This is a genomic window from Chlorogloea sp. CCALA 695, from assembly GCF_003003885.1.
GTDB lineage: Bacteria > Cyanobacteriota > Cyanobacteriia > Cyanobacteriales > Chroococcidiopsidaceae > Aliterella.
Window position 1 is genome coordinate 1 of sequence record NZ_PVWN01000024.1, and the last position, 57671, is coordinate 57671.

Sequence of the window (57671 nt, forward strand, 5' to 3'; positions counted from 1 at the left end):
CTTTTGCAGGCATCCCTCCCTCCAGACTCTTGTAATTCAAGTTTTCATTTTATACTTTCTAAAGGTCTATTAGCTTAGACCATGGTTATCATCCCCAGAGCATCTGCCGAACACTGGAAAAACTTTATCCCCAAATCATGACCAAAATTCGGTTTGAACGCTCCCCAAAACCTTCAAAGGCTGAAAAGGCTGCTCAGGGCAAATCTGGATTTGTTCCTGTCGCCACCCGATGGGTCGTTGAACGCTCAAATGCCTGGGTAGAACGTTGCAAAAGTTTGGTAAAAAACGAAGAAGCGTACTTTGGACAATGCTAGAGCAAAACCTCTGCTTTATCAGACTGATGCTCAAGCGCTTAACCGCAGCCTAACAAGATATCAAATGAGTTCTATAGCTTTAATCTTTCAGTAAGCAATTTTATTACTGGTGTCTTTTTTATCTACTATCAGTATAAACTCCAAATGATCAATAAATTACGGTGAAAATTTCAGTATCCTAAGACATTAAAAGTCGTAATTTTACTGACGATGGCACTAGAGTTTGACAGTTATAATCAACGCAGCTAAATAGTTATTAAGTTTGTTTTTTTGCTTTTTAAGCGCGCCGCTAAACCTGTTTAGTTGGTTGTTTTTTAAGAATTTTGACAATATTATATTTCTTTTTAAACCTTCTTTACTGGATGACAAGAAGGTTCAAAGTTTTTGTGACATAAGTGAAAATGCACAAATTCTTATTGCTTAAATTACTTCCAGCTTACTTTTATTACCGCACTACAAACAATGATAAAGAGCAGAATAAAATTGCCACAAATAATGTTGCAATGTGTAGCAGCAACGATACTTATTTATGGGGGAATGGCTGGTTCGAATGCTGTTGCACAGCCACTACCTACTAATTCAGGAGCTATTAATGTCAAAGATTATGGTGCAAAAGGTGACGGTATCACTGATGATACGCAAGCAATTCAAAAAGCAATTCAATTAGTGCCTCGTAGTAATTCCAAACACGTTACAATCTATTTTCCCAAGGGCACTTATTCCGTTAGCAATTCAATAAAATGGTTAGACGGTCAAGGAAATTGGTTTCCCTATCTTAGTTTTGAAGGGGAGAGTCGAACGCAGACAATCATCAAATTAAAGGATTACACCTCTGGGTACAATGATTCGAATAATCCTAAAGCTGTAATCGTGACTGGTTCGCAAAACCCTAAATCCGATGGTAGTGGTAATGAGGCATTTCGTAATTCAATCTACGACCTCACTGTAGACACTGGTGTTGGCAATTCAGGCTCAGTTGGGATTGATTATATTGCTAACAATAAGGGCGCGATTCGTAATGTAATGATTCGAGGTCAGGGTAAATACGGTCTAAATTTTTCTAGAGCTTGGCCGGGACCGAACTTAATTAAAAATGTCAGTATCGATGGCTTTGACTATGGTATTGCCTCCCTAAATCATTACCAGTATGGAATTACCTTTGAACACATTAGCTTGACAAATCAAAAACTGGCTGGAATTACTAATAAAAATAACGTACTGTCCATCCGGGGCTTAACAAGCATCAACTCTGTGCCAGTAATTCAAAATACAGCTACATCTGGTTTTGTAACGCTACTCGATGGTAACTTTAGTGGTGGTTCGTCGGCGGTTAGTGCAGTAGAAAACACTGGGAGGCTCTATGCACGGAACATTATAACTGCTGGTTATCAATCAGCCATCAAGAATAAAGGCGTTGCCATTGCTGGGACAACTGTTTCTGAATTTGCTTCTACTTCTTTCAAAAGCTTGTTTTCATCACCGCAAACATCCTTAAATCTCCCGATCGCAGATCCACCAGAATTTCATGAGGATGTCAGTCAGTGGGTAAGCGTAACAGCATTTGGAGCAAAACCAGATGACAATAGTGATGATACTGCGGCAATTCAAAAAGCAATAGATTCAGGTAAATCAACTATCTACTTCCCTACAGGGGTCTATAACATCAACAGTACTATTCTCATGCGCGGTAACGTCAGAAAGATTATTGGTATGGAATCTTTTATCAAGCCGAGAGCAGGGTATACAATGCCCAGCCCTGCTATCCGATTTGAGCCAGGTAACTATGACAGTGTAATTGTTGAGAGACTTAATGTTAAAGGGTTATGGGAGCATAATTCCCCTCAAACATTAGTTCTTCGAGACTGCGCTTACGGTAACTATCAAGGCATTAAAGGTGCTGGTTCTCTTTTTGGTGAAAATGTCATGATTGGGAAGTGGCAGTTCTCGCCAGGTCAAAAAGTTTGGCTGCGACAATTGAATACAGAATTTACAAATGCTACTCGGTTAGTCAATAACGGAGCCAAGTTGTGGATACTAGGTATCAAAACAGAAGATCCATATACTGTTATCGAAACTACAGGAGGCGGTCAAACCGAAGTATTAGGCGGTCTGCTATATCCTGGTCATGGCAATCAAGTTCCTACTACTGATGTAGCGATCATTAACAATGAATCTCAAACTTCGCTTGTTTATGTAACCGCAGCTGATGGTGCAGGTCAAGATTACACAATCCATGTCCGAGCGACACGAAATGGTACGACTAAGACGTTGACAAAAAGTGCTGTTCCTGGGCGTGGCAATGGCTCTATTGTGTTGTATCGTGACTGAAATTATGTGAAGAAGCCGATTATTTGAGTTCCTCAGTTGTCGGTGAATCACGTGAACTATAGGTGGTTTGATTTCCAGGAGCTACATGGCTCAGTAATTAGCAGCCTATCAAACACTCTTAGCTTCTAGCTAAGGTTATAGACTCGAATTTACGAACCTGTAGTTTTTCCTGGAATTTTTTCGATCTCATAAATCAACTTATTTGAATTCACGATTTTTTACAGCATTCATCTCCATTATGTGATGATTGCTCTAAGCCCACATATAATGGTACGTTGGAGCCGTGACCTCGGCTAGGAACGTTCTTATTAGAAAGTGCGCGCCACTGACCGCCTCGACGCTCCTTGATTTGTGATAAGTATTGTTGCCCACTGACAGCATAACTTAAGGTTACACGCCCCTCGTCATTGATAAATGCAGGTATACTCATAGGTACATTATGCAGAGGGTACAGTAATGCTCCAATCAACTCCGTCGTGCCACGTACAGTTTCGATCGCCGTAACTCTGCCCTCGGTCTTCATCCCAAGAATCCAGACAGTTCCACCCTTGTTTTTAATCAGCGAAACCTTGCCGAACTCAGCATTAAGCTGGCGAGCCCAGACTTTTTGAGGTCCTTTAATTTGATAAGAAGCCCCAATTACGTCTTCTATGAACAACTTACCTTTACCGCTAGTGGTGTTGCGGTAGCCACCGATATCAGCGTGCCGGATAGCTAGACTTTTGGAAGAGGCGTGTTCGATGATGCCACCAAGTCGCAGATGTTCTAGAATAGTCCCTTCAGGGCTGCCGCCCTCAAAGCGGATTAATTCATTGCCTTTAAAGCCTTTCTGCTTCTGGATTGCTGATTGCATACCAATTATCTTACGGACATTACTTCGGACAACAATAGTTTGACTGACGTGGTACACGCCTCTAGGCAGATAAATAATAGGCTTACCAGCGTCGATAGCAGCTTGGATAGCATCTGTGTCATCATCAGAGCGCTTGTCGGGTGTAGCACCGTGAGAAACAACGTTCTCCCATTGGTTGAAGTCGTTAGTATGAAATTCAGGTGTCTCTTCGATTGGTAAGTTTAGAGAATGTTGCGGGCTGTCAAACAAGCTTTGGATATTGTGTGAGACATATTCCTTTACCTTGATTGCTGAAGCTCCACCCTTAATATCGCGATCAGCTTTTGTGCGCTCGTCAACAATCTTTCCATATCCTACGCTAGTAACATTGCGGATAAACATTTTGCCCTTGTTGACGATCGCTGCATTATCAAGGGAGCCATTAGACAAGTTACCATCTATGAGCGTAATCTGACCGTTGCTACTGACCATTTCGATTGCTGGTACAGAGTTGATGCTAACTAAGTCTCGGATGAACAAAACGTTGTCTTTATTATAAATACCAGCAACTTTCTGATTGTTTAGCATTAAATGTTCAAACGTCATGCTGTACTCATAGTTGCTAATCCACACGCCGTAATCAAAACCTTCAACGATCGCATTTTTAATTAGTGCGGGACCAGTACCATAACGTTTCATCAAAAACCCGGCAAATCCTTCACCGTTACTAGAGCGGATGGTAATGTCTTCAATAGCGCCACGGTTATTAGCTAAATAATCAATACCTACTGCGCCGGAGTTACCACGACCTACGTCAATAGTCATGTTATAGATTGAATGGCGGAAAGCTCGGTTGCCTGAGCCACTAGGGTTTGATTTTGTATCTTGCTCAGAACCCGTTTTTATTACTGCTCTAGGATTGTTTGGATCGGAAAAAGGAGCAAGGTTATCTGATAGCTTTAACACTGTTTTGTGCTGGCTTTCCCCCACTAAAATCATTCCCGCTCGCCAACCATCGCTCCAACCACCACGACCAGTACGGCTTTCTAGTTGTTCGCTAACATTGTAGGTGCCTTTGGGAAAATAGATAAACGGCATAGCCGAGTAGCGCGATTTGGACTTAAGCGCTGAACTGATTGCTAATTGGAGCTTTGCCGTGTCATCGATACCATCGTCAGGATTAGCTCCATAGTCAGTAACGTTGAAGATACCAGCATCAGCAGGAAAACGGAGGTCTGCCTTTAGCGGGTTGGCAATCTTGCTATCGGCTTTTATTATTTGTCCAGGTGCATTAGCGTAGTGGACGGGCTTGGTCTTGTTGCCCTCTTGCTCAACTCCATACTGCGTTAACAAAAAAACACTTACTAGCAATAGGATAAAGATTAGCAAACGGGACTTGAACATATTTAAACTCTAATTTTCTATTGCCTGAAAGCTACAACAGAATTTTGCTCGGCACAATGGTTTCTATTTTATCAATTTATTAATCTCATCAAAGCGATCGCTTTCCATAGATGTACTTTATCTATTACCAAAACCACTTATAAATTTTTCATAAAATGTGTACAAGTTGACATACAATACAACTACTTTTATAGTATTAACCATACAGTTGAGCAGTTAATTACAGATAATACTCAAAAGTTTTATTGTATTTTTTAGATGATAGTACCAATTAGTTATAGTTTATTATGTTAAATGGTTAGTAGTTGTAACAACCGCTTCAAGTCATAAATTTAATTGAGTATCTAATCATTCATATGGAATTCGCACTTATTGAAAATCCTGGGAATATTCCAGATCCGCTTACAAAGTCAGGTAAAGTAGATTACGTTTTTGAAATAGGCAAATATCAAATTACTAATAATCAATACGCTAGATTTTTGAATGCCACTGCTACCCACTTTGATCCCTATGGTTTATATAGCATAAATATGGGAAATGGTTTGTTTGGTGGGATTGAGCGGGTCAAAAAAAATGGACATTATTTTTATGAGCCATTAGAAGAATATCTCGATCTACCAGTAGTTTATGTTTCTTGGTTTGATGCTGCACGTTTCTGTAATTGGTTGCACTTTGGAGAACCAGAGACTGGAGAAGCTGTGTTAGGCACGACTGAAGGAAATTTTCAAGTAGGAGCCTACAATACATCGACATTTTCTGCGGGGCGTGACGTTCAAAAAGTTGAAGCACATAATTCTGGAGCAAAATACTGGATTCCCACATTAGATGAATGGAATAAAGCGGCATATTTTGATCCTTTGAAAGATGGGATAGGAGGATACTGGTTGTACCCAACGCAAAGCGATACTAAACCTCACGCTGTACCACCACCAGGCGATCGCTTTTCAGCTAATTATTACGATTTCCAATGGGCTGCTCCAGCACCATACTTAACACCAGTTGGTAGTTATAAGTATGCTAAAAGTTATTATGGGACATTAGATCAAGGCGGTAATGTATGGGAATGGGTAGAAACTTTACGTAATAAAGGAAAGCACCGATGGGTTAGAGGTGGAGGTGCAACAAACTTTGATCACGCACTCTCTCGCATCAATGTTGATTCTGAATATAGCGATCATGAGTTGTACATTTTCGGGTTTAGGGTGGCTAGATGCTGTCCCTCTAATTCATAAATTTGTTCAACATAAATTTATATATTTGCAAAAACTAATTTAAAGTAATAATGGAATTTGTAGTTATAGGCGATCAGGGAAATCACAACGATCCTGTCTACGGTTTTGGTTATGTTCCTTATATTTACGAGATTGGTAAATATGAAATAACCAACGATGAATATGCAGAGTTTTTGAATGCTGTTGCCAAATTCAACGATTTATATTCACTGTATAGTCTTAGTCTGTCCCAAGGGTTGTTTGGTGGGATTGACAGAACTGGTCAACAAGGTTCTTTCGCATACTGCTCGAAATCAAACTATGGCAAAAAGCCAGTTGTATATATCTCTTGGTATGACTTAGCTCGTATGGCTAATTGGTATCATTACGGTAAACCTTGTAGTGGGCGCTCGGAGCTAGGTACAACTGAAGGTACGAATAAACAAGGCGCTTATGATACTCGCTATTTCCCCAAAAATCATCAAGATCTAGTTGATTACAAGAAACTGCCATTTGGCAGAAACAAAAAAGCCCTCTACTGGATTCCTAACGAGTATGAATGGTATAAGGCTGCACATTACGATCCAACTCGACAAGGGCAACGGAAATATTGGAATTATCCTGTAAGAACTGACGATTTACCAAATAATATAGCCCCACCAGGAAACCAGTATTCTGTAAATTATTTCAATAATACATTTTCTATAGGCAAACCAGACTTTCTTACTAATGTAGGAGATTATATATATGCGTCTAGCTATTACGGAACCTACGATCAAGGTGGTAACGTATGGGAATGGTTAGAAAACTGGCGGTTCAAAGATCGAGGTTCTGAAAAAGTACGCGGAGTGCGCGGTGGGTCTGCTACATATACTGAGATAGGATTGCATGCATACAATACAGATCCAGGCAACCCTGCTCATGAAAAATTTATATGGGGTGGAAGGCTTGCTAAAGCGCATATAAATACAACTGGTCAGATTGTGTATTCCAACATTTCGTATACACTTTTTGCTAAATTTTGGCAAGAGCTAAAGCTGGCAATTAAACTAATCTTAAAAAAAAGTAAGAAAAAGCTTTACTTCCCATTTAAAGCAGTATCTTTAATTAAAAGTAAATGAATTTATGAATTAATGGAGCTAACGTTAAAACTTTAATATCAATGATATGACCAGAAAGTAGATAAAGATGACTGTAGAAAAAAAATCTTTACTTTTAAAAGAAAAATATGGTAGATCAATTGTTTTTTACTATTAAGTTTGTTGGGGTTAACGCTGGTCTGTCTGATATGCTAGTTCGTTTATATTCCATGTACAGAGTTGGTAAAGTTTTATCATATACATATATTCATACACCCTTCATTTGCAAAAGAAGTTATCCCTTAAATTATATAGACCGGATAGTAAAAAAAATAATTGGAGATAAAATTTATCAGCCTCTTAGCAAATTTATTGGGCTTGAAAAATCTGACCTTAACATATTTGACAAGGATTTCTTACACCATAATATAGTTGAGCTAAATATAGAAGATATTTTAGAGAACGAGCATATTTCTAGCATATCTGATTTGAAGAACATAATTGAAAGCAATAAGCATAAAACAGAACCTACTATTTATTCATTTTTAACAACTGGAAATTTTTACAAGTTTGATACACAATCAAAAATTAATAATTTATTGCAAGATACAGTTAGTATAGAAGATATTAGAAATTTAGTAACTAAAAGATACTGGCAAGCTAGAGAGAGATGGCCAATATCTATTCCTTTCGACGAAACAAAGACTAAAATTTTAATACATGTCCGACGGGGAGACCGTGCCTGTATTAATTTAGGTGAGAGAGTAATATGCTTGCATGGAAATAAAGTTGCTATTGCGAATGACGTTGATGATATTGTTGAACAAGCAAAAGAATTACTAGGAACAGAAAATTTTAAAAGACCAAGTGCAGCATCAAAAATCGCTCTTATCCTCCAAAAAATTTTTGATACTCATGGGGAAAGTAACTTTTCTATTATTATTGTTTCTGATGGATATGACAGAACATTTAAGGTAATAAAGTCTAATATAAATAAAGGTTATTTGAATCTGAGTAAATCTGAGCTAAATCAGTTAGCTATTGCTAAGAAAGTGTGCCGTAAAGAATTTTTAGGTCTATCTGCGGAGCGGAATGTGTCTACTATTATAGGTGAATCAAAAATCAATTTTTTTAAGAGCGTCCATGTGATCGCTTCGGCTGATGTTGTAATTAAGACATCAGGAGGGTTTGCATCAGTGCTACATAAGTTTTTCAAAAAGTCCGATTTACCTCCAATTGTAATTGATACTGAGCAGTATGATCCGCAAAGTTTTCAACAGGTTTTAAATGACATTGGGCAACTAATTAATAAAAATTAAATCAAAAGTCTTGCTGTAAATAATTATTTATTAGTAAACATATTTTAGAAAGCATATCAAACAATTAAATACTTGCAGCAATAAGTATTTAATGCAATATTCAAGCAATATATATTGTTACTGAATCAAAGCCTTAATAGAGAAACTTGAAGAAAATTTAAGATAATATTTGCTTTAAGAAAAGTAAAAAGAAGGTTTCAATCTAGCTGGCTTAGTATGGTCAAGATAGAGGCTATCAGATTCTCCATAAGCTAGAGAATTGCAAATAGCACGTAAATTACGCTTTCATAAGCACTGTAGTGATTTTGCTCTTTTCGTTTTGATACGGAAAGCTAAAATTATCCTTTTTTTACGTATATTTACGTAAATATATTTACTTAGTTATAAAACGTTGAAGTATAAAGGCTATACTAATTTATTAGTAAAATTACGCTTGGATGTATAGCCGAAGTAGGATATTTTTTTTATATGTCGTTTAGTTGTGTAATACGCCATACAACATATATGAGTAGTTGATTTTTAGAAATCAAGAATTTGTATTTGTGATTTTACAACTTGTCCATACTTAATTACACAATTATTTGTTACAAAAAGCGTTTATTTTTAGGACTATCACGTAATGAACAAGCACACACTAAGAATACTGTTAATACTAGGTGTAATGAGTTTCTCATTATGCGCACAAAGAACGCAGCCAGTAGAGGCAAAAGCTGAACCAGGTACTGTAGCCAAACTTCCAGTTAAGTTGGTATCGTCAGAGAAAGTATGCACGACGAAGCGGGTTAACCTACAAACTGTTGCTGTTGCTCCATCTGGCGAAAATGTATTTCGTGCTAGTAGCCAGCCTATAATCTCGGCTGAGGGTCAGTCGATTGCCTATGAGTCGTCGGCGCTAATAAGCTCCGACGACAATCCTTGGTACAGTTCTATGGTATTTGTCACAGAGCCATTAACTGGGATAGTGGAACAGGTAGATGTGAATAACCAGGAACAGCCAGCAAACAACATTAGCAATCTTGCGGATATGTCGCTGAACGGGCGCTACGTTGCATTTGTATCTTATGCTACTAACTTGGTTGATGGGATACCTCAAGGAAATCTATTTATTCGCGATCGCCTCAATCGCAGCACCGAATTAGTCCCGCTTGCAGAGAATTTGCGTTTAGGATTGTTAGCCAACCCCAGTGTATCGCTCTCAATGAATGGTCGATACGTTGCGTTCGGCAACCTTGACTTGGCGAACGTATATGTTCATGATCGAAAACTCAATACGACAGAACTGATTAGTAAAGAGCCAGAGAATATTAGCCGATACAGTTTCGATCCTGCTATTTCTGCCGATGGGCAGTACGTCGCTTTCACCTCTGGTTTGTACGGACAAGCATCTAATAATGTCTACGTTCGCGATCTCCAGACTGGTAGTACCGAACTTGTCAGTATTGGGTTAGATGGGGAGCCAGCAGAAGGCTCTACACCTGCTATTTCTGCTGATGGACGCTATGTTACTTTTGCTTCTAGTGCTAGCAATCTTGTCAAAGCAGATACAAATGAAGTGGATGATATATTTGTCCGCGACCTAGTTAAGAAGTCTACAGAACGAGTCAGCGTTAGTTCTACAGGTAAGCAAGCAAATGGCTTTAGTTCCGAACCTGCTATTATTCTTGGTAGTGATCATGTTGTCTTCAAATCTGAAGCTAGTAACCTTGTAAAAAATGATACGAACAATGTTGAAGATATATTTGCGCGTGATCTAAATCAGAAAAGTACAGAACGAGTCAGCATTAGTTCTACAGATCGGCAGGTGAACGATGTAAGTTCTCAACCAACTCTGGCAATTACTGATCGTGCCGTTGCCTTCACTTCAAATGCTACTAATTTGGTTGAGGCAGATACGAATGGTGTGTCTGATGTGTTCGTCCGCAGGTGCAGTAATAAGCGTGAACAAAACGCGGGGTAATCGCAGCCTTAAAACCGAATAATAAATTTTAACCGTCAAGTCTTTAACGTATCAAGCACCTGATAATCATGTGAACCACGTCAATAACTATCCTTAGTTGTTAATTTAAGCATAGCCTTTATTTCTCATGCTTAAATTAACACTATTAGTTAAGACTGGAGCGTACTTAAAAATGTTACTAATTATCAATATTCACGTCTTGAAAGTGCCGATTTGAGCTTTTTGCCATTGAATGCCAATTAGACTAATCATAAATAGCATATAACCTGGTTCCTCCATCCAGGAAAAAATTGCCCCATGAACAAGTATTGTAATCAGAAACAGTTGAGAGAGAGTATCTGGACAAGTTTTCCACACTAAAAGCCAGAGGTAAAGATAAACTCCAAGTCCGACAATCCCTAAATCCCCCCATACACCAGCCCAGGAAAAGGTTAAGGAGAACATACTACTACCTGTAAATTTGTTACTTAAAGGATTTGTATTGTTTACAGAAAAGATGGTTTCTGTAACAGCAGAATATGAAGTGATGCCTAATGGTTGCAAATATTGCTGATAATCTGGAATTAACCAAGCTAAACGTCCAATAGAATGTCCAGGGCCAACACCAAATAACCAATTTAGAGGCGAACTGTAATAAGAATTAATAATAGAAAATACTGAGAATTTTACTCCTAGCCCCCGAATAATTCTATCGTCTTTACCCCAGAAAGACAAAGATGAAGAAAACGCAATTTGGGCAAACCAATACGTTAAGCAAATGATAACTATAGTAATTGCTAGGTATTTCAGTATTTCTCCTAAATTTTTGAGTTTTGTAATTACTATAATTACAAAAGAAAGTACAAATACAACTAAAACTTGTTTGGAGTCAGAGAAGCTAATGTCGGCAGCAAAAATGATGGCTACTAACGTACGCAGCCATAATGACAACTTTGGATAAGTCATAAAAAAATATATAGCTATAGCTAAGGCGATCGCACCACCGACATGATGACCTGCTCCTTGTCCAATGAAAACACCTTGCACATCATCGGGATCTGGAGAACGAACAATAAAAAATTGGTAATAAATAATAGCAATGTGAACAAAACTAAAAATCATTAACCATGATTTAACTTGCTCAATACTTGCGTCAAGGATAGGGTTACTTGTCATTAACATTATGAGCAAGAAGGGTTCGGCAAGAAGCAAAAAACTTAAAATTATGTTGAGAAAACCAGCATTATTTACAGCAGCACTAGCAGTAATAGTAGTAAATAAAATAAATAATCCCACAAAAAATTGTTTCGAGGTCGAAGTTCTAATTTTAGGAATGATCGAGCCAGCAAGAAATAATGCGAAAGGAAAGTGCAAAAAGTTAATGAGTGGCGGCGCTCCCATCGCCGTCAAAATTCGTGGAAAGAAGACAACAGCTATAAATATTATTGTTAGATTAGAAATCTTAATCATTTTTTGGCAGATACTCTTACATCATTTATCTGTCGTTTTAGAGCTAAATAATTCAACAATTTACAACTATCAATAGCTTGCTAAGGTGTTAGCAAAGATACATTTTAATAGAAATTGTTATAGTTATTTACGTGCGAACTGTGGCATATATCTCCATTATTCTCTTATAGTTTTCCTTAGCAGTATACTTGGTTTCAAATTCACTTCGAGCCTCTAGTCGCATCTGCGCCATCTCCTGCGGATGCGTTAAAGCCCACTCTACTTTAATTGCTAGATCCTCTGGATTGCCTGGACGAAAATGTAATCCATTGCGGTTAGATTCTACCAATTCAGCGATCGCACCTACTTGAGATGCAATGACTGGAGTTCCCTTAGCAAAAGCCTCAATCGCTACACGTCCAAAGGTTTCATAGCCTATAGTCGGAAACACTAAAAACGCTGCATTGCCGATTAGTTCGTAGACTTCGGGCAAAGACCTTCGTCCCAGCCACTCTATGCCTCGATCTAAACTTACCGCTTCAGCTACCTGCGGAGCTAGTGGCCCCTCGCCGACAATTTTGAGCGGCACTTTTTTACCCAACTGTTGCCAAGCTGTCAATAATGTACTTATCCCCTTTTCCGGCGATAAGCGCCCGACAAAAAGAGCATACCCCCCTAGTCCTTCACCAGGGTTAGGATCGGGGTAGACAAAATTAGGCTTAACAACAATCTTTTGCGCCGGAAAACCAGCTTGAATAAACTTATCGCGGGCAAACTCGCTGAGGGTAATGTACTTATCTACCATTTCATTCCAAGTAGGCAGAATTCTGTGAGTTGTTAGCATTGTTGTTAGTACCCCAGTAGCGGCGCGGCTACCTCGGTAACAGGAATGCAATAGTGCAGGCCAAGGAACAAACTTGCCCAAACAGTCTTCACAAACGCGATCGTCGCGAAAAAAGAAGCCATTGGCACACAGAAGGCGGTAGTTCCGTAGAGTTTGAATTACTGGGACTCCTTCAGCATGAGCGGCGTAGTGAACGGATGGGGAAATTAACGGAAAAAAATTCTGGACGTGGACTAGATCGTAAACCTGCGCTTTAAGCTGATGTCTAAGTGTTTTGTAAGCTTCCATAGACCAGACTGTTTTTATTGCCGTGCGAACTGCACCTAAATCGGCTATGCGATCGTTGTTTTCCTCATAGGTTTCAACCTCATGACCCATTTGTTGTAAAAGCCGCTCTTCAGCCTCACGGGATTCATCTTCTCCTCCACGAATCTGATAGCGATTATGTACGCTTAGGATACGCATTTTCTTTTATCCCCTTTTAGGACTGATATTACTTTTACCGACACCGAACTAAATAAAAGTCAAGTAGACACTTTAACTTTGTCCAAATTGAGGATATCTTCGTAGAGGTTGACTAAAAACTGTCCCTTGACTTCCCAGCTATAAATTTCACTGATTCGCTTCTGTCCTGCTTTACCCATCCGTTCCCGCATATCGGCATTCTGGGCTAAATGAGTCATTGCTTCTGCCAAACCTTGTACTGCTTGGTCAGGAGTATAAGCAGGAATTCTCAAGCCAGCATCTTGACTGACCTGAGTAGCCGGCCCTCCCAAATCCAGACAAATTACTGGTCGCCCTGCGGCCATAGCTTCCAAACAGATAGTAGGTGAAAAGTCGTGCAAACTAGGATGAACTAAAGCACAACACTGTCCTAGAGCAGATAATGCTTCCTCGCGGGGCAGTTGTCCCCAAAAACGCACTCGCTCGGCAATGCCAAGGTCGTTAGCTAGAGATTCTAAATGCCTGCGTTCAGGCCCGTTGCCAATAATCCAGTATTCGCTCTGCTCCAAATTAGCTTGGGCAAAAGCACGTAAACCTAAGTGAAATCCTTTCCAATGCAGTAGACGACCTGTACTTACAAATCGGATGGGGGTATTTAAAGGTGATTGAGAAAACTGCTTTAGTTGGCTAAGTTCTTGTTGATTGATACCAGTTTGCCCAAAGATAGTTTCAATTCTTTTTACTCCCAATTTACTGAGACGAGCAGAGGTTTCTGAGGTGGCAACTATGGCAACAGCGCTGCGTTTGGCAGTAAGACGCACAAAGGGGTCGCGTTCTCCTACCCAACAACTCAAGTCACGCAGCGACTCATAAATCTTGCCACGTAAGCTAAAATCTTGCCAAAATGCTTTTGGGGCAGATTCTCCACCGCCTAACGGGCCCCAAATAAACGGTATTGGCAGTAACGCTAGGAAACTAGGAACGCAGTATCTACCATAAGTTACATGGTGGACTAAATCGAAATTTTTTTCTTGATAAAGAGCTTGAGCTAGAGAATAAATGCCAATTTGCCAGAGGTAGTAGTGGAGATGTACGCCTCGTTCTCCCTGCTTCCACCAGCGCAGCCACAAAGGCAAGTCGTAAAATACAAAGTTGAGTCCAGGAACGGGTCTAATAGCTAATTCAGCTTCAATTGCTGCCTGATTTTCTGTACGGGTAATAACCCACACTTCGTAGCGCTTGACTAGCTCCCGTGCCATGTTCCAGCCTACCCCTGGTTCAGAACCCTTATCTGGTCGGCAAGCATAAGCAGAAATTAGCACTCTCAAGCGTTTTGGCTCATTATGGGTTTGGATAACTTGCATTTTATAGATTACCTCTAGCGATCGCCAGATGTGATTGTTGCTTTAATTGAATTTAGATATCTCTGCTTTTTGGGCAATCAATTTTTCGTACTCCGTAGCTAACAACTTTGCTGTTGCTTCCCATGTAAAGAGTTTTGCTCTATTTAAGCCTTTTTCTCTCAATGATTGACGGTAGTTAGAGTCCTGATAAAGATGCCATACTACCTCTACCATTGCTTGAACATCTGTTGGTTTAAGCAACACTCCTGCGTCTCCAACCACTTCCGGTAATGATGTAACATTTGCAGCGACGACTGGCGTACCACAGGCCATTGCTTCAATGACGGTCATACCAAAGCCTTCATAATGCGAGGGCGACATTAGCACGTCAGCAGCATTATATATCTCAACTAAAGTTTGTTTATCTGGCTTACCTAAATAAGTGACAGATGTTTCCAAAGAGTGAGTTTGAATGAATATTTTTTGTTCGTTAGTAAAATCTGCACCTACTTTCCACAAATGAATAGATAACCCTTGGGTTTTTAAAGCATCTAGGACTTTTAAAACAGTAGAAACATTCTTGCGTGGATGGTTAGATCCCACGTGAAGCAAGCACATTGTCTCTGCCAAAATACGGTGTTGAGAGCGAAAAAATGCAACTTTATCTGGTACAAGAGGATGAAATAAAGACTCAACCGCATCAGGCACAATTATTATTTGCTCTTTTTTTATATGCAATTGTTGGACTATATCTTTTGCTGTGTGAGCAGAGACGGCCACGATTCGATCTGCTTTTTTCAAACCTCGTACTGCATATTTCCAAACTGCCATACTAATAGCAGGAATACGTGCTTGGTTGTCAAGATTTTCTGGGTTAACAAGGTTAATTAAATCGTGGCAAGTTACTGCTATCGGTCGATTTGTTTTTTTTAACCAATAAACTAAGTGACCGTCGCTATGGTCGATGACATGAAATAAGTCTGCTTTTTCTTGCTTAACAGTAAGGGGGTAGCGCCAATAACGCTCGTAATATTTCCACAACCCCGTTGACCAAGAACTATTCTTTTGCTCTGGCAGATAAGGCTTCGGTGCTAGTTCAACAATTTCCCATTCGGGCCTTGCAACCTTGAGTCCAGCAACTAAACCATCCGCATAAACATCCATGCTGAAAGAAGCTCCCAAGCTTCTACGTAAAATTACCACCCGCATTATTGTCGCCCCCCAGAAATCTTTTTCTGCTCTATAGCTTTGCGCCATAAGTCAAGCGATCGCTCGGCAATTCGCTCGTGAGTATAGTGTTGCCTAGCTCTATCGAGGCTGTCTTGTTCTAGTTCTTGCCGCCAAGCTAAGTCGCAAATCATCCGCTCTAAGATAGCTGCGAGTTGCCTAGCATCTCCTTCAGAAAACACTAAGTCAGGTCGTCCAATTACGTTGGGAATTTCGCCGCAATTAGAGCCTATTGCTGGTATACCCATAGCCATAGCTTCAATTAGCACATGACCAAATTGCTCTTTCCAGTCTGGGACACTGCGTGAAGGCAAAACTAAGACATCAAACTTGCTCATTTCTTGTGGCACTTCGTCATGGCGCACTCCTCCTCTCCAAACAATTAAGTCAGCTACGTTGTGCTTTTGCGCCTCTTGACGCAGCAGTTCCTCATCGGGCCCTGATCCACACAACACAACTTGGCACTCATGACCGCGATCGCGTAGTTGACTTACAGCAGCAATCAATACGTCAATACCTTTATGGTGTGCTAGTCTGCCGACAAATCCGATGATTAACTGCTGATGGTTTTTCGGCTGACGCAGCCCAGGATTGAATAAGGCTGTATCTACACCCATTTGCGGCATCACTTCAATTAGTCCGGTATAACCCCATCGGCGTAATAGTTCCTCACCTTCAAGATTGCCAGCGACGATTAGTTGTGCTGTATTTAAGACAAATTGACGCAGCCTATTACGAAAGTTTGATAATTTTCGCTCTCTATTCTCCCAACAAAAAAGCACTAAGGGCTTACCTGTAAACCTAGCCCAAAGTGCGAGTTCAAAAGCAGATACAGAGAATACCTCTTGCTCAACTTGGATAATATCAGGACAAAAATCAGCGATCGCCTGCTGAATTACCCAAGGTGGATAAATGTATGCTCCAACTTTTCCTTCAAACCATACTTTTGCTGGGTATATCTGAATGTTTGGATAGGGTTTTTCAATCTCAAATCGCTTTCCCCATGCTAAAGCCTGCCACTTTGCCGGGACGAGCAACCCGACGGTTGCTTGCCCCGTTGCGGCGATCGCATTTAATTTGCCTTGATTTACGCCAACTACATAAGTATGGCTAACAAAGAGAACCCGCAAGCAGGAATTAGTCACGCTACTTGTTTGACTTGCATTCTTACTGATATCAATACTGTTCATATCGCTTTCCTTTTGCTTCTTCAATACCTTTAAGTATTGCTATTGCAGTCTGCTCCCAGGAGAACAATCGGGCTACTCGTTCTCGACCAGCTAAACCCATCGCGAAGGTTTTTTCTGGGTCTTGCATTGCCATAATAATAGCCTGTGCAAGTAAATCTACACGATCAAGCGGCACTAGCCACCCTGTAACTTCTTTTTCAACTATTTCCGGTACTGAACCAACATCGTAGGAGACAACTGGTAGCCCAGCCACTTGCGCCTCAGCGATCGCTCTACCAAAAGACTCAGCATGAGAAGGCAAGACAGCTAGGTCTGCTTGTTCCAATTCGCGGGCTAGGGTTTCGCTATCCAAGCGCCCTAGTAAAACAACTTTGTCATCAATCCCGCGATCGCGTGCTGCTTGCTGTACTAATTCTTCATTACCCCAACCTGCTATTTTGAGCGTCCAGTTGTGTTGACCTTGGGCTGCTATATACCCCAATGCTTCAATTACATCAAAAACTCCTTTCAAAGGGGCTAAAGAGCCATAGAAAATTAGCCCAGATACTTCTCCCCTAAATGTTCGTTGAATTTTGCCAAATACCGTATCTATCCCGCGATGAATAGTTTTTATCCGCTCTGGCGCTACTTGAAATAAAGTTATTAGTTCTTGGCGAGTGAAATTTGAGGACACAAACACCACGTCCGCAGATTTTAAGGGTCGCCAACGAAACCATGCATCAGTTGCAGCTTTAAGTAGGGTCAGCCTAGTCTTTCTCTTTACCCAAATCTCATAAGATGGGGAGGAGGCGATCATGCCTACTACAACTCCTTTTGCTTTGAGGGTATTGGGGAGAAAGGCTGCCTCATAATCCCAACTTAAGACTGCCTCTACATTTCTTTGAGCAACTAGCTTTTGCACTCTTTTTGCTACTGCAAGACCATCGAATAAATAATGTATTCGGCTAGGTGGGGCAGGGATAACTTGAACTGAGCTAGCTTTTAATTCTACTGTTGGTTCGTTCGATATTGGTATCAGAAGTACCTCTACCCCCAGTTTTCGCAAATTTTGAGCAATTTGTAGGCAACTTAACGTTCCACCACCTGGACTACTAAGGGAATGTTGATGGGTAATAATAATGCACTTGCTCATTAATTTTCAATCACTCTAACGATGTAATCCTCAGCTAGTTTGCTAATCAAGTCCTACTTTGTAGGGATATCTTAATATAAATTTCATTATTTATGCTGATTATTTACCATGTTGATTGATTAATTAAGTCTGTAATTATACATTACCGATATCTTTATATAGGAGTAACTAATATAAATAATTACCGTAGTTTACGTTCTAGGTTGATTGATCTTCTTCAAGAAGTGGTAGCAGGCTCTAGCATAAATCTCTAATTTTTCTAGTGGAGAGATAGTAGATAAATAATCCTTAATAGTGCCTTGATATTTAATATCAACTCCTCCATTTGCCCAATATAAACCAATTCCCATGCCAAGCATTTTGTTTGCAAGCTTTACTAAAACTGGAAACTTAACTCTTACGCAATAACCTGTAAAAACTAAGGACTTAGCTGTTTCCCATTGGTTCCCTTCTCTAAAAGTGTAAGCATTATTACCATGTATTCTATGTAGTGCCAATACCTTCCCCAAGAAAAATCCTCTATCTAAGGCTACAGCTACATATTTAAGATAGCGATCATCGGAAGTACCTTCCAATTCAATCATTGGCAAAATTTGCTGGAGAAGCGATCTTTTGAAGCATAGAGCAGACGTTGCAGGTAAAGGAGGAGGCAGTTTCCCCGAACTCATCAATGCTCTAAAATCACATTCGCGCGACGAGCGCTGAGTGCTACTTTTCGGAAGCGGCTGAATGTTTTCGTCTACCCATTTTTGATTGTGAAAACACCAACCAATGTCTTTATGAGCCAAAAATGCATTGACCACTTCGGCAACTTTCTCCGGGAGAAAAACATCATCTGAATCTAAAAAGCAAATAATTTCTCCCTGACTAGCTGCAAATCCAGCATTAAATGTCGATGCTTGACCGCCATTTTCCTTCAATATAGGTAAGATTTTATCGCCGTATTTAGCAATAATTTCCTGTGATTTATCAGTGGAGCCATCGTCTACAACAATAACTTCGATTCTGGGATAAGTTTGGCTTAGGCTGCTATCTATAGCTTGACTAATAAAGCGATCATAGTTGTAGTTATTAATCACAATACTAACTAGAGGCTCAGTCTTAAATGTATTTGATTCTGCATTAATAGTCATGCTAATCTTACTAAATAGATAAAGAACTTTGATCTTCGCTTGCAAACGTTAACTACTTGTACCGTTTTAGAGCTAACCTCTTGTTGATCTACCTCCTATTTGTAACCTTATTCTTTCCCAACCACTTACATATTTCACGAGTAATCTAACAAAAACAACTTTGATTTTTTTACTGGTGTTTAAATTTTTATCTACAAAAATAGATAGGGTAAATTCAATTGGAGGCGCGAAATCTTTAACTATATCTCTAGCAAAATTTTTAAGCGAGTAGCCCTTTTTTCTCCGAACGTCTTGGTGTCCCCCAGTTATTCTAATCACCTTTTTATATAACTGTTTCAAAGAGTCTCTAGCAGGATGGGCTACGCAAGTATCTTCTGCATATATCTGTTTATAACCAGCATCAAAGACACGCTGACCCCAATTACTATCACCACTTGACTTGAGGGTATCGTCAAAATAACCTACTTTATTAATAACACTGCTAAAAGTAAAAAGATTTGCTGTTGCCCCGTATCTACTTTCCTCGATATATCTTTTTTGGGGAATACCCATCCTAATAGCATCATAGAGTTCCACGGCGGAAGGCTGACTGGGATTTTTAAAAAAAAGTTCTACTTTACCAGCAACTAACCCACAATTAGGTACACGCAGTAAATTTTCTACCCCTTTCTCAATCCAATCGGAAGCTGGAATACAATCTGCGTCAGTAAAAGCTATAACCTCTCCTTTAGCAATTGAAATTCCTTTATTTCGAGCGGCATAGGATCCGGGGCGACTTTCACGGGTAGTAAATGCTTGACTAAATTGACTAACTACCCCATTTATGTCTTCATCGGAGTCATTATCGACAACAATAACCTGATAAAAACTTTTTGGGTAGGTTTGATTTTCTAGCGCCTCTAAGCAAGTTTTTAGACGTACAGCATCATTAAAAACTGGAATTATTACGGAGACAAATGGTCTAGATAGGTGATTCATAATCTTATCCAGCTTTTTTCAGACTCAGATAGTTTTAATGAAGCTTGACACTAATATATTTAAGTTTCAAGCTAAATATATTATGGCTTTATTTTAAGTAATTAATATCAAGAATATTGTCTCCTATAAATAAGATTTGGTTAAACGTTCATCTTTCAAAGAGAACAGATACTGAATGTACAATTTAGTTAAGTTGAATGCAAGGTCAATCACTCATTTTAAAGAATAGCTTTCAATAGAATGAATAAAGTTTTCGACTTGGTAATTAGGGTCAAACTCAGTCCGTTCGCTATTTTGAACGGCAAGAGTTGATAGATGGGCATATAAACTTTCGTCATCGTGTAGCTTATGTAACGCATCCACATAAACCTGTGCATCGTCTTTCGGTTCAACTAAAATACCACCTTGCCCAAGTGTATAAGGAATACCACCTACATTAGCTGCGATTACTGGAATACCATTTACTTGAGCCTCGATAATTACCCTACCAAAAGTCTCAGTAAATTGGGAGGGAACAAGTAATATATCGGTTACTGCATAAACCTGACGCATATCCCATTGATATTCCCAAACATCAACATTAGGTAAGCTATAAACATTTTTCATAAAAGCTTTACGCTGATTATCGTTGTAACGCGCCCACTTACCTTCTACAAAGAGAAAACGTTTTTGAGGCATACGACGGGCTATTTCAATGGCTACATCAATGCCCTTCTGGGGAATGGGATTGATGAAAGAGATATACTTGCGCTCGCGATTTGTAACCCGGTAAGAATCTAGATCTAAGAACGGTAAAACTACTGGAACTTCTTTACCAGTAACCTGAGAAGTTACTGATGCAGCGAATGGTGAATTAGCAATTGCATGAATTTTCTCGGGAATAACAGCACCATTTTCAATAGAAGTTAAGCTCCTAACAAAATAGAAACTTGGGTAGCCCTGACAAGCTGCAAACTTAAGGAGCAAGCAGTCAGGGCTATTATGACCAAGCACGACATCAGGCTTATACTCGCGTAAATGTCGATCGAGCCAATCAAGCCAATGGTGTTCTTTACTGAACTTCCTAACTCTTCGCCAACAGGGATAACCCAAGTCCTCATCCATCATTACAAAGGACGGCTTTTGAAAACGCTTAAAAGCCTGCCACCAGGTGCGTCGGAAATAGGTTGAACGGAGCGAGCAACCGCAGACTACTTCAACTTGCCAGCCTAATTTTCGCAAGCTATTAAATAGATACAGTGAAGACTGTTGGGCCCCCCCCGACGAATCAGGATAGAAAGGCATTGTAGTTACAAATAGAAGTTTTGGCATATTATTTACGTTGTCTTGGGTTTCCCAAGCTAAAACTTTTTAAAGAGTGGGGCTATCATGTCTAAATCAGAAGCACAGTAGAATGTTTTAAAAACGCTAGTAGTCGTGATTTAGTAGAGCTTTTAAATAATTAAATCTATGTGAATTACTTTAAGTTTAACTATCTTTTTTTATGTTTATTATCTAGATTACGTATCTGAGTATAATGTTGAGAATAAAATTCATATTTTAAAAAGCTTGATTTGGATATAATTACATAAAAATTATATTTTAATAGCTAATAGTTGTTAACAGGATTGATACACTTGAAGCGTTTTCTCTGCAACATAATTCCAATTCCATTTTTCAACTACCTGCCGATTATACTTGCCCATATCTGACAAACTAGAATGGTTTTGCATAGCAAAACTCATTGCGCGCAACAAGTCTCCTTCTATATCTGGGTTATATAGAAAAGCTCCTAAATCATCTAATGTTTCTCCAATACAGCCTTTATTTAATGCAATACATGGACGGCTAAATGACATTGCTAAAAGAACTGCGCCTGATGTTAAAACATCTTGATATGGAAACACAACAGCATCACAAGCATTCATGTAAACTTGAATTTCATTATCTGGAACAAAACCAGGTATAAATTTAATGTTGCTATAATGTAGTGCCTCCTGCTTAATCAACTCAGTCAATTCATTATCTCCTGCTTTACCAGCAATTACTAGATGTGCTGCATCATGATTCAACTGTTTAAATATTTTAATTAATTCAAGTACGCCTTTGTAAGGTCTAATTTCTCCAAGAAATAAAAAAACAAGGTTTGAATTTGGAATATCTAGAGTTTTCCGTGCCTCTGTAAAACTAATTTTGTTTTCGTAGCACTCAATATAGTTTCCATGGGGGACTACAAAGAATTTATCTGTATTTTTTAACCCTAATACTGAAACTAACTCGCATTCTGCTGCCTGACAGTGCACAATGATTGCATGAGCAATGTTAGCAACAAAAGTTGTACAAAATCGGTCTAATAATAAATTATTGTTATCATGAGCTTTAATATTATGTACAGTCCAGACAATTTTGATACCAAGTATTTTTATAATTAATAGATTGCAGATAAATTTAATCATTTTACCGAGAGACTTCGCCATACCTTGCCGTATAAAAAATGGGTGCAGCCAGTGAAGATGGATAATGTCTATTTTAGATTTCATCGCTGTCATTATCAAAGAAAAGTTTATATCTCTAGCTTCTTCTACCTGTACTCCTAGATTTCTTAATGGTTCAGCCAATAACTTCTGGTAAGGATTTCTAGTAAAAAAGGGTACTATAACTACCTTTGTCTGCCTCATATTTCCTCTTTTTAGCCAATTAGTATCTATTTACTCTAAGTTCTAAAAATTTTAATTAGATTCATGCTTTCGTTTTTCCAAGCGTGCTAGGAGCGTCTCTAGCTGAAATTTAAGACTTGCTTCATAATCATCAAAGCAAGATTGAGATGCCTCTTGATAAAGAGATAAAGAAGTTCGACTTAGATAAAGTTTATCAAGCTGATCTACTAATTGCTCAAGATTAGGATAATTGTGAAATTCAAAATTACTGCCTGTACCAACACAACCAATTTTCGTTGACAGGAGGGGGACACCATAAGAGAATGCTTCTATTGATTTAATCTTAATTCCAGTTCCTGCAATCATTGGATTTACATATAAATCTGCAATATTGTAAAAATAATCTAAGCTGTCTATCTGCCCTAGAATTGTCACGTTTGGCGAGGAAGAAGAAATTTTTAGAGAACCCTTACCAGCAATATAGATTTTTAGTGAACTTAGAGTTTCTTTCTCTGATATTAAATCTAAAAATATTTGAATTGAACGAACATTAATATCATTAGAGCTAGCAATAAGTCCGATAGAATTTAAACAAGTATACTTTTTGTCTATGTTTTTTCTTTCTTCTATGTGTGTTAGTTCAATAACTTCTGAATCAATTTGTTTTTGAAAGTAAGTTTTTTCTTTTTCTTGTATAGCTATAACTAAATCTGCCCGATTAAGTCCTTTGATTTCTTCCTTAGCTGAGGTAGTAAAAAACTTTGAATTAATTGCGTTTTTAGATAGATCGATATGCCTATTAGCAAATACATCATGAGTATCTATGATTTTAAGAATATCTTTAGGTAAAGATACAAGAACTTTACTTAAGAATACATACTCTACAAAAATTGTAGAGATGAAAAATTTACTACACTTCCAATTTATAAAGTTCACTAAAGAATCACTACACCAGTCATCAATTTTGTATTGGATGGGTAAATAAAGACCTGTGGAAAGTATTGCTGAATACTGAGAAGAGCGAATAAATTTCGTTTTTAATTTTTGCAAAACGCTAGGAAAGTCAGAACTAGGTAAAACAATATCGAAGTAATCCCATTCTTCTCTCATGGCATCATAGTTTGACTTATCGCAAATAGAGTTACTGTGAGAAACATTGTATAAGACGTAATGGATTTTGAAGGAGTTAGCTTGAAGGTATTTGAACAGACTGTATATACGCTTGCGGTTTCCTGCATCTTTTGGATGAGAAGGAGTTGGAGCGACTACAAGTAAGTCTCTAGAATGAACCATTTTAATAACATTAATAAGGGGTTTAAAAATTTAAACTTGACAAAGCTTGGACTTTTGCCAACTTAACTTGAATCTGTTGACGTATATCCTCCCGCTTGGCAATTATACCTGCTAAAAAATCAGCTAGAGCGCCAGGTTGAAAGGCTTTCTCTGGCGCAATAGTCATTCCTTGCAGGGCGAAGTGATTAAACAAACCTTCAAACTTGCCTTGGTAAGTAACACCCGCTACAGGCACTCCTTGACCCAGGCAAGCGATCGCTAAATGCATCCTACCAGTAAAAACCAAGTTTAAATCGGCACACATAAACTTAATTTCTGCGGCGCTACAGGGGGTTGGAACCTTCATGCAGTAAGAATTCATAGGTATTGGTAATCTTTCTAAAATAGCGGATGCCAGCGATACATCACTTTCTTTCCCGCGAAAGTCATGAGGAATCATGAGAAAGCTAATTGTTGGATGGCTAGAGAAAAGCTCGACTAAGGCATCTGCGTAAAGTCGAATTAAGTCATCGAATCCAAATTGGGGCAGACTTTTTAAATGCAATGAATTAGCGTTGACTCCAACGACCATTCGTCCTAATTCTTGCTGTTGGCGAACCCATTTAGATACACCTGTAGCTAGTTCTGAATCTTCTTGAGCAGGCTCTAACAGAAATGCAACATCAGCTACTAAGTCAACACGACGTTGAAGATGGTGCGTTAGTCGCTGGTGAGAGACAGGATCGCGGCTGCAAAGTCTTACGCTTGCGGGTAGATTGGCAAGCGCCTGAACAGAATTTGGTGTCGGCTGTTCGTTAAAGCTGAAGCCGAGAATAGTTGCACTAGCCCCGGTTTTAGCTGCCAGTGCCACAAGTTCGATGAAACGGAGCGTTCTACTATCTGAGTAAAAACCATCCATGACATCAGCCCCAATGCAATAAAAGCGATCGTAGCGACTGACCATCTGCACAAAGCGAAACCGATCTTTCCAGGAGTGATAGGCAAAATGACCCCGCAGATTAATCGTCTCTGTAACGAGATCCAAATTCTCCCAGCGAACGTTGGATTTTAAATTGACTATACCTATGCGCTTAATACCTTGCTCGGCAAGACGTTTCATGCCTGCTGCTAGCATAGCTTCATCTCCCAGACTACCGGGATCGTCAGGTGGCAAAAATAGTGCTGATGCGGACTTATTGCCAGCTGTATTCTGCTTTAAAACTCTTAACGTATTAGCGTAAGTATTTAGTAATTGAGACAAGATTTGCTCTTTAATAATTGATTTTTGCATAACCCCAAATCTCAACTCTCCTTTAAAAAACATCTAACTCTTAAGCAATTAAGCGATTAAATGCTCTGAACACCTGATTCTACCAGTGGCAGCTTTAATTGTAATTAACTTACTTGACCTGATTCGTACTGCATTTGATGATACATCCACAGCTTGCCACGCTGTTCTAATAGCTCTTGATACTTGCCCTGTTCTACAATACATCCTTGTTCAAGCACTACCACTTTATCCGCTCGAATAATAGTGGATAGTCTATGAGCGATCGCAATTACTGTTCGACCTACAGCTAGCTTTTCTAACGATTCTTGGATCAACCGTTCTGACAGAGAATCTAGCGCACTCGTTGCCTCATCCAATATAAGAATTTCTGGATTGCGTAACAAAGCGCGGGCAATGGCAATCCGTTGGCGCTGACCTCCAGATAACCGCACCCCCCGATCGCCTAGTTGGGTTTCAAAACCATTCGGCATATCTAAAATAAATTCCAGCGCGTTAGCTAGTTGGGCTGCTTCTATAATTGCCGCTTCATCAGCATCCTCCGAACCGTAAGCAATATTATTTTTGACCGATGTATTGAAAATAAATGTATCCTGACTAACAATAGCCAGCTTTCGACGCAGTGATTTGATATTTAAATCCCGTAGATCCACTCCATCAATGAGAAGTTTACCTTTTACAGGCTCGTAGAATCGTGGAATTAAGTCTACTAAAGTTGTTTTGCCAGCACCAGAAGCTCCAACTAAAGCTGTCATTTCTCCTTGATTAATGGTTAGCGTGATATTGTGCAGTACCAAATTTTCAGCATCATAACCAAAATCTACAGCAACAAAATCAATTGCTTGCTTCAATCCATCAAAGTCAATGCGACCATTTTCTAAATAAGTTTTGTCATCAGTTCTAAGGATGCTCTTAATATTATCTAAAGAACCTTGAAAGCTATTAAGTCTCGACCAAGCTCCATTTATTTGCGATACCAACGGACCTAAACGCAATAACACAAATAAAAACGTTAGCAAAGATGCTATTTGTAGTCTGCCATTTTCTCCAGAAATTGTTACTGCTACTACAACTATGAGCAATAAAATTGTGGCAGACACTCCTTCAGTAAGAGGTTGAACTACCGAGCTAGCTGCTGCCGCTTTAGTATTAGCACTCTCGACCTGTTCGCAAGCTTGATAAAATTTTCTCCGCTCGAAATCTTCAGTTGCAAATGCTTGCACTGTGCGAATGCCACTAATAAATTCCATTGCCACAGAACTGAAATTACTACCAGCTTTGGATATTTCAAAGCTAACTTCCCGCACCCATTTCACTAAATTAGAAAGACTTGCTGTTAACAAACTAAATAGTAGTACAGATATAACAGTTAGCTGCCAAGACAGCCAAAACATTGCTGTTACGTACACTATTAATGTAAATCCCTTGGCAATAAAAGCAGCAGCTACGTTACAAGCTATTTTGATTTGGTAGACTTCATTATTAATGCTATAAAACAACTCGGCAGAACGTTTTTTGGCAAAGTAGCTTAAGCTTAGTTTCAGAAATTGTTTAAATAAACTTTTACGTAGTCCATCTCCTAAATGCAATTCGGATAGTTTGATATAGAGATTTCCTAAATAAACGAAGCTAGAACGCAACCAAACTGTTAAAAATACGAGCGTACCTATTCGGTATAGCCGACCAACAAAAGATGCATTTGTTCCCAAAAACCAAATATCAAACCAACTAATTCCTGTCTGTAAAGGTGGGGTATCAGGATTAGTAAAACTTCTCAGAAAAACTGAAATTAAACCAATTGTAAAACCTTCAAAAATTGCTGCAAGCAATGAAAATATTATAGCTAAGATAGCAATTTTACGAAAATTTTTAAACTCTCGCAAAATTAGGTAGTTATCTCGCCAGAAACTCGTAGCCTTCATTAGGTTGTAGAGCGGAATGGGGAGTTTGAGACGCATGCAGTTTTCCAGCAAAAGTTGTAATTTAATCAGCGCTAAATCTGAGACAGCTTTGAAGCGCGGCAGTGGATGCTAATTTTAACAGGATTTATTTTTTCACTTAGCTTCGCCAAAGGCGAATTCTGATTTATCTTTATTAACAAAAGCTGATTTTAATTTATAGAGACTAGCTTCAGTAAGCAAGCATCTACAGATGCGATCGCTATATCTTTCATATAACACTCGTTGATGCCAGTGAATGGGATACGGGAGCTTGTAACAAAACAGCCTATCTTAGGTACTCTAAAATGTCTAGTCTTTTAAAATTATCACAGCAATAACATCGATATTTCCATCACCGTAAATTTCCTGGCTCTCTACAGGTTATGTTGCAAAAATGGCAGGCTGAAATAATTTCCTTAGAAAAAATAATTCTGCCTGCTGCTGATGAATTCTAAATCCCCTTCTAGTAGCGGCAGTATCAGTCCGAAATCATCCTGCGTTGTGTACACTGGCTTAGTTATCCGCTTTCCGTTTCCAACAAGTAGCACGGCATTTTCGGGGAGAAGGATTCTTCCCGAAAGATGCCTAGAAATGGTGAACGAGAGGGGAATGGAAGTAGACTACATAACAATTCCCCATTGGGTACAAGAGTATAGTCTAGAATTAAATAAGCGCTTTATGGCGCATTTGCGTTCGTCGACAAATGACTCGTGGTGGGTAGACGAAACCTATATCGCGCGTTAAAAGCAAGCAGAAATATTTGTACCGAGCCGTTGATGAGCAGGGAAATACCCTAGGCTTTCTCTTGACAGCACAGGACGCTCTGGCAGCAAAACGCTTTTTCCCTAAGACTTTAAAAAGCTTTTATAATCAAACCCACAAGTTATTACTGTGGATAAGAATCCTGCTGAACTAAAAGCCATCAAGGAACTGATTGCTGCCAAAAAGTTACCCGAAATAGTGAAGTTGATGCAGATAAAATATCTCAATAATATTGTTGAGAAAGACCACCCTTGGCTAAAACGATAGTCATCCAGGAATGCATTTGGCTCATTCAACATGGCACAGCGAATCATTAGAGGGGATGAACTTATCAACCTGATATGGAAAGGATAGGTTTTAGGAGTTTCTAAGCAGCCGTCAAAGAGTGGATTTTCTGCATCAACCGACTCGTTGGAGTGGTTGCATAGAAACACGCCTGTAACAACGGTTTTTTATCTTTACAAAGTTTTTACAACACAACCCTTTTTACTAACTATGAAAAACTCAACTTAAAGGAGAAATCTGTAACTTTAGCGAAATAAACTTTTATACATCTCTATCAAAATACTGAAAAATTACTCAGAGAAGCTTGATTAGCAAATAATTTTAATGCTTGACTTTTAAACTCCTAAAGCTTAGTGTGAAAGCATAGAAAATTGTTTTCATTAAATTAAAAATCAACTATGAGAGACATTAAGCAAAGTTAATAATTAAGTATCAGGATTACTGTTTATGTTCTTACAGGCAGAGTCACAGGGGAGTAATATATCATTAGATTTAGTCGTTTATTGCTAACAGCAACAACAAATATGAACAATAAAGCTAGTCGTTTATTGCTAACAGCAACAACTCTCATTGCCTTTGAGAACTTTTATTTTATTCTTCCGCTCAAAGCCCATAATGTTGATGCTTGTATAGATGTCCTGCAAGAAGAAGCCCAGATAGTTGCTACTGGAACTAGCAAGCGCGAAATAAAACGGAAGCTTAAGGACGAGTACAAGGAACTTGAGAAAGAGTGCGATCATGGGCTTGAAGAGGCAGGATTAATTACACTTAAGCAAGTCAGAAAAGACAAAGCGATCGCAAATCTCGTCCTTAGTGGTCAAATTGCTCAAGACGATTTGAGTTCAACCAAAAAGAAATCAAAGCAAGATGATTTGGCAGAGCGCGAAGCTAGAATGCAGCGAATTCGGAAGGAAATCTGCGCTACCCCTGCTCCAGAGGAAGAATACGCTTGCCCAAAAAGCAAGCAAGAAACTTTAAATTCTCAGGCTCCCGCTTCTAAAGCTTTAGCCGGAAAATTAGCCCAATTAACTGACCCAATAGCAGCAGGAGAATGGCAAGATTCTTTGGATTGGCCGCTCGTTGCAGTTCATATGGCTGTCGGTCCCAATGGCAAGGTGTTAGCCTGGACACGCCCTAAGTTGTCTTTAGGCAATCCCCCACAATATACTTTGTGGAATCCGGATACACACACATTTACCAATTCACCGCCCTTTGGACAACCTGGCGCTTTACTAACTGACATTTTCTGTGCCGGTCACGATTTTGCTCCAAGTGGCAAATTATTGGTGGCTGGAGGACACTCAACCGGCACGGCTGGTGATGGCTCACGAGATATTAACGTTTATGATTTCATTACCAACACATGGAATTCATACCCCAATAAGATGAACTCAGGTCGCTGGTATCCTACCGTCACTTATAACGGGAGTGGAGAAGGAGTGATAGTTGGCGGAAGTATTACTGGGAGTACCTTGAACACAATTTCTCAAGTTTGGGAAGCTGGCGGCACTCAGAGTTTAAGAACTTTAAGTAGTGCGGTACTTGGCCTACCTGTCAACCCCTATGCTTGGAATTTTGTCGCTCCCAGTGGTAGAATTTTTAACTCTGGTCCCACTCAGACCACACGCGCCCTAGACACTACAGGAACTGGCAAATGGAGTACGATATCTAACAGTAAATTCGGTAACCGCTATTATGGATCGTCACTAATGTACGGCGATGGTAAGGTATTAATTGTCGGTGGCAGTCATGATAAGTATGGTCCACCTACTAAAACTTCTGAGGTTGTTGAACTGTTCACGTCTAGTAATTGGATACCTGTATTTCCTATGCAATTTGCGCGGCGACACCATAACGCTACACTTTTGCCGGATGAAAAAGTACTTGTAACAGGTGGTACTAGTTCGGGCAGTTTCAATAATACTACTGGCGCTGTACTTGCTGCGGAGATGTGGGACCCACAAACAACGCAGTGGACAACAGTTGCTAGTATGAAAAAGCGGCGAACCTACCACTCGACGGCAGTATTGTTGCCAGATGGGCGGGTAGTTTTAGCAGGTGGAGGTCTACCAATAGGAAGTGGTGCAGCAGACGATCCCCTTACCAAACAAGGTAACTACGATGCAGAAATCTACTCGCCGCCCTATCTATTTAAGGGTACGCGCCCTGTAATTACTTCTGCTCCCGCAAATGTCAGTTACAATCAAACATTTACTATACAGACACCAGATGCAGCAAGTATCTCCAAAGTAACGTGGATACGGCTCTCATCGACGACTCATCAGTTTAATGCAGGTCAGAGGATCAGCCGCTTAAACTTTACTCCTGCAGCAGGTGGCCTTTTCATTGAAACCCCGACAAAAATCAACTTGAATCCACCAGGCTATTATATGTTATTTATCTTAAATGGCGAAGGTGTACCCTCAGTAGCAAAAATTATCCAGATTACTTGAGTTAGCTTACCTGTATGGTGGTCGCCGAGATACGTGCAGAAGGGGACACGTTGTAAAGTTGTAGGTTGTGTTGTAAAAAAGGGTAGGGTAAAATAATGCCTGTACGAGAAAATCATTAGACCTCTTGCGTAAATCAGGAAGTGAGGGCAAGTTCAAAGTTAAGGATTGCTGCAATCAAGTTAAAGCGCAAGCCAAAGTGCTTACGACGGTTACGATAGCGCTCCGCTAAAATGCGGAAAATCTTTAGCCGTCGATTAACGTGTTCAGCCATCACCCGTAATTGAGCTAACAAACGGTTGTATTGACGCTCGAACTTATCAAGCTTTGCTTTACGGGTTTTTTTGTTAGGGTGCAACTGCTTGAATGGAGTTTGGCAATGCCTTGATATCCCTTGTCAGCTAAACATAACTGCGACGGTAACATTGGTAATCGAACTTGTTTGAGCAAGCGAAAATCATGTACTCGTCCTTTGTCAAAAGCAGTACAAATAATTTGTCCTGATATTCCTCTTCTGTCACTTTCCGATGATTATGAATAAAAGAATTGAAAGAAAAAACTCTGGAAGGTTAGCAGGGCTATTTTTTCTGACCCGCCTGACAGTTTAGCTGCTCCTGACTCCTACAATCTCTACACACTCTTTACACTTATCCTTACATATTTTGCACTACCGGAATTGGCAGCTATTGCTGGTATTCATTTACAAAGCGTGGGGAAAATCGAACGTGGGCTGACAGCAAAACTGAGTTCTTACAGTAAAAGTAGTTTAGCGAGTGCTTTGCAAGTTCCGGTGGAATATTTAGAGGCGGTCTGTCGTGGTACTCCGATTGTAATTCAACTCAAATTTTGTGCGCCGTGCTGGACTCCTGGAACGCCTCCAGATCCACTCTGGATGGAAGTGAGGGCTAAATAACTGCTTTCTGTGTGGTTCTGCGCTCCGAGATCGTTGTAGTCATTGTCAGGAAACGATTGCTTCTCTCAAGCATCGGTTCTGTCCTTTTTGTGGTGCTGCTTATAAGGCTGAATCTGATTTTCAAAGCTAGTCTAGACAACGCTTAGAGGTCTATCTTGCAGGTTTTTACACGTATCCTGTAGCAATTCCGGCTTCAGTCTCTTCCTATTCCCAACTAAGCTGTGACAATTAGTGGGAGGTTGTTCACAAATTTCTAACTTACTTCTTAGTCTTTAAACGACTATTCCACTTCAATGTTGCTTCATCCTCGGTTTTTGCTGCTGGACCTTGTGCGCCACACACGCAATAAACCACAAGTTCATAACAATCATTGCTGTCCTCAAATAGTGATTCAACGATTTCCATCTCTGAGTCACCACAAAATGGACAGGGTAAAAAGTAATCTTTAGCTTCTATTATTTTGCTGTTCACGCTACGGGTAATTCAAACTGACTAAGCAAGTATACAACGGAACAGAAAAAATTGATTGTTCTTCTTCCCTAAAAAATAAGCTTGAACAAACAGCGCACTCCCAAATAAATAATTTCGCGTTTTGAAGAGTGACTTCTATTTTAAAATCAGTGCCGACTATAACTGCTGCTTTGGTCTAATTTTCCCTGGCGAAACCCAATGGTAATGACTTTATTATAATTATGCCTTCTCATAGTTTTCCTAACTAACTACAAAACTACGATGATAAGAGGAGTCAATGCCTTGGGCAGACAGGTACTTCTGCTTCTTCTGCTCATCATGCCAGTCTCTGAGAACTTTGTATAACAATATTACAGTTTTTCAATTCTATTAATAAATGTTGCAGATACTTGATCCCGTTGCTAGGGTGTGTTTACCAAGTTACTTTTGTCAATGATTGTATTTAGGAGATATTCCTTTCATGCTCCGCTTCAATCTAGTTTTTTCCCAGCCTGACACTGGTTAGCAGTCCACTAATAATAATGAGCAAGGAGGTTTTAGTCATGGATATTCAAGGAAAGACAGCTTTAATTACTGGAGCCAGTCGTGGCATAGGAAAAGCGATCGCACTGGAATTAGCAGTTTCAGGAGTAAAACGCCTGTTATTGCTGGCACGGGATCAAGCTAAGTTAGCTGAAGTGGCAACTCTCGTTTGCGAGCTTGGCGTGGAAGTTGAGATTTTAGCTTTGGATTTGACAAAGCCTGTAGAAGTTAATACTGCGCTGGCACAAGCATGGCGAGATTATGGGCCAATTCATTTGCTTGTCAACTGTGCTGGAGTTGCACATCAAACTCCTTTCTTGCAATCTCAATTACCGCAAATGCAGGAAGAACTTGCCGTTAATTTAGTCGGGATGTACACTCTTACTCGTATAGTTGCCCGCCGTATGGCAAGACAAAGAGAAGGAAACATTGTTAACGTTTCTAGTCTAATGGGCAAGATTGCCGCGCCGACAATGGCTACTTATTCCGCCACTAAGTTTGCAATTTTAGGGTTTACCCAAGCTTTGCGTGGTGAATTAGCCGCACATAATATTCGGGTAACAGCTTTGTTACCATCTTTAACGGACACTGATATGGTGCGAGAATTAAAGTTATTTCGGTGGGTAGTACCGATGACTTCCAAACAAGTGGCAACTAGGCTAATTGCCGGATTGCGTAAAGACGAACCGGAAATTTTGGTGGGATGGCAAAGTCATCTAGCCGTATGGTTCAACCGTATTGCTCCCATGTTGGTGGAGAAAGTCTTACTAATGGCTGCGCCTTTATCTCAGGAAAGACAAAAGCGTTATCAAAGACTTAGATACGCTAGAAACACCTCACACTAAGCTTTTTGTTAAAGGGGGTCTAATTCAAAACTTCCTTTAATAATTCACCAAGATGATTCTGTTCTTGTTTGTACTGTTGGTATTGCTTGTCCTTATTCTCCCAATACTTATCTACAGTCTCACGCGCGATCGCTGCTTGCTCTAGCTCCACTCCCTGCTCGGTTAACAATCGCACTTTCACCCGCTTCCGCAAGTCTGAGACAATTTTGCCGTTAGTCTTTCGAGTCTGCGCCCAGTCTAGTATTGGCTCTGGGTATGGACTTTCGTTTAAATATGCTCCGTTGAGGATTTCTGACAAATTGTAGCCGCGCAGTTCTTCAACCCAGTGGTAAATAAACTTTAGATCGCCGTCTTTCTCCTCTAAATTTTTATTAGGATTGTAGATGCGGAAAGTATCTGACAAAGGATTTGTTACCCCTGCTTGCATCTGCCATTGCCAATTGTCTATTGCTAGATCACCATCGACTAAATACCTCATGTAATGCTCTGCGCCGTGATGCCAAGAAATGCCGCAGTTAATACATAAGAAAGTAGCGCACATCGCCCTCATTCTAAAGTTCATCCACCCCATTGTTTTGAGTTGTCGCATTGACGCATCAACCAAGGGGAAACCTGTTTGCCCTTCTTTCCAGGCAGTAAATAACTCCTGCTTTTCCTCATTTAATTCGGCTGGCGAATAATAATCATCAAACTCTGGATAACGGTTGATGTGTACTAATTCTGGGTGAAAATAAAGCCGTTGAGTAAAACTATCGTGCCAGCGCAGGCGATCGCGGAATGCTTTGAGAGAAAACTGAGCTTTGGGGTTATTTGCTAATTCGGCGGCTTTAGCTTTGGTACTTTGGTAGACTTGGCGAACAGAGACAGTACCGAAAGTTAAGTGAGGCGATAAGTGGGATGTAGCACCCTGTTGAGTCAGCCAAGGACGCGATATTTTCCAATGATACCCATGAAAGCGGGAATCAAGAAACGAGTTTAAGGTAGCGATCGCCTGTGTCTCGCCGCCACTAAAATAGCTATTCTCTGTTCTCTTGAAAAGGTTTTGGGAGGCTGCTGCCTCCCCAAAACTTTCCGCTTCCCAAAATTGGCTATACTTTTGCTTCAACTCGCTGAAGGTAAGCTGAGGAATGTCTTGCTGCTGGGGCGTATTAATGCGTTCTGCTGTTGGATGCAACGGTTGTCGTAAATAGGTGTAGCATTCCTCCATCCACTCATCGCGGCGGTTTTTATCAGTTTGCAAGAAGTTGTTTAGTCCTTGGTGGTAATCGAGATTGTGTTGGCGGTAAAAATCTATGATTTGGCAATCGCGCTCAATGCCATACTGCACCTGGACATCATGATTGAAAAACAGTTTAGGGCGATCGCCCTGTTTTAGTAATTGGCGTGTAAGCTCTTGAATTACACTAAGGCTATTACCTTCCAATAAATAGAGTTGACTTCCCCGCGCTTTAAGATTAGCATCCAAGTTTTCCAGAGACTCAAATAAGAATTTAACTCTGGCTTTGCCCACTTCTGCTTGCCCGTAGAACCAGGGATCGATGATGAAGCAAGGCAAAACCTCCGCGTTATCGGCGGTAGATAAAGCAACTATTTCGTTGTCACTCAAACGTAAATCTCGACGGAACCAGAGGATGTGCATTTACCACCTGTACTATTTTTGTACTACTATTCTAATTCTTTGCAGGCGATTGCCTACGGCACTGCTGGAAGCGATCGCATTTGAGGGGATTATTTCTGATTGGTACGCCAGTCTGCATCTACTGCTTCTAAGCAGGCTTGTAGTAGTTCAGAGTCAACTACTCGCGATCGCGCAATGCTACGAATATCTCGGTAAGCTTACTCAATGTCAAAGTAGCTGGATTTGTGTTCTTGAGTAATCCCTGAAAATCAGCAATCAGCTTGCCTGTAACAGTTCGATACCACTTTAGACACATTTGTGGACTATCTATTAATCCCTTCACAAAATCTTCACTTAGTTTCTTTATACTTGCATATAATTACAAGCTATTTATTATGAAAATCCCTTCCAGAAGCAAAACCTAAGTTACACATAACAGTTTTGAACTGTATCAGTTCAGCAGCTTAAAATAAGCATTGCAAACTTTCTCAATCTTTAACTATTATCCTTTTTTTTTAAATTTTTAGTGTAGGTAAGAAAAATCATGAGTAAGTCCTCAAGTTTAATTGAGCTTATAGATCAAGAGCTTGTAACCAAAACAGGTTTTTTCCTTAACCCCAAGACAGGAAGTGTTTGGGAACTGTCCATACAGGATGGAGAACTAATATTAAAAGTACCTAGGTATATCTTCCAAATTTCTCCCTCAAGTAAAAGTATATTTAGACCAGTGAATACATTAATCAACCTGGAAATTGAATTTGAGAAGTCAAATATGTTTGACTTTCTACATATGCACATTTACGCAAAAGGTATAAAAAGGGCTACTTTCTTCCTAGTTTAAAAACCTGCGTGTAGTTAGGATAAATAACTTACGCCATCAGCTTATACAAAAGTGAATCAAATTGATAATCTCGGTTTTTAACAATTGTGCAAAAGTGTTTCCAACCTAGTCTAAATCAACTGATTTTCACATATCTCTTTAATAAAAAATGCGTACCGAGCAGTTGTACAATGTTCCCACTTTCACGCCCCCAGCGACCCAATAAGTTAGGTTCAAAGTTGGAGCAACAGCGATTATTTGAGCAGCCACAGTTGAATGTTGTTGAAAAACCGAATATTTCCAGTGACAGTCAAGAGCGTGTTGCCATTTTTATAGATGGCTCAAATTTGGTTTCGGCAACAACACACCTCAATATTAAAATTGATTACACTAAACTACTTCACTATTTAACCAAAAAGCGTAAGCTGCTTCGGGCTTATTTCTACACATCTGTTGATAGCACAAACAAAAGACAGCAGAGCTTTCTGCTCTGGATGCGGCGTAGTGGCTACCGTGTGGTTGCAAAAGAGCTAATTCAACATCCAGATGGTTCAAAAAAGGCGAATCTAGAAGTCGAGATAGCTATCGATATGCTGACCTTAGCAAAAGATTGCGATACTTTTGTTCTCTTAAGTGGAGAGGAGGAGCTTACCTATGCTGTTAATGCTGTTTCTTACCAAGGAATCAGAGTTGAAGTGATCAGTTTAGGCTTAACGAGTAGTGACAGCCTGCTCAGTGTTGCTGATTACTATAGCGACCTTAAAGAAATTAAACAAAACATTCAATTAACAGCAGATTAGATGATTAAACACCAGTCTCAGAAAATTAATAGATATTGCTGGAATAGAGGCAATGGTAAACAATAAATTGATTATTTATTAAACTATTTTTGGATGTAAAGAGTGAATCAGCAAGCCAGTACAACGAGGATACGACCTATGACTCCTTCAATATTACGTTACGTCTGGTCTGTGATTGAAGAAACTCATGCCAGTTTTCTTCTAAAACTTAGTGATGTGGAACTGTTGGAACATTTACTGGTACAGCTTGCAGACAGCAAGCGGCTTAATGTTGAAGAACTCTGCAATGTTAAAGCTTACATCTATTCCAGAATTCCACTTATTCGTGAAGATGCCCAAGCACGTTTAGGGTAAAAGCGAAAAAAGTTAACCTATTTGTGCAAGTAAATTCAAAACTAAGTCCATCCATTACATTAACTGCTAATTTTAATAAGAGCGAACTTCTCATAAGTGCGATGATACTTTAAAGAGTAGTTATTTTCCAACGCGGACGAATCTTTATTGATGTGCAAAGGTTACTGCATAAAAAGGTGAGTAAGCCTTTTAAATGCTTGCGGCTGACATTATTTTTCTTATTTAGCAATGCTGGCGTTGCTGATTAGATGTATGAATTTTGGCAACGAGACGTTGCAACGCAACTACATTGGTTTTGAAATCACGCAAAATCATTTTCGCGCTCTAAATTTAGCAACGCCGCAATGCTCAGAATAAGCTCAATTTAAAGGCACTCCTCGCTAGCAACATAAAACTTCATAGTTTTCAGGCATAAAGACATATAGCCTTCCCTAACTCACTTAGTTAATATTGACCTCCTCCCCGGCATGAATGCACGGGGATTCCTAAGACTCACGGCTTAGGTTTCTGTTTCTTTCCGTTACCGGACTTTCGCAACTGCCCTTCAGACTCAAGCCCTTCAGGTCTTATATTCGCTCCACAGACTGACACGGCAAGCCCTGCCGCCAGAATATTCTTACTTGCGTTAATATCACGATCATGGATTACAGAGCATCTAGGACACTCCCACTCTCTAATATTCAACGGCATTTTATCTACAATATGCCCACAGTTCCCGCACCTTTTAGAGGAGGGAAACCATCGGTCGATTTTAATCAATTCACGCCCATACCACTCGCACTTGTAACCAAGTTGACGGACAAGTTCGCCCCAACTAGCGTCGCTAATATGCAACGCCAACTTATGGTTTTTGACCATATTCTTAATTGCCAAATCCTCAACCACGATGGTTTGGTTTTCACGTACCAGTTGAGTTGTCAGCTTATGCAAAAAGTCTTTTCTACTATCAGTTATTCTGCTGTGTACTTTTGCTATTTTCTGCCTTTGTACGCGCGAGTTGTTCGACCCCTTCTGTTTGCGAGATAACGATTTTTGTACCCGTCTGAGCTTAGAACGCAGCCGCTTAAAGTGCTTAGGGTTGGCAATTTTGTCTCCGTTACTCGTAGCAATCAAGCTAGTTATCCCCACGTCAAGACCGATAGTTTTATCAGTTTTTGGCAGTGGTTCAATAACCGTGTCTACGAGCAAAGAAACGTGAAAGCGTCCCGAAGCATCCAATTTAACGGTTATGGTCGATGGTTCGCATCCCTTGGGCAATTGTCTACACTGGCGGATAGGCAATGCTTCAGCACACTTAGCCAACCAAACGCAGCCATCCTTCCACTTGAAAGCGGATTTAGTAAACTCAGCACTACCGCCGTTATGCTTTTTCTTGAAGTTCGGGTACTTAGCTGTTCCCGTCCAAAAGTTAGCAAAAGCTTTTTGCAAGTGCCTAAGCCCCTGTTGCAAAGGTACGCTGCTTACCTCATTGAGAAATTGCAAGTCTTCTTGCTTTTTCCATTGGGTGAGCATCGCAGAAGTCTTTATGTAGTCTATTTTCTCCTGCCGTTCATACCAGCCTTGATTTCTTGCCGCCAGCGCTCGGTTATAGACCAGTCGCGCGCAACCCATTGTCCGACGCAAGAGAGATTCTTGTTCGGGGGTTGGGTAGACACGATAGCGGTAGGCTTTTTGCATCCTTACATTTTAACATATAGTTATGTAAGATTGTATTTAGGTAGGATAAATCCCACTATAAGCTTTCATCCCTTGGCTAAAGCCGAAGGGTTTTCAGCATATTCCTTATAATAAAAAGAGAGAATATCTCATAAAAACTTTGTAGAATTTGTAGAAGTTGAAGCTCAGGTTTAAAAGCGTGATGCCTACCAAAATATGAATTCTAGCCCGTCTGATAATCAATCTGAATCCACTGCAAAGGAAGAAGCAATCGAGGAGCAGGACAAAAATCAGGAACTATTCCCTATCGTCGGGATAGGAGCTTCTGCGGGTGGATTAGAGGCATACAGCCAGTTGCTTAAGTATTTGCCAACTGATACTGGGATGGGATTTGTGCTGATTCAGCATTTGAGTCCAAATCACAAAAGTCAGTTGAGCGAGATTCTGGCTAGAACAACCCAGATGCCAGTCATTGAGGTTCAAGATGGCATGATGGTGGAACCTAACCATATTTACATTATTCCACCGAATAGCAAGATGACTCTTGCCAAAAACCTGCTTAAACTCGCGCCCCGCGAGTTTAAGCAGGGGAAGGATATGTCCGTCGATGCCTTCTTTGAATCTTTGGCACAGGAGCGGGGAAGTAAAGCGATCGCAGTTGTACTGTCGGGAGCAGACGGGGACGGGGCGCTTGGGCTGAAAGCAATTAAGGTGGCTGGCGGGATTACCTTTGCTCAATGTGCAGGGTCAGCACAAGTAAGTAGTATGCCGAATACTGCGGCGGCTACGGGTCACGTAGACTTCATTTTGTCCCCGGAAGCGATCGCCTCTGAGATAGCAAAAATCAGCCTTCATCCCTATATCACTTACCCCGAACCAGAAGAAGCGTTTAAGGTACTCGCTCAAAACCAGGAGCCTCTAAAAACCATCTTTACGTTGCTACAGGCTGATACAAAAATTGACTTTACTAGCTATAAGCACAGCACTCTCAAGCGGCGAATTCTGCGGCGAATGGTTCTCTACAAGTTTGACGTATTGGAAGATTACGTTAAATATCTCCAATCCAGCCCTAAAGAAGTGGAAGCTCTGTCCCAAGAATTCCTGATCCACGTCACAAGTTTTTTCCGAGACCCAGCAGTATTTCAAGTCTTAACTGAGCAGGTATTCCCCAGCATGATGCGGGGTAGAGTGCCTAATGATCCAATCCGGATCTGGGTAGCGGGGTGTTCAACAGGTGAAGAAGTCTACTCCATTGCCATTTGCTTACTGGAGTTTTTGGATACTCAGGAAACCGTACCAAAAATCATGATTTTTGGTACAGATATCAGTGAACTAGCAATTGAGAAAGCCCGTTTAGGCACATACATCCCCAGCCTGGTAGAACATATTTCACCCGAACGTCTGCGACGCTTCTTTGTCAAAGTAGAAGGTGGATACGAGATATGCAAGCCTATTCGCCAGCTATGTATCTTTGCCAAACAAAACCTACTCGCTGACCCACCTTTTTCCTCTCTAGACCTGATTAGTTGTCGAAACGTCCTAATTTATTTTGGAACTACTTTGCAAAAGCAGGTACTCCCGATGTTCCATTACAGCCTCAAACCAACAGGCTTCCTGCTGCTGGGAACTTCCGAAACTACGGGCGAGAGTTCAGATTTATTTACTCCGGTAGACAAAAAGCAGAGAATTTACGTCCGTAAGTTGACAGCCACGCGGCTAAATACTGAATACTTCAATACCAACTATCTTGAAGCGAAAGTAAATGACGCTCAAATGAACTCCGGTGCTGAGTCAGATTTTGACTTGTTCAAAGAGGCTGACCGGATTGTTTGGAATAAATATGTTCCAGCAGGTGTGATAATCGACAGCGAGCTAGAAATTATCCAATTTCGAGGAGACACCAGTTCTTACCTGAGTTCTGCACCTGGAAAGCCAAGTTTCAACTTGCTTTCTATGGCTGGGGCAAACTTGCGCTTAGAACTACGTACAGCGCTTTTGGAGGCGAAACAGTTACGTGTCCCGGTGAGAAAGTCAAACATACCGCTCTCAGGCAAAGAGCCTTCAAAGGAAGTCGCAATTGAAATTATCCCTTTAAAGGCTCCCAATCCAAGAGAAAGCTACTTTTTAGTTTTGTTTGAAGAAGTTCCCTCGTTAGCAAGCCCTCAATTATTTAAAGACAACCGTAAAGTAAAGCTGACACCAGAAAAGCAGACAGCAAATTTACAAGAATCTACTCAGCTAAAGTCCGAACTTACTGCCACTAAACGGGAGCTTGCGGCGACTAAAGAGTATCTGCAATCCGTTATTCAGGAGCAGGAGAGTGTTACCCAAGAACTCACTACTGCCAACGAGGAGATTCTTTCAAGCAACGAAGAGTTACGCAGCACAAACGAGGAGTTGCAAACAGCCCAAGAAGAAATTCAAGCGACTAATGAGGAATTAAATACGACTAATGACGAATTGGAAAGTCGGATACTCTATTCAAGCAAGGTCAACAGCGACTTGCGTAATCTTCTTAGCAGTGTCAATATTCCGATTGTGATGTTAGGAAGCGATTTAAGCATCCGACGTTTTACCCCGATGGCAGAAAAAATCTTCAACCTGATCCCAACTGATGTGGGGCGACCAATTAGTCATATTAACTCCAATATTAATGTCCCTAACTTAGAACAATTAATTATTGAAGTAATAGACACCTTAGTCATTAAGAAACAAGAGGTTCAAGACAACGATGGTCACTGGTATGACTTACTCATCCGTCCGTACAAGACGCTGGAAAATAAAATTGATGGCGCGGTAGTGATGTTAGTCGATATTGATTCTCTAAAATCTAGTAGCGAGCAGATTAAAGTATCCCGTGATTATGCCGAAGCGATTATAAAGACGATACCGGAGCCTCTAATCGTGCTGGATAATGATTTGCGAGTAAACACAGCAAACCGTTCTTTCTATCAAACTTTCCAGGTTGTACAAGCTCAAACAGAAGATATAAGTATTTTCGCTCTTGGCAACGGTCAATGGGAGATTCCCCAGTTGCGAGTTTTGTTAGAAAAAGTTCTGCCTGAAAGTAACCAGATTAATAATTTTGAGGTGGAGCATACATTTGAAAAAATTGGACGCAAAATAATGCTGCTCAATGCTCAGAAAATCCGGCGAACAGACCAGCAAGAAATGATCCTGCTCGTTATTCAGGATATTACTGAACAGAAGTTATTTGAGCGACAACGCGAACAGCTACTGACTACTGAGCAGTCGGCTCGTACAGCAGCTGAAGTAGCCAACCAGACTAAGGATGAGTTTTTATCAATTGTTTCCCACGAACTCCGGAACCCTCTAAACGCCATGCTAGGGTGGACTCATATGCTCCGTAATCGTGAGTTTGATGCAGCCAAGACTGATCGGGCGCTGGAGGCAATAGAGCGCAGTGCCAAGGCTCAAGCTAAACTGATTGAAGATATCTTAGACACCTCACGGATTACGACAGGCAAGCTCGACCTTGACATCCAAGAAATCCCTTTAGCACCTGTGATTGAGTCTGCTATTGATGTTGCCCGTCTATCGGCGGGGGCAAAAAATATTCAAATAATAGCCGTACTTGAATCAGAGACAATAGAGATTTCTGGAGATCCCGATCGCTTACAACAGGTGATCTTGAATTTGCTTTCTAACGCCATCAAGTTCACCCCCGTTGAGGGACGAGTTACAGTCAAACTTGAGTGCATCGGCTCCCTTGCCAAAATTGAAGTGAGCGACACAGGTCAAGGTATTAGCGCTGACTTTCTCCCTTACGTTTTTGAACGCTTCCGTCAAGCCAATAGCAGCAGCACTCGCTCACAGGATGGACTTGGACTGGGACTATCGATTGTGGAGCATTTGGTAGAGTTGCACGGTGGCACGGTTAATGCCGAAAGTCCAGGAATTGGACAGGGATCAACATTCACCGTGCAGTTACCACTTTTAAACAGGGCAAACAGGGAGGAAACAAATCTTACTCCACCGCCCCATCACTCCATCAACCCAGCACTCCTGGAGGGGTTGCGGGTACTTGTCGTTGATGATGATGCGGGTTTACGAGAGTTACTAAAAACAATTCTTGAACAGTATGCAGCGCAAGTAACGGCGGTTAGTTCGGCAAAAGAGGCACTCAACACTCTTTCAGCAAATCCTGGAGAATACGATGTGCTGCTGTCAGACATTGGGATGCCGGAGGAAGATGGCTATATGCTCATCCGTCAAGTGAGAAAGCTTAGTGCAGAATTAGGGGGGCAGATTCCTGCCGCCGCTCTGACAGCCTATGTGAGAGGAGAGGAGCAAAGGGAGACTTTCAATGCTGGTTTTCAAAGGCATATTGCTAAACCAGTTGAGCCAGAACAATTAGTATTAGTTATCGCCGAGCTTGCTGGGATTAATCAAGTACAGGAGTGATACTACGACAATATAACTTACGAGCTTACTATTTGATTGCGTCCCTTTGCCTTGGCTGCGTAAAGGGCAACATCAGCAGTTTGATAAAGCGCTTGCAAATCCCTACCATCTGCTGGGTACTGAGATATCCCGCCACTGAAAGTCACCTGGAACTTCTCACCGCTAACGCTGGTAAACTCCTGCTGACGCATAATTTCTAGTAATTCTGTCAATCGAGCCTTGCTCTGAAGTCGAGTTGCATTATATAAGCCCACAACAAACTCCTCGCCGCCCCAACGACCTACCATATCTTCACTGCGGAAGGTCTGCAATAGCAGCGCCCCAAATCGACTTAGCACGCGATCGCCAGCGTCATGACCGTACTTGTTATTAACTTGATTAAAGTGGTCAAAATCCAAAATGATAAAGCACATTGGTTGACCTTGGCGCTGGGCTAGATGCAACAGGCGAGTGAGTTCTTGAATAGATTTGCGGCGATTAGCAATACCAGTTAAAACATCAGTCTCCGCCAGCTTACGGAAAATGAATGTTCGTTCTAGCCTATTTAGGACGCGCGCGATTAATTCTGGTCCTAAAACTGGCTTACTCACATAGTCATCTGCACCTGCTACGAATACGCCAGTCACAGTTTCTATATCACTGTGAGCAGATAGAAACAGTACGGGTAATTCACTCCAGTGTGGGTCATTTCGCACTACCCGACACAGGTCAATGCCACTTAGATTAGGCATTTCTATATCTAAAATCAGCAAGTCGGGGTTAGTCACCTCTAACGTAGTCCAAAAATGTTGGGGATTATCCAGCAGTGTTAATATAAATCCCCAAGGCGCAAGTATTGTGCGGAGAATATCTAGCATCTGAGGATCATCGTCTACGATCAAAATTTTTGCCTGAACAACTTTAGATTGCTGTAGCATCTGAGTAACTGTTGCCAATACTGAAGCAGGAAGTGCAGGTTTAGACAAAAAAGTTACCCCTAAACGAGCGACTTTTACCCGGTTAGCAAAATCTTCAACAGCCGTGAATACCAGCACTGGTAAATTCTGATTCCTAGTCGTCAGTTCTGCTAACAGATTTAGACCATTTTGGGCTAAACCATCAAAGCATAGATCGAGTAACACCACATCCGGGCATTTTCGGGCGATCGCATCTCGTGCTTGGGTAATATTTGTAGCTGCACGTGCTTGAATTCCCCAGATTGTAGCTTCCTTAATTAACTGTTCGCCCAGTTGAACATCATTATCCACAATTAACATTTGTAGCTGTTGCTTGACAGTAGTCTTCTTTTCAGCAGGTGGTTCACTTGTTGTAGTCGGTCGTTCTAGTTCTTGCCGCAACGCTACAACCAGTTGCAAAAGATGTTCAAGCTCCTCACTGAATTTAGCTTCATCTCGAAAAATCTGTTCAATTTCACGGCATAAACGCGAGGCTTCAGCAAAACCAAAGCTACCTAGCGACCCAACCAGCAAGTGGGCTTCCCCTACACTCTGTTGTCTCTCTCCTTGGGTTAAAGTACCTGCAACTAGAGATTTTATGGCTGATTCTAAGACTGTGATGCGACTTTCATACTGAGGCTTAAATCGCTCCCAAAGGGCAGCTAGTGAAGACGAGATTTGTGGTTGAGTCGAAGTTACAGAATCGCTAGTATCATCTTGGGAGCGAAGCATTACCACTGGCTGATGCTTAACTTCATTTTTCCCTAATTTAAGCCGATACCCCAGTCCATACACTGTCTCAATCAATCCATCAGCCCCAGTTTGCTTAAGTTTCTGCCGTAAAGTTTTAATGTGCGTTCTGACAGTATTCTCTAAAGGGATTTTTTCATCTGATGACCAAAGATACTCAAGCAGGAGACTTTGGCTAAATATCCGGTGACTGTTACGCAAAAGTAGCTCCAGTAGCGTATATTCTTTAGCAGTTAGATGCAAAAGCTCTCCATTGCAACTCACCCTACAACTACTGGAGTCAAGCTTGAGATTTCTTACCTCTATCACTGAGGAGCGAGCAGGACTGCCGCGACGAACCAAAGCCCGAATCCGAGCCAATAATTCATTGGTGTCAAAAGGCTTGACAAGATAATCATTAGCTCCAGCATCTAACCCAATGACTTTGCTAGTGCTACTATCCAAAGCTGTCAGCAGCAGAATTGGCGTGTCATTTTTGCCGTAGCGTAACTGTCTGCAAAATCTTATGCCATCTAGCTTTGGCAACACAACATCTAACAAAATTAGGTCATAAGCAAATGCTTGGGCAAGGGACAGCCCAGCCTGACCGTCCGTTGCTAAATCTACTAGATAATGATGCTCTGTAAGAGTATTCTTCAATACTGAAGCTGCCCCATCATCATCCTCGACTAGCAGAATTTTCATAGATAACTGTTAATCTTTGCTAGGTAAGTATTACGTTTCTTGACACATCTGTCCCTAGGAATATCCTTAAGCCACTCAGTAATAAGAGTTATAACTTTTCCTACTGAGTATCCGTGAAAACAAGCCAACAAGTAAGTTTTTCCAACTCAGATTTTGGTAGCAGTTAACTGAAGTTAAGTGCTACTTCAGATATATTTTAGAATAATCTAGTCACTCTTTCACAAAATCTTCACCTAGTTTTTTTATACTTGCATTCAAGTCGAGCTAACCAAGAGCTTCTGCTGTAAAACTCTAAGGACTCTTAATTTAGCTGGAATTGCTTAAGAAAAGCTTGGTAAAAATTACTCCAAGCAGCAGTACAAGGAACTGTTATCTATATTATTAAAAATCTTAATCGGCGATCATCAGGTGAATATCAGTAAAAATTAGTTTTGGTTTGACAAGTCTGTAAAGAGTTTTTTTTAGGCTCTGTTATTGATGATTTCTCCAACTATATTTTCTGTTTTTGTATCAAAATTACCAATCAAATTGAAGCTTTTTAAAATATATCTGCCACAAGAGAGTTAATCACCTTGAACAACAAAATATCAAAAATCTTAGTCGTCGATGATGAAACCAGCATTCGTCGCATCTTGGCAACTAGCTTGTCAATGGCTGGCTACGAAGTTGTAACTGCGGCCAATGGACTTGAGGCACTAGATATCTTCCATCAGGAAATTCCCGACCTTGTCGTTTTAGATGTGATGCTGCCCAAGCTTGATGGCTACGGTGTCTGTCAACACCTGCGCCAAGAGTCAAATATTCCAATTATTATGCTTACAGCGTTAGGAGATGTAGCAGACAAACTGATAGGACTAGAAATAGGGGCTGATGACTACGTTAGTAAGCCTTTCTCACTCAAGGAACTCGAAGCGAGAATCTGTGCCTTACTACGGCGAGTCGAAAAATCTGACACCTCTAGTATGCCAAAATCTGGAGTTGTCAACGTTGGCACACTGCAAATTGACACCAATAAGCGCCAAGTTTACAAGGAGAATGAGCGTATTCGCCTGACAGGCAGAGAATTTAGTTTGCTGGAAATGTTAGTTAATTGCTGCGGTAGAATAGTCTCCCGCTCTGAGATTATAGAAGAAGTCTGGGGTTATAACAAAGCTTATAATGTCGATACGCGGATTGTTGATGTTCATATCTCCCGCCTGCGCTTCAACTTGGAAAAAGATCCAAAAAACCCAGAGTTAATTCTTACAGCGCGAGGCATAGGCTACTTTTTTCCACGCCTTGTCCAATTAACGCACGCGTAAATAACACTAAGTTATCAAAGATTAATGACTTTAAAATCAAATGTCCTTGAGGACAAACAGCCACTTGCTCTCAATTAAACTACCGTAGCGTTCTTCGGTACAGTTCACGCCTTAGCAATGTTTGCTCCCTGGTTTTTTTTTCAGCTTTGGGCGTAATGATATTTTTCCACTGGTTATTTGGCAGTATTGGTATGTGCTTAGGGTATCACCGACTATTAACTCATCGCAGTTTTTCTGTGCCAAAGTGGTTGGAATATATTGTTACTCCTTGCAGGGCAAGAGTAACAATTTTTTGGGTTGCCACGCACCGGATAGATCACGCCTATACCGAGGATGAAGATAACGACCCTTATTCGGCGCGGCGGGGTTTTTGGTGGAGTCATAGGCTGTGGCTTTTTTACGTGCGTGACGAGTTTTTCAACTACTCTTGTTACAAAAAGTTTGCACCGGATTTAGACCGCGATTTCTATCACCGTTGGCTGAATCGTAACTATTTACTGCTGCAAATTCTCTTCGGAGTGCTGTTATATGGTTTAGGTGGGTGGGATTTTGTCATTTATGGGCTGTTTTTGCGATCGGTATTGCTCTGGCATAGCACTTGGTTGATTAATTCGGCAAGTCACCTGCGCGGATATCGTAACTTTTCTGTTGCTGATGGCTCCCGTAACCTATGGTGGGCTGCGCTCTTAACTTATAGAGAAGGTTGGCATAATAATCACCATGCTTGCCCAAATGTGGCGACCGGATAGAAGTGGTGGGAAATTGACATGACTTGGTGGGCAATTCAAGTTTTAAATATTTTTGGTTTAGCTAAAAAAATTGTATCTTTCTAAAGCTAAAGTAGCCACTGTCAAACAAGACTCTTAAGACTCAATTAACCTCTCAAATTGCGGACACTAGGAAAGAGCAGGAAGCGTAATGCGTCAGATAGACTTGTACTGGCAAAGGTAGAATTAGCGAAGCACATATAAATTATCAAAGGAATTCATGCCAGGACACGACATCATCGTTATCGGGACTTCGGCCGGCGGACTCAGAGCATTGGGTGCGATTTTTAGCAATCTACACACCCAAATCAATGCTGTCTTCTTTGTTGTTCAACATCTTGCCGCAGATCAGCCGAGTATTCTGCCGCAGATTCTTGAAGATGTGGGCTGCTTACCTGCCTCTCACCCAGCAGACGGAGAGAAAATCCAAACAGGGCGAATTTACATTGCTCCACCTGATCATCATTTGTTAGTCAATAGTGGGTTTATGCGTGTAGTGCGTGGGCCGCAAGAGAACCGATTTAGACCCGCCATTGATGCCTTATTCCGTTCCGCCGCTCGCACTTATGGTACAAGAGTTGTGGGTATAATTCTCACTGGCTATCTAGACGATGGCACCGTAGGGTTACAGGCGGTCAAGAAACGGGGCGGAGTTGCTGTAGTTCAAGACCCAAATGAAGCAGAGTACCCAAGTATGGCAAAAAGCGCACTGCGATATGTCAAGGTAGATCACTGCCTTCCACTTGCAGAAATTCCAGACCTCTTAGTACGTTTGGCGAAGATTCCCCCAGCAAAGGAGGAGTTGTACCCAGTGACTAAAGAGATAGAAATTGAATCAAATATTACTGAACAGGCAATAAACACAAAGGAGTTTTTGGAGAACGTAGAACAGATTGGGACTCGGACAACTTATGGCTGTCCTGAGTGTGGTGGTAGCATTTGGCAAATTGGTACCGAAGAACCGCTCCGCTTTCGCTGTCATATAGGGCATTCTTTTACTGCTGATATTTTCCTATCAGAGCAAACGCAGAATGTAGAGAATGCCTTGTGGTCAGCTGTTCGAGCGATGGAGGAAAAAGTAACGTTTTCGCGTCAAATGGCAGAGCGAATGAAAAATTACAATCTACAGCAAGCGGCAACAAAATATGAAGATCACGCGCAGAGCTTGGATGAAGAGGTATCGCTGATTCGGGAAATAATTCTTAACGGCTTTGCCACCAAACGTACCATTGCCGAAGACTATCAAGAGCCACAGGAGTAAAAACTCAGGTAACAAATTAATTATTTTATTTAAGTTAGCAGTTAGGTGGCATAATTTGAACTCCTACAACAGGGGTTTTCTGTCCTCACAAAGTTTTGCAACATAACCCGATATTATGATTGGAATATTTATCAATAGGTATGAGTTTGGAGTATTCATCTAATATTACCAACACTTGCTTGGGCAGATTGTTGGAGCAACAATTTGTGAGTCAGAATCACGCCAGTGCTGGTAACACCAAAAGCTAGAAAAGAACGCCTTGTTAACTTGTAAGACATAAAGAAGTTTGATAAGTTTTGTAGTTAGCTTAAAGTCTCAACGTAAATTTCAGATAAAGCCTTGGTTAAAAAATGGAGAGAGCTTTGCAAGTGATATTAAATTCAAGCTCTTTGCCATATTTTGCGAACTTTGAGTTTAAGAAGGAGAAGGTTATTATGTTTTGCGAAAGATAGGCAACTGTTATTCCTCTTTTGTCACTCTGAGTAAAAAAAAACAAACTAAAACTTGAAAAAGCTTGTATTGTATATCTTTTACCCTTTGTTTTCTAACATCGGAGTTGATTTGTAGCCGTTTTGCCCAAAGCCTTATCTAACGCAGGTTCTAAATTTTACTCTCCTGAAAGTGACAAAAGAGGGTTATTTGTCTCAAACAAGCACTAAGTGAATTGATCCTTTCTCTGCGGGTAGCTGCCACTGTAGAGGGTATATTTCTGGCAGGAGATGGCTATTCCTGCTCTTGATAGTAATTCAGCTTAAGTATTTTTTCAAAGTCTTGCTTAGTCATTTATGAACTCCCCTCTTCCACTTTATGGTCTTTTGATTTAAATGTCTTTACTGGCTAAAATCTAAACTTCTTTTGTGAGATTACTGTAACGAAAAAAAACTATATGTAGAAATAAGTTAAATAGCATTTGACAAATAATCTTCGCCTGATGTGCAACTATTATCTTTAGATAATTTCAGAAAGATTCAACTAATGTTAGCAAAAAAGAAAAGAAGAAAGAGCCTATTTGTTCTACTTGCCATCACTGTTAGCCTTTGTTTATTGATACTGTATGCTTTTGTTATTGAGCCAAATCGTTTTGTTGTTACACGTTATCAACTTAATCAACAATTTGCTTCTAAAGACAATGTTTTTAAGATTGTCCAAATCAGTGACCTCCACCTCAAAAAATTTAATAATCGGACTCAACATATTGCCGAGCAAATTAATAAACTTAACCCAAATGTTGTACTGTTTACCGGAGACTCGATTGATAAAGTCGAGCAGCTTGATGGATTTGAGCGCTTTTTGTCGTTCCTTAACAAGCAAACAGCTAAGTATGCAATTATGGGTAATTGGGAATACTGGGCAGGTGTTGATTTAAAACGTTTGACCCAAATCTATGCTAATCATAATTGCCGCTTATTAATTAATGAAAGCATTTTACATAATTATAGCGATCGCTCTATATTGATTACAGGATTAGACGATTTAGTTAGCAAACCCGATTTAATCAAATCACTCCAAGGTGTTCTCCCTCAACAAAACCATTTATTACTTGCTCACTCACCAGCATATCGAGATTCATTTTCAAGGGATGAGTTAGCAAAAATAGCACAATACAAACCACAATATATGCTATCAGGGCATACCCATGGCGGACAATTATCATTATTTGGCTTCGCTCCTTTACGTCCCAATGGTAGCGGGCGTTATGTCAGTGGTTGGTATCGAGATGGTGCGATCGCCCTGTATGTATCGCGTGGGCTAGGAGTTTCGATCTTACCAGTGCGAATAGGTGTAGTTCCAGAAATTAGCTATTTTGAGTGGTTTCTAAAATAATTATTACCAAATATTGATTTAGGAAACAGGGTTGTATTGTAAGAAAATGAAAACTACCTGTATATGCAATTATTCTTCCTTGTAATTTCAAAACATAATTTATTTTATAGCTTTATTTTTTTGAAAATTAAAAGGCGCTCACTTTTTCGATTTTGAAATATAAATATTTTGCGGATTATTTTAACTAACAGCTAATAAAATGAAAAACTTAGTACATAATTAAACTCTACATTTAGCGTTTGATTGTCTATTGTTACAAATTATTGAAAACAATTTTTTTTGCAGTGCAACTGGGTTTAAGGATTTATCAGATGCAGTAAAAGTGTTTTTGAAGGAATTATTTTAGCCTATCATTTCTTTCACCACAATCCTTAGAAAATCCTATTGCACTAAAACTGAGCGAATTATAGCAGATCCTTGAAACTTTTTCGTTATATTCCCCAGATTGAGACGGATAAATCCCAGCAAAATCTTGATTTGGAGCAATTGGCTGAAACAGCAATTTTTCAGCAGGTCGATTAGCAAATTTTACTTGTTCTCTAGATTCATTTTGAGTGTTGTATGCTAAGGTCGCTTCTCCGTAAACTGCCTCTGATTGTTTCAAAGAGATTCCTGGGTCAACTCCTTCAACTGTGCGAAAATTAGAATTTTCGGTAAGCAACAATTCAATGGAGTCTGAATTAGCAAAAGTTGTCTTTGCAGGATAAAGAATGTAGTATGGTATTTTTCCAGATTGGCTGATTGAGATAGCATCAAAATCTACTATAAAAGGCGAGACTAAGTAGGCGGCTGCAATAAAATGTAAGATAAAAGGGATGTGTTTTCTGTACTGAGACAATTTTCCTAATGCCTGCTCCCATCCGGATAGTTTTAACAGAGGAAGAAGACCGTACATTATTGGAATTGCGAGTAGCTACCAGTGTGCCACAGAGGACAAGAGATCGCGCCCATATGTTGCGCCTAAACGCGCAGGGGTGGAATACGCCTGCAATTGCAGAAATTTTTGAGTGTCATGAGCATACCGTAAGAGCCACAATTCGGCGCTGGCAAGCAGATGGGTTAAGTGGTTTGTGGGAAGCGCCAGGGGGCGGAGCAAAGTGTAAATGGTCAGAAACCGACTTACAATACCTAGAGCAGTGTTTGGAGAAAGAAGGGCGCACATATAACAGTCTCCAACTAGCGCACAAGTTATCCCAGGAGCGACAGGTAAAATTAAGTCCTGACCGCTTGCGACAAAAGTTGCAAAAAAGGGCAATAAGTGGAAACGCACACGGCACAGTCATCGAGCCAAGCAAAATCCTGAGTACAAACTACTCAAACAAGCGCAGTTAGATGCGCTTCTGTCAGGTGGAACAATTAGGCGGTGTTGAACTGATGTATCTTGACGAGTCCGGTTGTTGCCTCTGGAGTCCAGTCAGTTACAGTTATAGCCGCAAAGGCGAACAAAAGCGAACCCTTGCAGACTGACCGACGTAACGGACGTATCAGCATTTTAGGTTTATGGCAACCAGATAAAAGCTTTAAGTATGCCTTAGCTTGTGGGAGTTTCAAAGTAAGAAAGTTACATCAAATTCATTGATTGGATTGCAGAACTGGCTCTTGAAACTTTTAGAACCACCGGACGGATGACCGTAATCGTACAAGATAATGGTTCACTACATAAAAGCAACAAAACTTGCCAACAGTGGCAACGCTGGCAAGCACAGGGTTTGTTTCTGTTTTTCCTGTCTCCTTATTGCTCCGAAATGAATCGAATTGAAGAACAATGGCATCAACTCAAAACTCACGAAATTGTCGGGCGGATGTTTGAGGATGAATATGATTTAGCCCTTGCCATCATGGATGGAATGGAAGCTCGGAGTGTTAAAGGTGGTTATACACTGGAACGTTTTAAGTTTAATTCCGCCTGACTACTTAAACACTTAAACCGATGATTGCAGCTACCCTTAATTCAATATGCTAGACCACCCCAAAGTTAACAGCATGAACAAATTGCTGCACCAAAATAATCCTAAAAGCCACAGTAACGAACTCATTAATTTCGGACTCGATAAATTTACAGCCGCTTTATGTATGAGTTTTTGTCCTTGCCAAAGTTGCCAAAGGCGAAACACGGTATAAACTGTGCCAATTGTTACTACTAAACTTGGCGCTCCTGTACTGCTAGATACTTGCTCCGTTATAATTTGAACGAGCAGTACAAACAAGTAAAAACCTAAAATCTTTCGATCCTGGGGATTTTTGAACCATCTTAACCAAGCTATGGTAGGGATAATCAAACCGAGAGCGATCGCTAATCCTAGCCAAACTCGAATAAAGTTGCCTTCAGTATTGCTGTACTGAATGTTTTGCTGAATGGGCAACACTCCAGTCATTGTCAGCCAGCCCACAGAAATTGTTAGCAATGTGACAGCTAGGACAAAGGAAAGCGTTATTTTCCAGTTCATATTCAGAGAACATACTGCACCGCTTACCCTAAAACTTTTAAGCAAAAGTTACGTCTGTCAAAAGAATGAGATAAGTTGTGAATATCAAAGTAGCAAGAGCGGATGCGAATTCATCCGCAAACCCCCAATGAGGGAGTTATCGATAACCCTACATTCTTCGTCCCCCAAGGGCAAAATTGAATCAGGATTTCCCGCCACAATTCGACTATAGCTCACCACTTGCCACCATTTGAATAATGCGAGGAATTCCCGGATCGAAACCTCCCATATCCCAAGACAAAGGATCGGTTGGATCTACCAAGGTTAATTGGTAAGGTGCAAGAGTGACATACACCGCTTTGATATCTGGGTTAATCTTCTTACGGTACTGCGCTAAAGCTTCCGAGGGGTGCTTATTTCCTGCCCAACTTTCTGAATCTGTCCAAAAGCAAATTACATCGGCTTTGAACTTATTTTTAATCATCCAGTCGTAAGCAATAGAAGCATCTGTTCCACCGAAGTTTTGATTAGTAGACTTTTTCAACGCCGAACCAAACGTATCTTTGGCGGTAATTCCCAAGTAACGAAAGTCGTTAGCAAAACCACGAATTTCGTAGTTTTCCTCAGCTTTAGCCGTTACTAAAGCCATCGCTGTAGCAATCTCGCAGCAACTCAAACCGACGGAATCTACTACCCCCGAAGACATCGAACCCGAAACATCTACAGCGTGCATAAACACTTTACCAGTAGGTTCTACAACCTCAAAAGACATTTCTAACGCCTTTTCTAAAATGTCTACAATCCGAGCTACAGGTTGCCAAGTTTTTTGACTGCGTCCAAGTTTTCCCCCAGACTTGTAGGTTTTTAGCGCTTTGAGAACATCAATAGGGTGGATGCGCCCACTTCGCAGACGATCTTTACTATTTAACGTTGCTTCGAGACGCTTTAAGTTAGCAACTCCATCGGTTCGCAATACGTCTAATTGCGTTAACGAACCCAAGTTACGCAACATTGCACCAATGGGCATTTCTTCAAACAACAATTGCCATGCAGCTTTATTCATTTTGCCTACAGGTGCAGCCATTTCATGAGTCAAGTGTCCTTGAGAAATAGCTTGCTGAGTTTGTTCGGGATTGCGTTTTAGCCATTCATACCACCAAATCTGAGCAAGAGCAGGTGTAGGAATTTCTTTAGGCAATTCTGTCCATCCTTTTACTACCCACTCAAACAACTGGCGGTGTTCCTCCGTAGGTGGCTTGACGTGAAATAATCGTAAAGCATCTCGGTGAGTAAAACCTTGACGTTGTTGATACTTCAATAGCTGGTAAGCCAAGCCTTTGACATCTTCCCGCGATAGCCAAGTTTTGCCCGATTCTCGCACCACTTTACCAAAGCCGCGCATAGATTTTGTATAGCTCAACCATTCGTAGAAATGGCTACCAGTACGGATAACTGTAGAAAATATTTCTTGAAAAGCTTGTTTTGCTTCAGAGCTTTCGCCCATAGAGAGCAGCACCAAAGCCAAAATAGGAGCGCTGTTATTAATTGAGCGACCATCACTAGCATAGACAATTTCTTCAGCTACGCGGGTGGGATTAGACGCGATCGCACTAATCAACACATTAACAAAATCATCAGTCAATTCTTTTTTCCCAGCGTAGTAAGTGCTTTTCGCCGTACCAATCAGCAAGCAGCGACGCAACATACCCCAAATGCCAGTATCAAACGCATAGCCGCCAGAACGTCCTTTAATCATCTCTATTTCCCGTCCAGGAATAGGTTGATTTTGGGGATTTCCCGACTTTTTCTTGGTAAAAAAGTTGTAATTCATTGTGTATTCTCAGCCTTTGCAGGCAAAATATAGTCGGCTGGCGGTACGGGAGTTGAACCCGCAATCTTCCGGCTTACAATAACCCTCAATTTTCGGTCTTAAAAGACAAGTTATTAATCAAGGATTGCCGGATGCTCTGCCAATTGAGCTAACCGCCAGATATAGTTTTATAAAATGTCTTTAAGTGATTTTTGGTGTAGCAGAGCAGGATTTGAACCCGCGACTTCAAGGTTGCGATAATCCTCAATTCTTCGGTCTTTACAGACAAGTTATGAATAGCGAAAAGTCTGTGGGGAAAGTTTCCTTCCACAGAGCTTTTTAAGAGAAGGCTGTTTTATGCTTGCGCTCTACCAAACTGAGCTACCTGCCACAAGTTTTTGTGAATTTGTCATAGTTATGATGTTTGTTTTTTGGTGTAGCAGAGCGGGAATTGAACCCGCACCCCCGGCGAATTAAGGTGTTTATTTTTCAACGATAACCCTCGATTCTGCGTCCTTTTCAGGCAAAAGTTGGCGCTCTACCAATTGAGCTACCCGCCACAAGTAATTAAATCCTCATCCCTAGATATCAATCGTTTCGCCAAAAACACTTGTGATGATTCGGTGAAACGCTTTGTATTACAAATGTAGTATAAATGTTCTTAATTGTCAAGAGTTGGGGAAATAATTTTAGGTATTTGGCTTAAAATCGCTACGTAGATTAAAATTCTGGGTATGAGACAAGAAGTCGCCCTGACTAGGACAATTACTTAGGAAACTTCTCTACCGCAGCGATTGTAGCGACCAAAACTTAGCCGAATGCCCGCAACAACTGAAACACCTTTGCTAATAATTTTTGCAGTCTGGGGCTTTTTTCATAGTTTTGCTGAGTTAGAGCAAAAGCTGCATTACTGTTTAATTCTGACAAAGTAGGGTAGATATGAATGCCGCTTAGAGCGGATATTTTGAGGTTGTGAGACATGGCTAAAACAATTTCAGCAATTAACTCCCCCGCCGACTCTCCCACCAAGTGAGCGCCCAGAATTTGACCGTTACGCCGGACAATAATTTTGGCAAATCCCATCGTTGCAGCTTCAGCTTGAGCGCGGTCTACATCAGCATATTCTTGTTTAACTACTTGCACATCATCCCCGTAATGCTCTCTTGCTTGTTGCTCGGTTAATCCCACCCGCGCCAATTCTGGGTCAGTGAAGGTCGCCCAAGGAATTACCCGGTAATCAGCTTTAATTACAGGTAAAAACAACGCATTTTTTAAAACAATATTGGCTTCGTAGGCAGCAACATGAGTAAATTGATAGCCGCCGATTACATCACCACAGGCATAAATGCAGGGATTAGTAGTTTGAAGGAGGGCATTGACGCGGATACCTTTTTTACTACCAGAATTACCATACCCAGCTTCGCCTTTTTGTCGCATTTCTACCCCTGCAACTTCAAGGTTAAGGGATTCAATATTAGGTTGTCTTCCCGCAGCAACTAATATTTGGTCTACTTCTGCTATTTTTTCTCCTGCCGCCCATAGTACCTTTTTACCGTTAATAACTTCTACTCGTTCAACGCGCGTTTTGGTGAGGACGCGGATATTTTCAGCAGCAAATTGAGTTGCAACTACTTGAGCAACTTCGGGGTCTTCTTGGGGTAAAAGGCGATCGCTCCCTGCAATAATAATAACTTCAGAACCTAGTCTAGAAAGGGCTTGACCCAATTCGCAACCAATTGGGCCGCCACCAATTACCGCTAAAGTTTCTGGACGATCAGTAATTGAGAAAACTTCTTCGTTGGTAATATATCCTGCTTCTTTAAGCCCAGCAATAGCAGGAATGGCGGGCCTTGAGCCTGTCGAAATGACAAAGGCTCTAGCTTTAATACTTCTGCCATTAATTTTAAAAGTATGACGATCTATAAATTCTCCATCACCAAAAATTACCTCTGCGCCCAATCCTTCAAAGCGTTCTGGGGAATCGTGGGGTTCAATATTTGAGATGACCTTTTGCACATGGGCGATCGCTTTACTAAAATCAATAGATATATCATTGCTATAAATGCCAAATTTTCCGGCGTTTTTCACCTGGTAAGCCAAACGAGAAGCATGAATCAAAGATTTACTCGGAACGCAGCCGTACCACAAGCAATCGCCGCCCAAACGATCCTTTTCTACTAACGCTACCTTAGCTTTGAGGGCGGCGGCGACCCCTGCAACCACTAATCCACCAGAACCGCCACCAATAACTACTAAATCGTATTCCACAGCCATGATGTTACCTAATACATCTTCTTTATTCCTAGCTTATTCCCAGGCGAAGTCGCATTAAGCTACTCTCTGCAAGTATTAGCCTTTCCTTAAAGTTCCTTTATCCTGCATTTAAAGAGATTGCCGTAATTTGGGGGTTAAAGCCTGACTTAATGATTTATGCAAAGCAACAGACCATCGCCAAAAAAGACCCCAATATTAAATGACAACATCTCTCGATTGCTTAGAAGTGGGGATTTTGTACCTAAAAAGTTTGAAGGTAGCGATCACTTTTAGCACTGCCACAGGCGATCGCTCTCTAATAATGATAACGAGCCTGTAGAAAGTCTACTCTATCCTGTTTTACCCGATAGATAAGCCTATGTTCTAAATCGATTCGCCGCGACCAAGTATCAGCGTCCAAGTGCTTAAGTGGTTCCGGC

At 40.7% G+C, this 57671-nt stretch carries 46 protein-coding genes, 2 tRNA genes and 1 pseudogene (1 of these 49 running past the window's edge); 22 read left to right on the forward strand and 27 right to left on the reverse strand.

All coding sequences use genetic code 11. The annotated features are described in order from the left end of the window. Window positions 1–137 precede the first annotated feature (137 nt). Window positions 138–314, forward strand: a complete 177-nt coding sequence (locus C7B70_RS13730) for a hypothetical protein (protein ID WP_339376721.1) — start codon at window positions 138–140, stop codon at window positions 312–314. 537 nt (window positions 315–851) lie between these two features. Continuing rightward, complete coding sequence (locus C7B70_RS13735) at window positions 852–2642, forward strand: glycosyl hydrolase family 28-related protein (RefSeq protein ID WP_158260495.1); 1791 nt, start codon at window positions 852–854, stop codon at window positions 2640–2642. A gap of 208 nt (window positions 2643–2850) precedes the next feature. Here the strand turns inward: C7B70_RS13735 and C7B70_RS13740 are convergent, their stop codons facing one another. Next, window positions 2851–4878 (reverse strand): glycoside hydrolase family 55 protein, encoded by a 2028-nt coding sequence (locus C7B70_RS13740; RefSeq protein WP_106369602.1) that lies wholly within the window; start codon window positions 4876–4878, stop codon window positions 2851–2853. A gap of 356 nt (window positions 4879–5234) precedes the next feature. Between C7B70_RS13740 and C7B70_RS13745 the strand changes: the two genes are divergently transcribed. The 4 genes from C7B70_RS13745 to C7B70_RS13760 all read left to right on the forward strand — a co-directional run bounded on the left by C7B70_RS13745 (window position 5235) and on the right by C7B70_RS13760 (window position 10444). Then, complete coding sequence (locus C7B70_RS13745; protein WP_106369603.1) at window positions 5235–6110, forward strand: SUMF1/EgtB/PvdO family nonheme iron enzyme; 876 nt, start codon at window positions 5235–5237, stop codon at window positions 6108–6110. A gap of 50 nt (window positions 6111–6160) precedes the next feature. After that, window positions 6161–7210 (forward strand): SUMF1/EgtB/PvdO family nonheme iron enzyme, encoded by a 1050-nt coding sequence (locus C7B70_RS13750; RefSeq protein ID WP_106369604.1) that lies wholly within the window; start codon window positions 6161–6163, stop codon window positions 7208–7210. A gap of 107 nt (window positions 7211–7317) precedes the next feature. Then, the gene (locus C7B70_RS13755; protein ID WP_106369605.1) at window positions 7318–8487 is read left to right on the forward strand and encodes a hypothetical protein; all 1170 of its coding nucleotides are present in this window, start codon (window positions 7318–7320) and stop codon (window positions 8485–8487) included. A gap of 619 nt (window positions 8488–9106) precedes the next feature. Next, window positions 9107–10444, forward strand: a complete 1338-nt coding sequence (locus C7B70_RS13760; protein WP_146134050.1) for a PD40 domain-containing protein — start codon at window positions 9107–9109, stop codon at window positions 10442–10444. Window positions 10445–10636: 192 nt separating this feature from the next. Here the strand turns inward: C7B70_RS13760 and C7B70_RS13765 are convergent, their stop codons facing one another. Further along, window positions 10637–11599, reverse strand: coding sequence for a hypothetical protein (locus C7B70_RS13765; RefSeq protein WP_146134051.1), 963 nt, complete (start codon window positions 11597–11599; stop codon window positions 10637–10639). A 49-nt stretch (window positions 11600–11648) separates the two neighbouring features. Here C7B70_RS13765 and C7B70_RS13770 point away from each other — a divergent pair, with 49 nt between their 5' ends. Then, on the forward strand, window positions 11649–11969 hold the full coding sequence (locus C7B70_RS13770) for a hypothetical protein (RefSeq protein WP_146134052.1): 321 nt from the start codon (window positions 11649–11651) through the stop codon (window positions 11967–11969). Window positions 11970–12020: 51 nt separating this feature from the next. Here the strand turns inward: C7B70_RS13770 and C7B70_RS13775 are convergent, their stop codons facing one another. The 12 genes from C7B70_RS13775 to hepA all read right to left on the reverse strand — a co-directional run bounded on the left by C7B70_RS13775 (window position 12021) and on the right by hepA (window position 27317). Continuing rightward, entirely contained in the window at window positions 12021–13181 is a 1161-nt protein-coding gene (locus tag C7B70_RS13775; protein WP_106369609.1) for a glycosyltransferase family 4 protein, read from the reverse strand. A 59-nt stretch (window positions 13182–13240) separates the two neighbouring features. After that, window positions 13241–14524 (reverse strand): glycosyltransferase family 4 protein, encoded by a 1284-nt coding sequence (locus C7B70_RS13780; RefSeq protein WP_106369610.1) that lies wholly within the window; start codon window positions 14522–14524, stop codon window positions 13241–13243. A 42-nt stretch (window positions 14525–14566) separates the two neighbouring features. Further along, on the reverse strand, window positions 14567–15667 hold the full coding sequence (locus tag C7B70_RS13785) for a glycosyltransferase family 1 protein (RefSeq protein ID WP_199192260.1): 1101 nt from the start codon (window positions 15665–15667) through the stop codon (window positions 14567–14569). A gap of 44 nt (window positions 15668–15711) precedes the next feature. Beyond that, window positions 15712–16920: a glycosyltransferase gene (locus tag C7B70_RS13790; protein WP_106369612.1), complete on the reverse strand. Its 1209-nt coding sequence runs from the start codon at window positions 16918–16920 to the stop codon at window positions 15712–15714. Continuing rightward, window positions 16907–18052, reverse strand: coding sequence for a glycosyltransferase family 4 protein (locus C7B70_RS13795; protein ID WP_106369613.1), 1146 nt, complete (start codon window positions 18050–18052; stop codon window positions 16907–16909). The genes C7B70_RS13790 and C7B70_RS13795 overlap by 14 nt, the downstream gene beginning before the upstream one ends. 191 nt (window positions 18053–18243) lie before the next feature. After that, window positions 18244–19185: a glycosyltransferase gene (locus C7B70_RS13800; protein WP_106369614.1), complete on the reverse strand. Its 942-nt coding sequence runs from the start codon at window positions 19183–19185 to the stop codon at window positions 18244–18246. A 72-nt stretch (window positions 19186–19257) separates the two neighbouring features. Next, window positions 19258–20163 carry a glycosyltransferase family 2 protein gene (locus tag C7B70_RS13805; protein ID WP_106369615.1) on the reverse strand — a complete coding sequence of 302 codons (906 nt, stop codon included), beginning with the start codon at window positions 20161–20163 and terminating at the stop codon, window positions 19258–19260. A gap of 213 nt (window positions 20164–20376) precedes the next feature. After that, on the reverse strand, window positions 20377–21474 hold the full coding sequence (locus C7B70_RS13810) for a glycosyltransferase (RefSeq protein WP_106369616.1): 1098 nt from the start codon (window positions 21472–21474) through the stop codon (window positions 20377–20379). Window positions 21475–21761: 287 nt separating this feature from the next. Then, window positions 21762–22760 (reverse strand): glycosyltransferase family 4 protein, encoded by a 999-nt coding sequence (locus C7B70_RS13815; RefSeq protein ID WP_199192261.1) that lies wholly within the window; start codon window positions 22758–22760, stop codon window positions 21762–21764. Window positions 22761–22871: 111 nt separating this feature from the next. After that, window positions 22872–23909, reverse strand: a complete 1038-nt coding sequence (locus C7B70_RS13820; protein WP_233220930.1) for a glycosyltransferase — start codon at window positions 23907–23909, stop codon at window positions 22872–22874. Between the two features lie 205 nt (window positions 23910–24114). Beyond that, a complete protein-coding gene (locus tag C7B70_RS13825) occupies window positions 24115–25362 on the reverse strand; it encodes a polysaccharide pyruvyl transferase family protein (RefSeq protein WP_158260496.1) in 1248 nt (415 codons plus the stop codon). Between the two features lie 104 nt (window positions 25363–25466). Beyond that, the gene (hepA, locus tag C7B70_RS13830) at window positions 25467–27317 is read right to left on the reverse strand and encodes a heterocyst formation ABC transporter subunit HepA (RefSeq protein ID WP_106369620.1); all 1851 of its coding nucleotides are present in this window, start codon (window positions 27315–27317) and stop codon (window positions 25467–25469) included. Window positions 27318–27743: 426 nt separating this feature from the next. Between hepA and C7B70_RS25960 the strand changes: the two genes are divergently transcribed. The 4 genes from C7B70_RS25960 (at window position 27744) to C7B70_RS13845 (ending at window position 30799) form a co-directional block, all read left to right on the forward strand. Further along, on the forward strand, window positions 27744–28043 hold the full coding sequence (locus C7B70_RS25960) for an IS6 family transposase (protein ID WP_146134053.1): 300 nt from the start codon (window positions 27744–27746) through the stop codon (window positions 28041–28043). A 16-nt stretch (window positions 28044–28059) separates the two neighbouring features. Next, on the forward strand, window positions 28060–28215 hold the full coding sequence (locus C7B70_RS28760; protein WP_158260497.1) for a hypothetical protein: 156 nt from the start codon (window positions 28060–28062) through the stop codon (window positions 28213–28215). Beyond that, window positions 28185–28328, forward strand: a complete 144-nt coding sequence (locus C7B70_RS28370) for a DDE-type integrase/transposase/recombinase (protein WP_106369622.1) — start codon at window positions 28185–28187, stop codon at window positions 28326–28328. The genes C7B70_RS28760 and C7B70_RS28370 overlap by 31 nt, the downstream gene beginning before the upstream one ends. A gap of 542 nt (window positions 28329–28870) precedes the next feature. Then, entirely contained in the window at window positions 28871–30799 is a 1929-nt protein-coding gene (locus tag C7B70_RS13845; protein ID WP_106369623.1) for a galactose oxidase-like domain-containing protein, read from the forward strand. Window positions 30800–30932: 133 nt separating this feature from the next. Here C7B70_RS13845 and C7B70_RS27030 read toward each other — a convergent pair whose 3' ends face one another. Continuing rightward, window positions 30933–31154: a transposase family protein gene (locus tag C7B70_RS27030; RefSeq protein ID WP_199192262.1), complete on the reverse strand. Its 222-nt coding sequence runs from the start codon at window positions 31152–31154 to the stop codon at window positions 30933–30935. A gap of 318 nt (window positions 31155–31472) precedes the next feature. On the opposite strand from C7B70_RS27030, the gene C7B70_RS27035 reads away from it, so the two are divergent. Both C7B70_RS27035 and C7B70_RS28765 read left to right on the forward strand, forming a co-directional pair. Further along, the gene (locus C7B70_RS27035) at window positions 31473–31709 is read left to right on the forward strand and encodes a hypothetical protein (RefSeq protein WP_199192263.1); all 237 of its coding nucleotides are present in this window, start codon (window positions 31473–31475) and stop codon (window positions 31707–31709) included. Window positions 31710–31716: 7 nt separating this feature from the next. Continuing rightward, window positions 31717–31839, forward strand: coding sequence for a zinc ribbon domain-containing protein (locus C7B70_RS28765; RefSeq protein ID WP_199192265.1), 123 nt, complete (start codon window positions 31717–31719; stop codon window positions 31837–31839). Window positions 31840–31967: 128 nt separating this feature from the next. On the opposite strand, the gene C7B70_RS13860 is transcribed toward C7B70_RS28765, so the two are convergent. After that, window positions 31968–32180 carry a Lar family restriction alleviation protein gene (locus C7B70_RS13860; protein ID WP_158260499.1) on the reverse strand — a complete coding sequence of 71 codons (213 nt, stop codon included), beginning with the start codon at window positions 32178–32180 and terminating at the stop codon, window positions 31968–31970. A gap of 542 nt (window positions 32181–32722) precedes the next feature. Here C7B70_RS13860 and C7B70_RS13865 point away from each other — a divergent pair. After that, window positions 32723–33547, forward strand: coding sequence for an SDR family oxidoreductase (locus tag C7B70_RS13865; RefSeq protein WP_106369625.1), 825 nt, complete (start codon window positions 32723–32725; stop codon window positions 33545–33547). A gap of 19 nt (window positions 33548–33566) precedes the next feature. Here the strand turns inward: C7B70_RS13865 and C7B70_RS13870 are convergent, their stop codons facing one another. Beyond that, complete coding sequence (locus tag C7B70_RS13870) at window positions 33567–35186, reverse strand: FAD-binding domain-containing protein (RefSeq protein ID WP_106369626.1); 1620 nt, start codon at window positions 35184–35186, stop codon at window positions 33567–33569. A 157-nt stretch (window positions 35187–35343) separates the two neighbouring features. Continuing rightward, on the reverse strand, window positions 35344–35508 hold the full coding sequence (locus C7B70_RS26360) for a hypothetical protein (protein ID WP_158260500.1): 165 nt from the start codon (window positions 35506–35508) through the stop codon (window positions 35344–35346). A gap of 716 nt (window positions 35509–36224) precedes the next feature. Here C7B70_RS26360 and C7B70_RS13880 point away from each other — a divergent pair. Next, on the forward strand, window positions 36225–36785 hold the full coding sequence (locus C7B70_RS13880; RefSeq protein WP_339376723.1) for an NYN domain-containing protein: 561 nt from the start codon (window positions 36225–36227) through the stop codon (window positions 36783–36785). A gap of 138 nt (window positions 36786–36923) precedes the next feature. Then, window positions 36924–37139 (forward strand): hypothetical protein, encoded by a 216-nt coding sequence (locus C7B70_RS13885; RefSeq protein WP_106369629.1) that lies wholly within the window; start codon window positions 36924–36926, stop codon window positions 37137–37139. A gap of 492 nt (window positions 37140–37631) precedes the next feature. Here the strand turns inward: C7B70_RS13885 and C7B70_RS13890 are convergent, their stop codons facing one another. Further along, on the reverse strand, window positions 37632–38816 hold the full coding sequence (locus C7B70_RS13890) for an RNA-guided endonuclease TnpB family protein (RefSeq protein WP_106369630.1): 1185 nt from the start codon (window positions 38814–38816) through the stop codon (window positions 37632–37634). A gap of 195 nt (window positions 38817–39011) precedes the next feature. On the opposite strand from C7B70_RS13890, the gene C7B70_RS13895 reads away from it, so the two are divergent. Next, a complete protein-coding gene (locus C7B70_RS13895; protein WP_106369631.1) occupies window positions 39012–43220 on the forward strand; it encodes a chemotaxis protein CheB in 4209 nt (1402 codons plus the stop codon). Between the two features lie 17 nt (window positions 43221–43237). Here the strand turns inward: C7B70_RS13895 and C7B70_RS13900 are convergent, their stop codons facing one another. Continuing rightward, entirely contained in the window at window positions 43238–45589 is a 2352-nt protein-coding gene (locus tag C7B70_RS13900) for a response regulator (RefSeq protein WP_106369632.1), read from the reverse strand. Window positions 45590–46161: 572 nt separating this feature from the next. Here C7B70_RS13900 and rpaB point away from each other — a divergent pair. The 4 genes from rpaB to C7B70_RS13920 all read left to right on the forward strand — a co-directional run bounded on the left by rpaB (window position 46162) and on the right by C7B70_RS13920 (window position 50742). Beyond that, entirely contained in the window at window positions 46162–46890 is a 729-nt protein-coding gene (gene rpaB / locus C7B70_RS13905; protein ID WP_106369633.1) for a response regulator transcription factor RpaB, read from the forward strand. Between the two features lie 155 nt (window positions 46891–47045). Then, window positions 47046–47639: a fatty acid desaturase gene (locus tag C7B70_RS13910; RefSeq protein WP_233220931.1), complete on the forward strand. Its 594-nt coding sequence runs from the start codon at window positions 47046–47048 to the stop codon at window positions 47637–47639. A gap of 238 nt (window positions 47640–47877) precedes the next feature. Then, the gene (locus tag C7B70_RS13915) at window positions 47878–48918 is read left to right on the forward strand and encodes a chemotaxis protein CheB (RefSeq protein ID WP_106369634.1); all 1041 of its coding nucleotides are present in this window, start codon (window positions 47878–47880) and stop codon (window positions 48916–48918) included. A gap of 975 nt (window positions 48919–49893) precedes the next feature. Continuing rightward, window positions 49894–50742 (forward strand): metallophosphoesterase, encoded by an 849-nt coding sequence (locus C7B70_RS13920; RefSeq protein ID WP_146134054.1) that lies wholly within the window; start codon window positions 49894–49896, stop codon window positions 50740–50742. A 337-nt stretch (window positions 50743–51079) separates the two neighbouring features. Here C7B70_RS13920 and C7B70_RS13925 read toward each other — a convergent pair whose 3' ends face one another. Beyond that, on the reverse strand, window positions 51080–51637 hold the full coding sequence (locus C7B70_RS13925) for a hypothetical protein (RefSeq protein ID WP_146134055.1): 558 nt from the start codon (window positions 51635–51637) through the stop codon (window positions 51080–51082). Between C7B70_RS13925 and C7B70_RS13930 the strand changes: the two are divergent. Then, window positions 51589–52652, forward strand: a pseudogene (locus tag C7B70_RS13930) (IS630 family transposase). The gene C7B70_RS13925 and the pseudogene C7B70_RS13930 sit on opposite strands and share 49 nt — an antisense overlap. Window positions 52653–52688: 36 nt before the next feature. Here the strand turns inward: C7B70_RS13930 and C7B70_RS13935 are convergent. The 6 genes from C7B70_RS13935 to C7B70_RS13950 form a co-directional block, all read right to left on the reverse strand. After that, window positions 52689–53189 carry a hypothetical protein gene (locus C7B70_RS13935; protein WP_106369637.1) on the reverse strand — a complete coding sequence of 167 codons (501 nt, stop codon included), beginning with the start codon at window positions 53187–53189 and terminating at the stop codon, window positions 52689–52691. Window positions 53190–53394: 205 nt separating this feature from the next. After that, complete coding sequence (locus tag C7B70_RS13940; protein WP_106369638.1) at window positions 53395–54999, reverse strand: TROVE domain-containing protein; 1605 nt, start codon at window positions 54997–54999, stop codon at window positions 53395–53397. Window positions 55000–55036: 37 nt separating this feature from the next. Then, window positions 55037–55157, reverse strand: a tRNA-OTHER gene (locus C7B70_RS26365). A gap of 253 nt (window positions 55158–55410) precedes the next feature. Then, window positions 55411–55539 (reverse strand) — tRNA-OTHER (locus C7B70_RS26370). A 249-nt stretch (window positions 55540–55788) separates the two neighbouring features. After that, window positions 55789–57252, reverse strand: a complete 1464-nt coding sequence (locus C7B70_RS13945; RefSeq protein ID WP_106369639.1) for an NAD(P)/FAD-dependent oxidoreductase — start codon at window positions 57250–57252, stop codon at window positions 55789–55791. 295 nt (window positions 57253–57547) lie between these two features. Beyond that, window positions 57548–57671, reverse strand: partial view of a Txe/YoeB family addiction module toxin gene (locus C7B70_RS13950; protein WP_106369640.1) — the 3' portion only. It continues 185 nt past the right edge of the window; the window shows 124 of its 309 coding nt (coding positions 186–309); the start codon falls outside the window, past its right edge; the stop codon is at window positions 57548–57550.

Bases quoted from the DNA above. Each gene is read 5' to 3' on its own strand.
- C7B70_RS13730 (WP_339376721.1), top strand. From the start codon at position 138: ATGACCAAAATTCGGTTTGAACGCTCCCCAAAACCTTCAAAGGCTGAA.
- C7B70_RS13735 (WP_158260495.1), top strand. From the start codon at position 852: ATGGCTGGTTCGAATGCTGTTGCACAGCCACTACCTACTAATTCAGGA.
- C7B70_RS13740 (WP_106369602.1), bottom strand. From the start codon at position 4,878: ATGTTCAAGTCCCGTTTGCTAATCTTTATCCTATTGCTAGTAAGTGTT.
- C7B70_RS13745 (WP_106369603.1), top strand. From the start codon at position 5,235: ATGGAATTCGCACTTATTGAAAATCCTGGGAATATTCCAGATCCGCTT.
- C7B70_RS13750 (WP_106369604.1), top strand. From the start codon at position 6,161: ATGGAATTTGTAGTTATAGGCGATCAGGGAAATCACAACGATCCTGTC.
- C7B70_RS13755 (WP_106369605.1), top strand. From the start codon at position 7,318: ATGGTAGATCAATTGTTTTTTACTATTAAGTTTGTTGGGGTTAACGCT.
- C7B70_RS13760 (WP_146134050.1), top strand. From the start codon at position 9,107: ATGAACAAGCACACACTAAGAATACTGTTAATACTAGGTGTAATGAGT.
- C7B70_RS13765 (WP_146134051.1), bottom strand. From the start codon at position 11,599: ATGACAAGTAACCCTATCCTTGACGCAAGTATTGAGCAAGTTAAATCA.
- C7B70_RS13770 (WP_146134052.1), top strand. From the start codon at position 11,649: ATGTTGAGAAAACCAGCATTATTTACAGCAGCACTAGCAGTAATAGTA.
- C7B70_RS13775 (WP_106369609.1), bottom strand. From the start codon at position 13,181: ATGCGTATCCTAAGCGTACATAATCGCTATCAGATTCGTGGAGGAGAA.
- C7B70_RS13780 (WP_106369610.1), bottom strand. From the start codon at position 14,524: ATGCAAGTTATCCAAACCCATAATGAGCCAAAACGCTTGAGAGTGCTA.
- C7B70_RS13785 (WP_199192260.1), bottom strand. From the start codon at position 15,667: ATGGATGTTTATGCGGATGGTTTAGTTGCTGGACTCAAGGTTGCAAGG.
- C7B70_RS13790 (WP_106369612.1), bottom strand. From the start codon at position 16,920: ATGAACAGTATTGATATCAGTAAGAATGCAAGTCAAACAAGTAGCGTG.
- C7B70_RS13795 (WP_106369613.1), bottom strand. From the start codon at position 18,052: ATGAGCAAGTGCATTATTATTACCCATCAACATTCCCTTAGTAGTCCA.
- C7B70_RS13800 (WP_106369614.1), bottom strand. From the start codon at position 19,185: ATGACTATTAATGCAGAATCAAATACATTTAAGACTGAGCCTCTAGTT.
- C7B70_RS13805 (WP_106369615.1), bottom strand. From the start codon at position 20,163: ATGAATCACCTATCTAGACCATTTGTCTCCGTAATAATTCCAGTTTTT.
- C7B70_RS13810 (WP_106369616.1), bottom strand. From the start codon at position 21,474: ATGCCAAAACTTCTATTTGTAACTACAATGCCTTTCTATCCTGATTCG.
- C7B70_RS13820 (WP_233220930.1), bottom strand. From the start codon at position 23,909: ATGAGAGAAGAATGGGATTACTTCGATATTGTTTTACCTAGTTCTGAC.
- C7B70_RS13825 (WP_158260496.1), bottom strand. From the start codon at position 25,362: ATGCAAAAATCAATTATTAAAGAGCAAATCTTGTCTCAATTACTAAAT.
- hepA (WP_106369620.1), bottom strand. From the start codon at position 27,317: ATGCGTCTCAAACTCCCCATTCCGCTCTACAACCTAATGAAGGCTACG.
- C7B70_RS25960 (WP_146134053.1), top strand. From the start codon at position 27,744: ATGAATTCTAAATCCCCTTCTAGTAGCGGCAGTATCAGTCCGAAATCA.
- C7B70_RS13845 (WP_106369623.1), top strand. From the start codon at position 28,871: ATGAACAATAAAGCTAGTCGTTTATTGCTAACAGCAACAACTCTCATT.
- C7B70_RS13865 (WP_106369625.1), top strand. From the start codon at position 32,723: ATGGATATTCAAGGAAAGACAGCTTTAATTACTGGAGCCAGTCGTGGC.
- C7B70_RS13870 (WP_106369626.1), bottom strand. From the start codon at position 35,186: ATGCACATCCTCTGGTTCCGTCGAGATTTACGTTTGAGTGACAACGAA.
- C7B70_RS13885 (WP_106369629.1), top strand. From the start codon at position 36,924: ATGACTCCTTCAATATTACGTTACGTCTGGTCTGTGATTGAAGAAACT.
- C7B70_RS13890 (WP_106369630.1), bottom strand. From the start codon at position 38,816: ATGCAAAAAGCCTACCGCTATCGTGTCTACCCAACCCCCGAACAAGAA.
- C7B70_RS13895 (WP_106369631.1), top strand. From the start codon at position 39,012: ATGAATTCTAGCCCGTCTGATAATCAATCTGAATCCACTGCAAAGGAA.
- C7B70_RS13900 (WP_106369632.1), bottom strand. From the start codon at position 45,589: ATGAAAATTCTGCTAGTCGAGGATGATGATGGGGCAGCTTCAGTATTG.
- C7B70_RS13910 (WP_233220931.1), top strand. From the start codon at position 47,046: ATGATATTTTTCCACTGGTTATTTGGCAGTATTGGTATGTGCTTAGGG.
- C7B70_RS13915 (WP_106369634.1), top strand. From the start codon at position 47,878: ATGCCAGGACACGACATCATCGTTATCGGGACTTCGGCCGGCGGACTC.
- C7B70_RS13920 (WP_146134054.1), top strand. From the start codon at position 49,894: ATGTTAGCAAAAAAGAAAAGAAGAAAGAGCCTATTTGTTCTACTTGCC.
- C7B70_RS13925 (WP_146134055.1), bottom strand. From the start codon at position 51,637: ATGTACGGTCTTCTTCCTCTGTTAAAACTATCCGGATGGGAGCAGGCA.
- C7B70_RS13935 (WP_106369637.1), bottom strand. From the start codon at position 53,189: ATGAACTGGAAAATAACGCTTTCCTTTGTCCTAGCTGTCACATTGCTA.
- C7B70_RS13940 (WP_106369638.1), bottom strand. From the start codon at position 54,999: ATGAATTACAACTTTTTTACCAAGAAAAAGTCGGGAAATCCCCAAAAT.
- C7B70_RS13945 (WP_106369639.1), bottom strand. From the start codon at position 57,252: ATGGCTGTGGAATACGATTTAGTAGTTATTGGTGGCGGTTCTGGTGGA.